Origin of the sequence: Sphingobium soli, assembly GCF_020782245.1 — a bacterium.
In the GTDB taxonomy this organism is placed as follows: Bacteria; Pseudomonadota; Alphaproteobacteria; order Sphingomonadales; family Sphingomonadaceae; genus Sphingobium; species Sphingobium soli.
In genome coordinates this window covers 169,924-226,176 of the sequence record NZ_JAJGNP010000003.1, presented here as the reverse complement: position 1 = coordinate 226,176, position 56,253 = coordinate 169,924, and the positions used below count along the sequence as shown (strand labels likewise).

Here is a 56,253-nt window from a genome sequence, read left to right as displayed (position 1 = left end):
CCGACGGCGACGTTCCGCATTATATGGCGCTGGTCGCGGCGGTGTCGGGCGGCGCGCCACGGCAAGGGCCGGTCTATGGCGGGGATTGCTATAATTACGGCCTGCTTGCGTCCGGCTTTCTGGACATCGTCATCGAATCGGGCCTGCAAAGCTATGACTTTGCAGCGCTGGTCCCGGTGGTCGACGGGGCAGGCGGGGTGATGTGCGACTGGAATGGCGATCCGCTGACCTCGAAAAGCGAAGGGCATGTTCTGGCGCTTGGTGATCCGGCCCGGCTGGAGGATGTGCTGGAGGCCATTCATGGCGCAGGCGATGGCCATCATCACGATCACGGCTGACGTGCGGTTGCCGCATCGGGCGCGGGCTGGCAGATCGTAGGGATGACACGCATCGGCCTGCTGGGCGGCTCTTTCAATCCGGCGCATGGCGGGCACAGGGCTATTTCGCTCTTTGCGCGAGACGCGCTTGATCTGGACGAAATATGGTGGCTGGTATCGCCGGGCAATCCTCTGAAACCCACCAAGGGCATGGCTCCGCTGCCCGCGCGCCTCGCCCATGCGCGCAAGGTCGCGCGCCGCGCGCCGATCCGCGCCACCGCCATCGAGCGGCAATTGCGCACCCGCTACACCATCGATACGCTACGCGCCCTGCGCCTGCGCTATCCACGCCACGATTTCATCTGGCTGATGGGCGCCGACAATCTGGCGCAATTCAGCCAGTGGAAAAACTGGCGCGGCATCGCCCATCTAATGCCCATTGCGGTGATCGCCCGGCCGGGCTATGATGCAGTCGCCCATGGCTCTGAGGCCATGAGCTGGCTGCGGCGCTTCGTCCGGCCCGCGCGCCAGAGTGCAGACTGGACGAATTGGAGAGTGCCGGCGCTCGTGCTATTGCGCTTCCGCCCTGATCCAAGATCGGCGACCCTGCTGCGGCAGGCGGACCCCCTCTGGCATCGCGAATATGAAGCAACGCGTGTGCGCGACCCGCTCACGCGCCGGTATGTCGTATGAAGCATTTCGAGGAGAACCGCCGCAGGCGGGCGTCCGGCTCGGAAATGCGTTCACTGAAGATTGGAGTATAATTGACCAACGCCGCCCCTGCCAACGATACGGCCTCCAGCGCCGAATCCGTGGCCGCCCTGCACGCCCTTGTCATGCAGTCGCTCGACGACGACCAGGCGCAGGAAACCATCTCCATTCCCCTTGAAGGCAAAAGCAGCATCGCCGATCACATGGTGATCGCGAGTGGCCGTTCGTCGCGTCAGGTAGCGGCGATGGCCCAGCACCTTGCCGAAAAGATCAAGAAGGAAACCGGCCGCTCGGCACGCGTCGAAGGTCTGCCGGTCGCCGACTGGGTATTGATCGACGCGGGCGATGTCATCGTGCATCTGTTCCGACCCGAAGTGCGCAGCTTCTACAATCTGGAACGGATGTGGGGCTTTGTCGACGCGCCGGTCGCGGGCAACGCCTGAGACTTGGACGCTTCGACAGCGACGCGATGATCGGCTAGGAGACGCCGATGCTTCTCCACATCATTGCGCGCGGCAAGATCGGGCGATCGCCCGAAGCCGAGCTTGTCGACCGCTATCTCAGGCGGTTGACAATGCCTTATCGAGTTACAGAAATGCCGGACCGGGGCGGCAAGCTGCCGCCCGTCGCTGCCGGCACAGCGACGGTCATGCTCGATGAAAAGGGCAAGCAACTTGGTTCCATGGATTTTGCCCGCCGAATCGAAGGCTGGCGAGATGCTGGTACGCGCGAATGCCGGTTCCTGATCGGCGCGGCGGATGGGTTCGACGACGCAGAACGCGCCAATGCCGACCTGCTGATCGCATTCGGCGCCATGACCTGGCCGCACATGATGGCACGGGCCATGCTGGCCGAACAGCTCTGGCGCGCCTCCTCCATATTGGCCGGTCATCCCTATCACCGCGAAGGCTGACGGGTCGACAGATGCCGCCATCTTGCCTAGTCACCGCAGGACAAGGGCGGGATATCGGGTGACGCGAAATCTTCTCATCGCTGGCGGCGTCGCGGCCCTGATTGCGTTTGCAAGCGCGCGCCTCGTCGCCGCCGATGGCGATGCGCTGGTGCTTCCTGGCACGGCGAGCACCAGCCTGGCGCAGGAACAGCAGGCGCTTAAGGATGCCCGTCGACAATCCGACGAGGCGCGCGACCGTGCCGCGCGACTGGCGCAGCAGGCAAGCGCCGCGCGGGACGCGGCGGAACAGGCGAGACGCCGCGCCGCAGCCGTGGCCGCTCGAATCCAGCAGGCCGAAGCCGATATCCAGGCCGCGCAGGCCCGCATCGCCATCATCGCACGGTTGCAACGCGCACAGGCAAAGCGCCTGGCGGCGCGGCAGGAGCCCGTGGTTCGACTGACCGCCGCGCTACAGATGATGGCGCGACGGCCGCTGGCGCTAGCGCTGGTGCAGCCGGGCAGCATCAGCGACGCCGTCCATCTGCGCGCCGTTCTGGGGCAGATATTGCCCGTGATCGAACAACGCACGGCTGGCCTGAGGGCGGAACTGGCGCGCAGCCGCGCGCTGCGCGCGACCGCCCAGCAAGCGGCCGACGCCCTTGCTCAGGCGCAACGGGATCGCAAGGCGCAGCGGGCGGAGCTGGCCGGGCTGGAAACGCAAAAGCGCCTCGCCGCGCGCGACTATCGCGCCAATGCGGGCATGGAAAGCGAGCGGGCGCTGGCGCTGGGAGAGCGCGCGCGCGACATCGTCGACCTGATGGATCGGCTGGAGGCGGCGGGGGACCTGCGCGAACGGCTTACAGCACTGTCGGGACCGCTGCCCCGTCCGGTCCGGCCAGACAAAGCCGGGGCCGCGCCGCCGGAACGAGAAGCGATGGCGAGCGGCCCGCCGCCCTATCGCCTGCCGGTCGTCGGTCAGCTGGTCACAGGCCTGGGCGAGGTCAATGATAGCGGCGTGCGCGCGAGGGGTCTGACGCTGGCCGTCCAGCCCAGCGCGCAGGCGATCGCACCAACGGCCGGCCGCGTCGCCTTTGCCGGTCCCTATCGCGACTATGGCCAGATTCTCATCATCGACCATGGCGGCGGCTGGACAACATTGATCACCGGATTGCATCGCCTGTCCGTGCGCGTGGGCGATGATGTCCGCCAGGGGGATCCCGTGGGTGTCACGGACAACCGCCGCAGCGACATCATCGTCGAACTACGCCGCAATGGCCGGCCGGTGGATATCGTGCCGCTCATCGACCTTCATTGAGACCTATGATGGAGCTGTCATTCTAACCAATTAAATTATTGAGCGATCAGCTTTTTGCTCATAGCCTGCTCCCTCGAAGAATGGCGAACCCTCGTTCACATTTAACCGAAAAGAAGGTCACGAATATGGATGCCGTTACTGGGGAGATGTGGACGATCAATCAATATGGGGTGCAGGGGACGGATCAACTGGGGAAAATATGGATCGGACAACCGCTGCCCGTTGGGGAGGATCGCCTCGTATTTTCCGGTCACGTCGCAAATGCAGGAAAGGGCGTTCCGGTATCCCTTTTTCACGGCACTGAGGCGCTGGCGACCTGCACCGCCAATCCTGGCTTCATTGTCGAAGTCCCGAAGCGCAAAGGCACATATTATATCGAAATGCCGGTCCGGGAGGAACGCGGCAGAGACGTGATTTGCCGCTGGGAGGTGGTCGATCAGGAACGTCAAGACATGGCACTGGTGGGCGAAATGCCGCGCAATTTGCCAACTGCATCCCGCCCCGAACTATTATTTGGCCGCATGGGGCATTTGTTTCTAGCCGGGGATGTGGACGACAGCGTCGGGCAGTTCACACGCAATGCTTCGCTACCCGAGGAAAGTCGCTCGGCCTGGAGCGATTTTTTTGCTCAGATGCCAAATTGGAAGCAGGATTACGGGCTTGAGAAAATCAGCCTGCTGGTCGCCCCTTCCAAGGAGGAGATCTTGCGCGATCATTATCCTTTCCGCAGGGCAGCAAACACGGTGTTTGACGACTTTATGAGGCATTTTGGCGACAAGCCAGTGATCATGCCTCGATGGGAATTATGGAACCGCCGCAACCTCAGCTATCAAACGACTGGCACGGATTGGACCGACTGCGGGGCCTCTACTGCCGCGCAGTTGCTACTCAAACGCTGGAACCTTCCTGAATCAATACCGCAGACATTCAAAATCGAGCGGAGCACCGGCAATCTGGGAATGAAACTGACGCCTCCGGAAATGAGTGCTGAACTCGTATTCGGAGACGATCGCTCGTCACGTCTGGCATTTGACAATCGCATGCCCGGGCAAGGCCATATCCAAGTGTATCGCAACAGCGCCGCACCGGTTTTCGGCAAGCTTGTGATATTCGGTGACGAGCAAGGCATATCTTTGGCCGATGCATTATCGGACGCGTTTGAAGAGGTTCTTTATGTCCATCAGCCAGCAATGCTTGATCCGGCACTGATAAACCTTGTCAAACCCACCCACATGCTTTTGCAAATCCGACAGCGCGCTGTCTATGCCGCCCCAAACGCAGGTCATTCGATTTTCGAATCGGGCCGGGAGAGGCTGGCAAAGATGACCGAGCAGGAACGGGACCAGACCAAGGCCCGTCTCAAGACCGCGCCTGCCGAGTTCCAGCCGCTCGTGACGCCGCTGTTCGATTGAAAGCCAGCGCGTGGGGCGGAGACAGCGTTCACCCCACGCTCATCGCCGCTGGATGACATTGGTCGAAGCGTGCTTTTGCGTTGGCCGATCAATCGGCCTATGATCGGATCAGATGCGGACTCCTAGGACAGCCATGAAGACATCCTTCCTCCAGGGCGCGATCGCGCTCGGGGCGCTTGCGCTCATCCCTGCCACCACGGCCGCGCTCGCGGACGGGGAAGCGTCAAGCTACAAGGCGCTCGACGAATTCATGGACGTGTTCCAGAAAGTCCGCACCGACTATGTCGAGAAGGTCGATGATGAAAAGCTGATCAAGGGCGCGATCGACGGTATGCTCGCCAGCCTTGACCCGCATTCCAGCTTCCTGGACGCGCGCGATTTCCAGAATCTGCGGACCCAGACCGAGGGCAGTTATGGCGGCCTTGGCCTGTCGGTCACGCAGGAAGACGGCGCGGTCAAGGTAATTGCACCGACACAGGATACGCCTGCCTGGCGCGCGGGGATCAAAGCTGGCGACTATATCACCCATATCGACGGCCAGCTGATCTATGGCGGCACGCTGGACGAAGCGGTGGAAAAGATGCGCGGCGCGCCGGGCACGAGCCTGAAACTGACGCTGGTGCGTCCGGGCCGCGACAAGCCGATCGACCTGACCCTGACGCGCGAGATCATCCAGCTAAAGCCGGTCAAGTGGGAGGTGAAGAAGGACATTGGCGTCATTACCATTGTCAGCTTCTCCGCCAACACCGGCGCGGACGTCCGCCAGGCGATCCGCAGCATCGACAAGAGCCTGGGTCACAAGCCGACCGGCTATGTGCTGGACCTGCGCTCCAATCCCGGCGGGCTGCTGGATGAAGCGGTGACGGTCAGCGATACCTTCCTGGAGCGCGGCGAGATCGTGTCGCAGCGCGGCCGGCAGAAGGGCGATGTCGAACGCTATTACGCGAAGCCGGGCGACGACGCGAAGGGATTGCCGGTGATCGTGCTGGTCGATGCGGGATCGGCGTCGGCGTCGGAAATCGTCGCGGGTGCCCTGCAGGACCAGCATCGCGCGCTGGTGATGGGCGAGCGCAGCTTCGGCAAAGGCAGCGTGCAGACGATGCTGCCGCTGAGCAACACGACCGCGCTCAAGCTGACGACGGCGCGTTATTATACGCCGTCGGGCCGCAGCGTGCAGGAAGGCGGCATTCAGCCTGACATCCGTGTGCCCCAGCTGTCCGATCCCGATTACAAGAACCGGCCCAAATTCCGCGAGAGCGATCTACGCCGTCACCTGATCAACGAGATCAAGACCGACGATGCTGCGCTGGAGGAGGATGTGAAAGACGATCCGCGCTTCGCCATGTCGGCCGACGAGCTGAAAAAGCAGGGCATCGAGGATTTCCAGATGGACTATGCGCTCAAAACCATTGCGCGGCTGGCAAAAGCGCCGAGCGCCGTGGTGGCGCAGGCCGCTGCGCGCAAGCCTGGCGCGAAATAGCTCAGATGCGACCGGGCAAGTTCAGCATGACGAAAGGGCGAGAAGGCTTTAAGCGAAGGGCATGAAGAGCCTGTCCCTTGCCCGCGCGCTTGCGCTGATCGCCCCTTTGATCATGCTCGCAGGCGCTTATGGCTTTCAATATCTGGGCGGGCTGCATCCCTGTGAAATGTGCTGGTGGCAGCGCTATGCCCATTTCGCCGCGGTTCCGCTGGCCCTGATCGCCTGTGGCGTGCGGGCGCGCGCCTGCGTCAGCGCGCTGTTTGTCGGACTGGCCGGACTGGCGGTCGGCATCAGCGGCCTTATCGGATTGTTTCACGCCGGGGTCGAATATGGCTGGTGGGAAGGACTGACCACCTGTTCGACCATGCCGGCAGCGGGTAATGCCGCAGACCTGCTCAGCCAGATCATGGCCAGCCCCATCACGCGCTGCGATGTGGCGCCCTGGAGCCTGATGGGCATATCCATGGCGGGCTATAACGGCCTCTTGTCGAGCGCGGCGGCGCTTGCCATCTTGGCTTTGCTGCTGAAAGCGAGGAAGCCATGAGCATCAGCCCCGATTATCCGCGACCCACCAAGCGCCTGTCCGACCGGGATCGCGCGGCGATGTTGCGTGTCGACCAGGCCGGCGAATTTGGCGCGACCCGCATCTATGCCGGACAACTGGCGGTGATGGGCGATCGTCATCCCTATGGCCGGGTCATCGCTGGCATGGCAAGCCAGGAGGAGCGGCATCGCCAGGTGTTCGACGCGATGATCGTGCGGCGCGGGGTGCGGCCGACGGCCTTGAGCCCATTCTGGAATATGGCAGGATATGCACTGGGCGCCGTGACCGCCGCGCTGGGGCCGAGGGCCGCGATGGCGTGCACGGCCGCAGTCGAAACCGAGATTGACCTTCATTATTCCGAACAGCTGGAAAAGATCGGCAACGACGATCCGGAACTCTCCACCGCCATTGCGGATTTTCAGGCGGAGGAGGTGGAGCATCGTGATGCCGCGATCGCCCATGGCGCCGAGCAGGCGCCGGCCTATCCCATTTTGTCGGGCGCCATTCGCTTGGGCTGTCGCGCCGCCATCGCCCTGTCCAAGCGTATCTGACGCCGTGGCGCGTCTGCAAGAGGATCGACCGATGAAGAACAAGCTGATGATCGCCGCCATCGCGCTGACCGGTGCCGTGACGCCCGCGCTGGCGCAGCAGCCAGCTGCCGAAACGGGGACGGCCGGGTCGGAGAAGGTGAACATCGTCATCGTCTATGGCGATGATTCTTGTCCGCAAAGCCAAGGCAATGACATCGTCGTGTGCGCGCGCAAGGGCGAGGAGGAACGCTATCGCATTCCCGAACCGCTGCGCGGTGATCCCAACAAGCCCAGCAACCAGGCTTGGGGCGAACGTGTAAGGTCGATGGAATATGTGGGCCGGTCGGGCACCGAAAGCTGCTCGCCTTCGGGCGCGGGCGGTGCAACGGGCTGTTTCGCGCAGTTGGCACGCCTGGCCAAGGCGGAGCGGCAGCAGGCCGACAACGCCAGCTGGAAGGATCTGGTCGCGGCCGAGCGGGAAAAGCGGCTGTCGACGATCGACGCCGACAGCGAAGCCATCGAGGCGCGGGTGAAGGCCGAGGAGGCCGCCGAAGCCAAGGCGCAGCAGCAGCCCGCGCCCGAGGATACGACGTCGCCGCCGCAGCGATGATGCAGGATGGTGACGGATCGGGCGGCGGGGCGTCGTCCTGATCCGGGCCAGCGATGCGCTGGTGCCATGCTGGGGTGGACGTTCACAGGGGATGAAAGAAGGATATATGCCATGCGCTACGGCGCCATTCCCCTGATCGGCCTGATGCTGATCCCCCTCCTCCCCGTCGCCGCCCTCGCGCAACCGGAGCCACCGCCCGAGCGGATCATCAACCTGCTGGTCTATGGCGACGATCCGTGCCCGCAGAGTCAGGGCGATGAAATTGTCGTGTGCGCAAGGCGGCCCGAGGCGGAGCGGTATCGCATTCCCAAGAAACTGCGCGAGAAGCCCGCGCCGTCCGGCGGACCGGGCTGGGGCAGCCAGGTAGCGACGATGGAACAGGTCCAGCGGTCCACCCTGCCCAACAGCTGTTCGGTCAACGGCAGCAACGGCTTTACCGGATGCACCGCCAGGATGCTGGAGCAATGGTTTGCCGAGCGCCGCATGAACCAAAGCGCCGGCATCCCCTAAAGCAGTGGCGCGGCCGGTTCGCGGTCGGCACCGTCTTCTCCTTCAGCGACTGGCGCGTCGCGCTCCGTCGCCTGGCGCGCCCACATGGTGGCGTAGAGCCCGTCGGCGCGCACGAGGTCGGCATGGGCGCCGCGTTCGACGATGCGCCCCTGATCCAGCACGATGATTTCGTCGGCATCGACCACGGTGGAGAGGCGATGGGCGACGACCAGGGTCGTGCGCTTGCGGCTGATGTCGCGCAGCACGGTCTGGATTTCGGTTTCGGTGCGGCTGTCGAGCGCGCTGGTCGCTTCGTCGAGCACCAGCACCGGCGGGTCCTTGAGCAGGGTGCGGGCGATTGCGACCCTCTGTTTTTCCCCGCCCGACAGCTTGAGGCCGCGTTCACCCACCCGCGTGTCATAGCCCTGGGGCATGCCAAGGATGAAGTCGTGGATCTGCGCCGCGCGGGCAGCCGCCTCGATCTCCGCTTGGCTCGCGCCTTCGCGGCCATAGGCGATGTTATAGCCGATCGTGTCGTTGAAGAGGACCATGTCCTGCGGCACGATACCGATGGCGGCGCGCAGCGATTGCTGGGTCACGGCCGCTATGTCCTGCCCGTCGATCGTCACCGATCCCGACTGAATGTCGTAGAAGCGGAAGAGAATGCGTGCGATGGTGGACTTGCCAGCGCCGGATGGGCCAACGATCGCCAGCGTCCGGCCGGCGGGCACGGTGAAGCTGATGCCGTGCAGGATTTCGCGCTGGGGATCATAGCCAAAGCGCACCTGATCGAACTGGACCGCCCCCCCCGGTCACGGCGAGCGCGGGCGCGCCGGGGCGATCGGCCACTTCGGTCGGCGTGTCGATCAGCGCATACATCGCCTCCATGTCGATAAGCCCCTGGCGGATGGTGCGATAGACCATGCCGAGCAGGTCAAGCGGACGAAAAAGCTGGGCCAGCAGCGTGTTGACCAGCACCACGTCGCCGGTGGTGAAGCGCCCCACGCTCCAGCCCCAGACGGTATAGGCCATGGCCCCGGCCATCATCAGGTTGGTGATGAGCGACTGGCCGACATTGAGCCAGGCCAGGCTGTTTTCGCTCTTGATCGCGGCGCGCGCATAGTTGCGCATGGCGGTGCCGTAACGATCCGCCTCGCGCTGTTCGGCGCCGAAATATTTGACGGTTTCGAAATTGAGCAGGCTGTCGACGGCATGGGCGACGGCGCTGGTGTCCATGTCCACCATGTCGCGGCGCAGCTGGTTGCGCCATTCGGTGACGGTGCGGGTAAACCAGATATAGGCCGCGACCATCGCCAGCGTGGCGGCGACCAGGCCGGCACCGAATTTCACGAGGAAGATGACGCAGACCGCCACCAGCTCGATCACGGTCGGCGCGATGTTGAACAGCAGGAAATAGAGCATCGTGTCGATGCTCTTGGTCCCGCGCTCGACGATCTTCGTGACCGCGCCGGTGCGCCGGTCGAGATGGAAGCGCAGCGACAGACGGTGCAGATGGACGAAGACGTCGTCGGACAGACGCCGGCCCGCTTCCTGCCCCACCCCTTCGAACACGGCGTTGCGCAAATTGTCGAACAGCACGCCGGCGAAGCGCGCGCCGGCATAGGCGACCACCAGAGCGAGGGCGAGGCCGACCGCCGGCTCCAGCCCCGGCGCCATCCGGTCGATCGCGCCTTTGTAGGCGAAGGGCATGATCAAGGTCACAGCCTTGGCCAGACCCACCAGAACCATCGCAATGACGACGCGGCGGCGCAGCGCCGGAGCGTCGGCCGGCCAGAGATAGGGCAGGAAACGGCGGAACGTCGCCCATACGGGCGGGAGCGGCGCTGTGACAGGATTTTCGGGAGGCATCCCATGCTATTTAAGCAATCCGGCGCGGCAATCCAGTGCCCGCGCCGACCGCCGCCGCCGTCGCGCCGTCGCAAAGTTCGATATCCCCCCTTTAACTTTGCCGCGCGCATGGGCATGTTGACCCCATGCAACGCGACGCAGGAGGCAGGACGGCGCATGTTCGAGGCTTTGTGGAAACGGATTTTCGGGACCAGAGCAGCGAAAGCGGAGCCGCAACGGCCCGTCCCCACGGAGGAGGCGCCCTATGATCCCGTGACGGCGCTGCGCGACCAGATGCGGCGCGACGTGCTGGGCGGCTATTTCGACGATGACGCCATTTTGACCAATGCCCACGACCTGTTCGAGGAAGAACTGCCCCGCCCGACGCTGCGGCGCGAGGCGTCGGCGGCGCTGCGCGAGGCGTTGGCCGAGCATCGCGCCGCCGAGCAGGGCTGGACGCAAATGACCGATTGCGACCGGCTGGAGCTGGCCTTTGCCGCATTGGAGGCCGAGGGCATCATCGCGCGGCAGAATTTCACTTGCTGCGCCAATTGCGGCGCAAGTGAAATATGGGAAGAGATAGAGGCGGCGCAGGCCGAGGATATCGCGGTCCAGGGCTATGCCTTTTTTCATATGCAGGACACCGAGGCGGCGGTCGAAGGCCATGGCCTCTATATGAGCTATGGCGCGTGCGAGCAGGGCGAGGCAGCGCAGATTGCGGTCGGCTATCGCATCGTCGCGCAGTTGGAGGCCCATGGCCTGGAAACCCGGTGGGACGGCAGCTGGAGCCAGCGGATCGGCGTGCCGATGAATTGGCAGAAGCGCCGCAGCGCGGTGCTGCTGGAGGAATGATCCGGCACGCCGGCCCCGCCTGTCAAAGTTCATTCGATATGCGGTTTTTTGGCCCGAAGCGACCATAAGGCGACCGCGAAGCGACACCGAAGCGACACCGAAGCGACAGGTGGGCGACAGGTAAAACTGGCCGGACTTGCGGGGTGGATCGGGCCATTGCCGTCAGCGCGTGCCCGTGTCGATGGCCGCGCGGGCGGCAGTCCAGACCAGCGGGTCCGCAGTCAATCCGGCATGCATGACCAACGCCTCTTCCCACTGCCGATCGAAGGCGGTGCCGGCGAGCCGGTGCCGCAGGCGATGCGCGCTGGAACGCGACATGCCGACCGTGCGCGCCGCGCGGGCGACGCTGCCGCTTTCCATCAGGGCGGCGAGAAACTGGCACTGGCGCGCGGGCGTCCAATAGGCGCGGCGGTGGCGCGCGGACGCGCGCGAGCGGTCAGGCGTCTGGTCCATGGGCAAGGATGAACCAGAAGGAGGCGCAATAGGAAAGATATTTCCGGCCCTGCCCTGGCGGCTGCCGGCGGCCCTTAGACCACCGGCGTCGGCAAGGCTTCACCGGCAAACCACGCATCGAGATTGGCGATCACCAGATCCGCCATCGCCGCGCGCGTATGCACGGTCGCGCTGCCTTGATGCGGTTGCAGCACGACCTGGTCCATCGCCAGCAGCGCGGGCGGCACATGGGGTTCGTGCGCGAACACGTCCAGCCCCGCGCCAGCGATGCGCCCGTCCGCCAGCGCGGCGACCAGCGCGTCTTCGTCGATCACGCTGCCCCGGCTGATATTGACGATGACACCCTGTGGCCCGAGCGCGTCCAGCATGGCGGCATCGACAAGGCCGGCGGCTTCCGGCCCGCCGGATGTCGCGACGATCAGCATGTCGCTTTGCCGGGCGAGGTCGATCGCATCGGCGACGTAACGATAGGGCGCGTCCTTCGCCTCGCTGCGATTATGATAGAGGATTTCGCCGGCCTGCCGTTCCAGCCGCCAGGCAATGGCGCGGCCGATGCGGCCCAGGCCCAATATGCCGATGCGTGATCCGGTGACGCGCGCGGACAAGGGCGGCTTTTTACCCCGCGCCCAGTCGCCCGCCCGCACCAGCCGGTCATTGGCGGGGATATTGCGCACGGTGGCATAGAGCAGGCCGACGGCGAGGTCGGCGACATCGTCGGTCAGCACATCGGGCGTGTTGGTGACGCGAATGCCCTTCGCGCGCGCATGATCGACATCGACCTTGTCATAGCCCACCGAAAAAAGCGCGACGATTTCGAGCGCGGGCAGCGCGTCCATGATGGCGGCCGGCGCGCCCACGGAGCCGAAGCTGACCAGCGCGCGGGCGCCCCGCACCTTGGCCGGCAGGGCGTCGAGATCGGCATCAGCCGCCACCGCATGGACCGTGAAACGGGCTTCGAGCTGCTGCATCAGATAGGGATAGAGCGGGCCGTAGGCGACGATGGCGGGGCGTTGGTTGTCTGTCATGGTCATCCATCTAGGCAGTGTCGCGCCGCCATGCCAGATTGACAGGCCTTCGCGCCAGTCCTAGCGCGGGCCGACCATGGCCAGCCTTCCCCGATCCGATGACAGCCGTTTCGGCCTGCGCCGGCAGGTTCGCCTGGCAGGCCCGATCGCCCTTTCGAGCGGCGCCAGCCTTGGCCCGGTCGACATCGCCTATGAAACCTATGGCGCGATGAATGCCGACAAGTCGAACGTCATCCTGATCTGCCACGCGCTGACCGGCGACCAATATGTCGCGTCCGATCATCCTGTGACCGGCAAGCCGGGCTGGTGGTGGCGGCTGGTGGGGCAAGGCAAGCCCGTGGATCCGGCGCGCCATTTCATCATCTGTTCCAATGTCATCGGCAGCTGCATGGGATCGTCCGGCCCGGCGAGCGTCGATCCAGCGACCGGCGAACCCCATGCCATGCGTTTCCCGGTGCTGACCATCGCCGACATGGTGCGCGCACAGGCGGCGTTGCTGGATCATCTGGGCGTCGAGCGGCTGAGCGCGGTGATCGGCGGGTCGATGGGCGGCATGCAGGCGCTGACCTGGCCCACCCTGTTCCCCGACCGGGTCGAAAGCTGCGTCGTCATTGCATCGACCGCGCGGCACAGCGCGCAGAATATCGCCTTCCACGAAGTCGGGCGGCAGGCGATCATGGCCGATCCCAACTGGCGCGGCGGCGATTATTATGCCGACGGGATGGTGCCGAGCGCGGGCCTGGCCGTGGCGCGCATGGCGGCGCACATCACCTATTTGTCCGAAGCCGGGCTGACCGAAAAATTCGGCCGACGCTTGCAGGGACGAGACGCCAAGACGTTCGGGTTCGATGCGGATTTCCAGGTCGAATCCTATTTGCGCCATCAGGGGTTGAGCTTTGTCGACCGGTTCGACGCCAACAGCTATCTCTACATCACCCGGGCGATGGATTATTATGACATTGCCGAGGACCATGGGTCGCTGGCGCGCGCCTTTGCCGCGACGCGGGCGCGGTTCTGCCTGGTGAGTTTCGACACCGATTGGCTGTATCCGACCGCCGAATCACGCGCGATCGTCCATGCGCTCAATGCCGGGGGGGCGCAGGCGAGCTTCGTCGAATTGTCGAGCCCGTTCGGGCATGACGCCTTCCTGCTGGAATGTCCCGAACTCAATCGGGTCGTGGACGGATTCCTGCGCGGCGGCCGGGCATGAGCGCACTGCGCCCAGACCTGGCGCTGATCGCGCGGACGGTGCGGCCGGGGGCGCGGGTGCTGGATGTGGGCTGCGGCGACGGCGCGCTGATGGCGGAGCTGCGCGACCGGGCGCAGGCGGATGCGCGCGGGCTGGAGATCGACGCATCCAATGTCGCCGCCGCCGTCGGGCGCGGCCTGTCGGTGGTGCAGGGCGACGCGGACACGGACCTCACCTATTATCCCGACGCCAGTTTCGACTATGCGATCTTGAGCCAGACGCTCCAGACGACTCGCCGGCCCGACCTGGTGGTCGAGGAACTGCTGCGCATCGCCACCCAGGCATTCGTGTCCTTCCCCAATTTCGCGCATTGGCGCGGGCGGCTGTCGCTGATGTGGGGGGGGCGGATGCCGGTGACGCGGCTGCTGCCAGACACCTGGTATGATACGCTCAACATCCACCATGTGACGGTGGATGACTTTCGCGCGCTGGTGAAGGAGCGCGGCTGGCATATCGACGGGCAATGGTTTTTGAAGGGCGACCGGGAAACCACCCATGCGAACGCCAACCTGTTCGCCGAACATGCTGTGTTCCTGCTGCGGCGATAAGAACATGCGACACCCGGTTCCTCTGCTGAGGAACCGGGCGTTTCAGAGGCGTTTAGCTGCCGTTGGGGCCGCCGCCGGGGCCACCGCCTGCGCCGCCCATGCCGGCCGCACCGACCGCGCCGATATTGCCGAAGATTTCGTCGAACAGGCTGCGATGGCGACCGAGCGTGGGCGTGGTCGCGCCCATCGGCGAGATGTTGGCGACCTTTTCCAGGCCCATGCGATCGACCGCGACGACATTGCCGGCAGGATCGAAACGGACGCGCAGCACGGTCTGATCGACCGGCTTGGGGCTGGAGAAAGCGAGCGCGCGCATGTCGCGCGACACATAATACCAATCCTGTTCGCCAAATTGCGACACGAAGCTGGGGCGGCCCAGCGTGCCTTCCACCGACGCGCGATTGTCGATGCCGGGCTGAACCGAATCGACCAGCAGCTTGTCGACCTGATAGCCCTGATGCGTGCGGATGCGGGTGCAGGCCGATGTGCCGACCAGCAATGCGCCAAGGCCGATGGCGATCAGGATGCGCCCACGGCGGGAATGGCGGCTGAACTGGGGCATGAACGTCTCCTGCGGGGGCATGGCCCGCGAACCCGATAAAAGTGACGCCGCCATTGCATTGGGCGGCGCTGCGATCAATATGGAAATGCGCAGGGTCCGGCAAGGGGCGAGCGCATACCGGTCGCCGCGCGCGACCATTCCATCCGTCACGAAAAGCCCGATCGCCATGCCCAATGCCCCCTCCTTCCTTCAGCGCCTGCTGGGCCGGTCCGACCCGCGAGAGGGGCTGGCGCCGCTGTACAACGCCGTTGTCGGCGAAGGGCGGCAGCCGCACTGGTATCTGGACGGCGCGGTGCCCGACACAATCGACGGGCGTTTCGACATGATCGTCGCGATCATGGCGCTGGTTCTGATCCGGCTGGAGCAGCAGAACGCCGCGCAGGAAAGCGCCTGGCTGACCGAATTGTTCGTCGACGACATGGATGGGCAATTGCGGCAGGAAGGGATTGGCGACGTGGTCGTGGGCAAGCATGTCGGCCGGATGATGAGCGCGCTGGGCGGCCGGATCAGCGCCTATCGCGCGGCATTGCAGACAGGAACGGGACTGGACGAGGCGCTGCGCCGCAATCTGTATCGCGGCGCGGAGGTGCCCGATGCTGCGGTGGCCCATGTGGAAGGCGCGTTGCGGGAACGCTGGGTGCGGCTGGGCTGCCTGTCGCGCGACGCGCTGCTGGCAGGAGATATAGGATGACGACACCCGAATTTTCGCGCCCCGTGCGCGCCGAACAGATCCGCCGCATGACAGGCGATGTGCATATCGCGGCGGATGCCGACGAGCGGGCGGCACTGGCCCGACGGTTCGGCCTGGTGACGCTGGACCGGCTGGAGGCGGACTATGCGCTGAGCGAAGAGGACGGCGCGATCCTGGCGCGCGGCCGCGTGCGCGCCAGCCTGGCCCAGCCCTGCGTCGCCACCGCCGAACCGGTGCCCGAGGTAATCGACAGCGATTTCACCCTGCGCTTCGTTGTCGAGGAGGGCAGCGCGGTCGAAGGCGAGGAACTGGAGCTGGACGCGGAGGATGTCGACACGATCGGCTATGACGGGCAGCAGATCGACATGGGCGAGGCCGTGGCCGAGACGATGGCGCTGGCGATGACGCCCTACCCCCGATCGCCCCAGGCCGATACCGCGCTGAAAGAGGCCGGGGTGCTGAGCGAGGAGCAGGCCGGCCCCTTCGCCGCGCTGCTGGCGCTGAAAGGCGAAGGCTAAGGAACTTTGCCACCCGCCCCTGCGTCGGTAGGCCATGCAACGCGCGCTCACCCTCATGCTGCTGATCGCCCTTGGGGGATGCGATGACGAGCCTGCACGCAGGCAGGACGGCGCGACGGTCGCGCGGATAACGGCGGCATCGGCAATGCCAACGCCGCCCGCGTCACAGTCAACGAAGGCACAGCCCGCGCCCGCATTGGTCGGCGCGGATGTTGCGCGCGCGCAATGGGCGCGGTCAGACGATGGCAAGAGCGGCGAAAAGCCCCGCTGCGCGCCGCTTGCGCTCGCCAGCGCGGCGGGCGCCAATGGCGTGCCCCGCGCCGCCGATTTCAGCGGCGGCTGGGGCGTTGCGTTTGACCTGCCCAATCTGCGCAGCGCCTATGGTTTTGCCGGGCCGGGCGTGCTGCCCGATGACGAAATCCCAGCCGAGGCGCAGCGCGACCGGCTGGAGCGGCAATGGCCCTATATGCAAGCGCTGAACCAGCTGCCCGCCCCATCCTTTGCCGGATATGGCTTATCGGGTGCGGAGCCTTATCCTGAGGACAATCCCGAAGGCCATGGGCTGCAATCCATTGCCTATGTCCATGTCGGGGGCCAGACATGCACCTATAATGTCTGGAGCCGCATCAGCCGCGCGCATTTGCAGGCTCTGCTCGGCAATCTGCGGCTACTGGACTGACGTTTCCCTTTCGTTCCTGTCTGTGGCATGAGATGCGCCATGGATTCGCCCGCGCCGCGCAAGATCATCCATGTCGATATGGACGCATTCTATGCGTCGGTCGAACAGCGCGACGACCCGTCGCTGCGCGGCCTGCCGATCGCGGTAGGCGGCGGCGGACCGCGCGGGGTGGTGGCAACGTGTAGTTATGAGGCGCGGACATTTGGCGTACGGTCGGCCATGCCGGGCGCGCGGGCGCGGCGGCTCTGCCCCGACCTGCTGTTCGTCAAACCCCGCTTCGAGGTGTATCGCGCGGTGTCCGTCCAGATTCGCGAGATTTTCGCGCGCTTTACCGACATGATCCAGCCGCTGTCGCTCGACGAAGCCTATCTGGACGTGACGGTGAACAAGCCGGGCATCGCATCGGCGACGCAGGTCGCGCAGGAGATAAGGCGGATGATCCGCGCGGAAACCGGGCTGACCGCGTCGGCCGGCGTGTCCTACAACAAGCTGATCGCCAAGCTGGCGTCGGACCAGAACAAGCCCGATGGCATTTGCGTCGTCCGACCCGCCGAGGGCGCGGCCTTCATCGCCGCGATGCCGGTGCGGCGCATCCATGGCGTGGGGCCGGTGACCGCCAGACGCATGCAGGCGCTGGGCATCGAAACAGGAGCGGACCTGCGCGCGCGCGACCTGCCCTTCCTCCAGGCGCATTTCGGCAGCGCGGCGGACTTCTATTATCGCGCGGCGCGCGGCGAGGATGATCGTCCGGTGCGCGAGCGTCAGTCGCGCAAGTCCGTGAGCGTGGAAGACACGTTTTTCGACGACCTGACCGATCGGGACGCGCTGGTGACGGAGCTGGACAGAATCTCGGCCAGCCTGTGGACCCGGATCGAAAAGGCGCAGGCATGGGGCCGCACCGTGGTGCTGAAGGTCAAATTCGCCGATTTCCGCATCATCACCCGGTCGCGCAGCTTTGCGAGCCCGGTGCGATCAGCCGAGCAGCTGGCGCAGGCGGGACGCGAATTGCTGCTGGCGCAATTGCCGCTGCCGCTGGGCGCGCGGTTGCTGGGGCTGGGCGTCCATAATCTGGAAGGGGACGACGAGAGCGAAGGCGACGCGCAACTGGCCCTCGCCCTGTAAAGGCCGCCTCAGAAAGGCAGCCAGTTCCGCTTTTCGCTGAACTTCATATAGCCAGCGTTGACGCCCAGCCGATAGCCCACGCCCAGACGGATCGGGATAAGCACCACATCGCCCCAGCGCAGATAGGAGGCGGTAAAGCCGCCGACCAGATAGGCCGTGCCCTCCGCCGCCGGGAAGCGGTGATAAAGATCCTGCGTGTCGTAGAGATTATAGACCAGCACGAAGGTGTTGGACGCATTGCCGCCAACGTCGAAGCCGATCGACGGGCCGGTCCAATAGACTTCGCGCTTGCCCTCGATCTTGTGGTTGAGCGTGCCCGATCCATAGCGCAGGCCCACGACGAAGGCGCCCGACGCCTCGCGGCCCGCGATATAGGCATTGGGTCGGCCCTGATCCTTCAGAATTTTCTCGATGATGCCGGCAAGCCCCTCCGCGCCCTTGCCAAAGACGCCTTCGGCCGCGCCGATCAGGTCATCTTCCTGGTAGGATTCGCTGGGGGAGATTGCCGCAGGCGGCGACGCCTGGGTCACCGGCGCGCCGGTAGCGGTAGTGCCCTGCGTCGGCGCATTGCTAACCGGAGGAGGCGCGCCGGCGGGCGCAGCATAGGGCGCGCCACTGCCCTGATTCACGGTCGGGTCGACGCCGGGATCGGTGGGCGCGCTGCTGGCTGGCGGGGGCGGCGCCAGGTCGGCGTCGATCGCGGTGTTGGGATCGACAGTGCGGACCTGCGCCGAAGCAGCGATCGGCGTGAGCGCCATGCCGGCCACCGCTGCCGCCAGCCCCGCCGCGCGCGCCAAGCGGGCGCCCATGCGCCCAGAAATGCCGATCATGCCCGAAACTCCCCGAAAATCCGCTCTCAATTCCATCCTGTAGAGTATCAACCGCGAAGCTGAAACGACAATGAACGAACGGCCAATCGAGTCGATTTCGGGCCGGATCGAATCCGCCGCGACACAGGCTGCAAAAATCGTCGCGCAGACCCGTTGCCATGCCGCAAACCGCTCGCTATAGGCCCTTCCCTAGCCACTGCTCGCCTTTCCCGGTGGGCAAATTCGTGCGGAGACGTGGGTGAGTGGCTGAAACCAGCGGTTTGCTAAACCGTCGTAGCCTGAATGGGCTACCGAGGGTTCGAATCCCTCCGTCTCCGCCATTTTTCCTTTGCCGCATATGTTGCTGACCACTTCAGTCGGAAAGTGGCACCCCGCCGCCATGATCGCCCACGGTTGGGACGATGCCGGGCATCTTCTCTCCCATGCTTGGCCTTTTCGCGTCGAGCGGGTAAAGCCCCCGGCCATGACAGACACAGTTGCACATCCTAAGCCCAAGGACTGGATTTTGGGCATTCACGCCTATGTGCCCGGCAAGGCCGCGACCGATGATGGTCGGCCGCTGGTGAAGCTTTCCGCCAACGAAAATCCGCTGGGTACGGGCCAGGCGGCGCGCGAGGCGTTCATGGCCGCCGCCGCCGACATGGCGACCTATCCCGACCCCGCGGCGAGCAAGCTGCGCGCGGCCATCGGCGCGAAGCACGGGCTGGACCCGGCGCGCATCATCTATGGCACCGGATCGGACGAATTGCTGCACCTGGCGGCGAGCGGCTATGCCGGGCCGGGCGACGAAATCCTCTATGTGCGCTACGGCTTTGCCGTCTACGACATCGCCGCGCGGCGCGTCGGCGCGACGCCTGTCATCGCGCCGGACAAGGATTATGCGACCGACGTCGACGCGCTGCTGGCTGCGGTGACGGAACGCACCAAGGTCGTATTCCTTGCCAACCCGAACAACCCGACGGGCACCATGACCAGCCGGGCCGAGATTGCGCGTCTGCATGCGGGCCTGCGCCCCGACATATTGTTCGTGCTGGATCAGGCCTATGCCGAATATCTGGAAGAGGGCGAGGATGATGGCGGGCTGGCGCTGGCCCGCGAGGCATCCAATGTGTTCGTGACGCGCACTTTTTCGAAAATCTATGGGTTGGCCGCCGAGCGGATCGGCTGGGGCTATGGATCGCCCGAGGTGATCGACATTCTCCACCGCATCCGTGCGCCCTTCAACGTCACGACCGTGGGCCAGGCCGCGGCGATCGCGGCGATCGGCGATGATGATTGGGTGGAGCGCAACCGCGCGCACAACAACCAGTGGCGCGAATGGCTGGCGGGCGAGGTCGGATTGCTGTCCAACCACGGGCTGCGCGCGATCCCGAGCAAGACGAACTTCCTGCTGATCCTGTTCGAGGGGAAGCTGACCGCAGAAGCGGCGATGAAGGGATTGTGGGACGAGGGCTTCGCCACCCGCTGGCTGCCCGGGCAGGGCCTGCCCAATGGCCTTCGCATCACCATCGGCACCGAGGAACAGACCCGCGCGGTCGCTGCCAGGCTGCGCGCCATGGCGGAGGCCGCCTGACGCCATGCTACCCTTTGCCCGCGTCACCATCATCGGCCTGGGGCTGATCGGCTCCTCGCTCGCCCGTGCGATCCGGGCGGACATGCCAACCGTGCAAGTGACCGGGCATGACGCCGATGCGGCCGTGCGCGCCATAGCGCGGCGGATCGATCTGTGCGACGATATTACCGACACGGCGGGCGCTTCCGTGACCGACGCCGACCTGGTGATATTGTGCGTGCCGGTGCGCGCGATGGGCGCGGTGGCGGCAGACATTGCCGATGACCTGCCCGCCGAGGCCATCATCAGCGATGTGGGATCGTGCAAGGCGGACGTGCTGGCGCAGCTGAGTACCGCGCTGCCCGGCCGCACCATCATTCCCGCCCATCCGGTCGCCGGCACGGAAAATAGCGGCCCCGAAGCGGGCTTCGCCACGCTGTTCAAGGGCCGCTGGTCGATCGTGACGCCGCCCGCCGATGCCGACCCGGCGGCGATCGAAAGGGTCGCCGAACTGTGGCGGCGCGTGGGCGCGGATGTCGAGGTGATGGACCCGGCGCATCATGACCTGGTGCTGGCGGTAACGAGCCACCTGCCGCACCTGATCGCCTATACCATTGTCGGCACGGCCAGCGATCTGGAGGATGTGACCCAGAGCGAGGTCATCAAATATTCGGCCGGCGGCTTTCGCGATTTCACCCGCATCGCCGCGTCCGACCCGACCATGTGGCGCGACGTGTTCCTGGCGAACAAGGATGCGGTGCTGGAAATGCTGCAACGCTTTTCCGAGGATCTGTCGGCGCTGCAACGCGCGATCCGGTGGAATGACGGCGATGCGCTATTCAGCCTGTTCACCCGCACGCGCGCCATTCGCCGGTCGATCATCGAACAGGGGCAGGATGACGCCAAGCCGGACTTCGGCCGGTCGCACTAAGCGGGGATTGTCTGCTGCTTTTCAAGCCTGTGGCGGGTTAAGCGCATTGATGGCGGCGTGGACGATCCGTTCCGCCTCCTTGCGATCCAGGCCGGTGGGGACGATCGCGCCGACCTTGTAGGTGATCGTGCCGGCGCGCTTCATGAAGCGCCCGCGCGGCGACACGCGGCCGCTGTCCACCGCAATAGGCACCACCGGCAGGCCTAGCAGGCTGTAAAGCCCGGCAAAGCCCGATTTGAGCGGCGGCGCTTCGCCATGGGGCACGCGCGTGCCTTCAGGAAAGAGGCAGATGGCCCGGCCCTGCGCGGTCGCCGCGCGCGCCGCCGCGCGCAGCGTCCGCAGCGCGCTGGCCCCGGCGCTGCGTTCGATCGGGATGAGGCCGTAGCGGCGGGCGATAAGGCCCCAGAGCGGAATGTCGAGCAGTTCGCGCTTGGCGCCGATCGCCGGCCGATCGAACAGGCACAGCATGTCGATGGTTTCGAACATCGATTCATGCTTGATGATGTAGAGATAGGGACCAAGCGGCAGATCGCCGTCCACCACCACCCTTTGCCCCAGGAGCCAGCGCGCGCAGCCACGGTGGAAGCGGCTCCACCCGGTGGCGATGCGCGGCACCATGTCGGCGTCAAAGCCCCCGGCCAGCATGGCGGCGAGCACGAAGAGAAGGCTGCCGCTGTAAAAGATCAGCATGAAGGCAAGCGAACGCAGCGCGGTCAGGATGGCGTTCATCAGGATCAGATGCCGATCAGCGCTGCGATCCGGCGCAGCAGATATTTATTATATTCGCGCATCAGCACCGACAGGCTGGGGTGGCTGGGCACCGCGTCATAGACAATGTGGATGCGCGGGGGCAGCGCCTGGGTCAGTTCCAGCGCGGATCGACGCATATGCCAGTCGGTGGTGACGAGCCGCACCGTCTGATAATCGCGCCGCGCCAGCCAGCGCGCGGTTTCCAGGCCGTTGGAGCGGGTGTCGATGGCCTCGCGGCCCAGCGTGATGCAGCAATCGAACAGGGCTTCGGGCGCATCATATTGGGCGGCCAGTTCCCCCGGCCTGACCGACCGGTCGACGCCCGAAATCAGCATCCGCCTGGCCGCGCCCTGCTGCATGAGGGCGATGCCGCGGTCGATACGGCCAGGGCCGCCGGTCAGCACGACGATGGCGTCGGTGCGGCGACCGTCGAGCGGTTCGGGCAGGAAGATGGCAAACCAGGCAAAGCCCAGCACCCAGCCGAGCAGCGCCAGTGCGGCAAGGCGCACGATCATAGCGTCCGCCCCAGGGCGCGCAGCACCGTCCAGCGTGCCGTCAGCGTCGCCAACAGCACGCCGGCGACCGGCAGGGCCACAAGGATGAGCCAGCCCTGCCAGGGCAGCGTGATCGCCGCGAGCAATTCCGACCCGGTCGCGCCCAGCCGCAGCCCGATCAGCAGGATGACGAAAATGCCGAAGGAGAAGCCCAGCGCGCCGCCCATCAGCGCATCGAGCCCGATGCGCCGCTGGAACAGACGGGCGATCTGCACATCGGTCGACCCCATCAGATGCAGCACGTCGATGGTGCCGCGATGGCTGTCATGCGCGCCGCGCGCCGCCAGCACGACGACCGCCGCCGTCGCCAGCATCATCAGCAGGACCGCGCCCAGCGCGAGCAGGCCAAGCGCCGAAAGCAGGCCGGCAAGCGGCGTCAGGAAAGCGGCGTGCGGATCGACGCGCAGCTTGGGCGAAAGGGCGGCGAGCCGTTGGCGCAGGCGATCGACCTTCGTCCCGGCGTCTCCCGGCGTCAGCATGACGTCGATCAGCGCGGGGACCGGCAGGTCGCCATTCAAGGCTTCTTCGCCCAGCCAGGGGCGCAGTTGATCGGCCAGGACGGCGGACGGGACAGGATCGGCAGAGCGCACTTCGGGCGCAGCCCGCAGCGCCCTGAGCGTTTGCGCGGCAAGGGCGGCGCGGGTCTGCGCGTCGGCCTCCACCACCTGCACGCTGGCGCGCCCGGCAAGATCGGCGCGCATTGACTGGACCGCCGCGCCCAGGCCAAGGCCCGCAGCAGCGGCAAGCACCGTCACGAACATCATGATCGCGATGATCCAAGGCATCGGCCCTGCGACCCGCCCGCCCGGCAGCAGGCGATGGCGCGCGGCGGTGGCAGCCTTTCGCTCGGCGCGGCCACTCATCGGCCCTCACCCCTGTCCTGATCGTCGCGCGCGCGCGGGGGATATCGCAGGGTGCCGGTGGGATCGGCCAGCCGCCCCTTGTCGAGCTTCATCATCTGCGCACCCGACACCTGCGCCATCAGCGGCAGATCATGTGTGGCGACGACGACAGTTGTGCCAAGACGATTGAGCGCTTCGAACAGGGTGAGCAGGCGGCGGGCCATGTCCGCATCGACATTGCCGGTCGGTTCGTCGGCGACGAGGATTTCTGGACGGCCGATCACCGCGCGGGCGATCGCCACGCGCTGCTGCTCCCCGCCCGACAGGGTGGCGGGCCGCGCGTCGCCGCGATCGCCCAGCCCGACCCAGTTCAGCATTTCCGCCACCGGCGCGTCGACCTCATCCTCCTTCATGCCGGCAACGCGCAGCGGCAAGGCGATATTGTCATAGGCCGACAAATGCGGGACGAGCCGGAAGTCCTGGAACACGACGCCGATGCGGCGACGGAAGCCCGGCAGCCGCTTACGCGGCAGAGTCACCACATCTTCGCCGAACAGGCGGATGACACCCCGACTAGGCCGCTGCGCAAGATAGAGGAGCTTCAGAAGCGACGTCTTGCCCGCACCGGACGCGCCGGTGAGAAAATAGAAACCGCCGCTGGCGAGCGAAAAGCTGACGTCCGAAAGCGTCTCACTGTCCAGCCCATAGCGCAGGCCGACATTTTCGAACTGGACGATGGCCGACATGGACGGATGATGGCGCGATGGCGCTCCCTGCTTGGCGAAGGCGCAGCCATGGCACAGGGGGCGTGCCGTCGTAAAGCCCGCCCCGCCTGTCGTGGCGAGTCGCGGGCGGCGAACCGAGGCGCGTCTTGCCGCTTGCGCGCGAGTCCAAGCCATGGCTATGAAGCGAAATGATCCTGCTGTGTCCCAATTGCGCGACCCGCTATGTCGTGCCCGACAGCGCCGTCGGCCCCAATGGGCGCCAGGTCCGCTGCGCGGCATGCAAGCATAGCTGGTTCCAGGAAGCAGCCGTCCCGCCCGCGCGCGACGAGGCAGCACCGCCGGCCGAACAGCCGTCCGAACCGCCAGCTGCGGCGCCAGTTCCGCCGACGGCTCCGACCCCGGAGCCCGAAGCCTTCGCCCCGCCTCCGTCCGATGCGGCGGACGCTGCGGACAATCCAGTCGCGGCGGCGGAGACCCCTGCGGTGGACGCTGCCGCTGAGCCGCCGGCCGCCGCGCCCGAGCCAGCGCAGGCCGATCATCGCTTCGATGACATTTATGCCGGTGCGCCAGTCAGCCGGGACACCGAAGAGAGCTACGCGCCGCCGGTTCCGACCCGCGCGCGTCGCAATCCAGTCAAGCTGTGGACCTACGCCGCGGCAGCCTTCTTCTTCGTCGTCGCCGCCGCGGGCGGCGCGCTCTATTATTATGGGCCGCCATCCTGGATGGTGGCGATGGGTCTGGTGCCCGAAGAGGGCGACCCGGACCTGCTTTTCTACCTGTCGAAGCCCGCCGAGCGCCGCAAGCTGCCGACCGGGGAGGAATATTTCGCCTTCGGCGCGCGCATCGTGAACAGCGGGACGCAGGCGCTGCCCGTGCCGCCGGTGCTGGTGCAATTGCGCGACCGGCAGAACCGGCTGGTCTTCAGCTGGACGACGAAGGCGGACAAGACGCGGCTGAAACCGGGCGAGGAAGCGTCGATCAACGAAAGCCGGATCGACATTCCCAAGAACGCCGAAAATCTCTCGCTCACCTTCGTTCAGTAAAGGGCACGCCAGAATGGGGCGCGCCGTTGACCATCAGGGATAGCTGACCGTCTTGGGCCGGCCCTGCGGGATCGGGATGAATTCCTGGTCGTCGCCGGGGATGAGCGGAAAGCGCATCGCGTCCCAGTCCTCGCGCGCCTGCATCAGCCGGTCCGGGCGCGAGGAGACGAAATTCCACCAGACATGGCGCGGCGAGGAAAAGGCTTCGCCGCCGCACAGCACGATCCGGCCGCCATCGACGCTCATCAAGGTGGCGGAGGCGCCGGGCCGCAGCACATAGAGCGTTTGTGGCGTCAGGGTCATGCCATCCAGCGCAGCATCGCCGCCCGAGACATAGAGGGCGCGTTCGTCGGCGGATGGGTCAATGGCGATCCGGCCGCCGGGCGCAAGCTGGATGTCGGCGTAAATGGTGTCGGCATAGGTGGTGACGGGTGAGGTTTCGCCCCAGAGCGTCCCCATGATGACGCGCGCGCGCGCCGATCCGTCTTCGATGACGGGCAGCCCACCTTCGCTGACATGCTCGAACGCCGGATCCATTTCCTCGACCCGGTTGGGGAGCGCCAGCCAGGTCTGGATGGCCGACAATTTGGACGCCTTTGCCCGGTCTTCATCGGGCGATCGTTCGGAATGGACGATGCCGCTGCCCGCCGTCATCAGATTGACCGCGCCCGGCTCGATCAATTGCTCGGTCCCCAGTGAATCGCGATGCAGAAATGCGCCTTCATACATATAGGTCACGGTGGCGAGGTTGATGTGCGGATGCGGCCGCACGTCGATCCCCTGCCCCGGCGCGATCTGCGCCGGCCCGGCCTGGTCGAAGAAGATGAAGGGACCAACCATCGTGCGCCCCTTGGACGGCAGGGATCGGTGCACCTTGAAGTCGCCCAGATTATGGCTGACGGGGGTGATGGTCTGAACAATGAGGTCGTCGAAGGTCATGCCGCATCCAGTTCGGGATAATGACGGAAGATGCCGTCTTCATTGAAGGGTAGCCGCCGGTCGCTGGCGAGATAATCCTGCAATTCGGGCAAGGCCGCAACCCTGTCGTGCAGGGCTATGACCGCTGGGAAGCGCCCATCGAGCGACGCCAAGCGCAGCGGGAAGGCGTAGGTCAGGCCGGCGACCAGCTGAAATAGCGAGAGGTCGGCATAGCTCCATCGTGCCCCGGCCAGCCAGCTGCCCGGTTCAGAACCAAGCGCGCGCTCGAAATAGCTGAGATATTTGGGAATGCGCTCATCGCGAAAGCCCTGGGCGCGGCGCAGCGCTTCCGGTTTCTGATCCGCATAATAGAGATGGACACCGACAGGATGATGCACGTCATGCGCTTCAGCGACCATGTCCATGATCGTCAATTGAAGCTGCGCCAGCCAGTAGCGGCTTTTCATGCCCGATGGGCCGCATTCATGCCTTTCGGACAAATAGAGAAGGATATTGGCGGTCTGGGACACGGTGGCGCCATCGATGCCGAGATAGGGCGGCGCGAAGGCGGGGCCTCGATCATGGCTTGCCATGTCGGCCATCAGCGCCTCACCCCCTTCTTCCCGCGCGCAGTCGCGATAGGCGATGCCACAAGCCTCCAGCGTCAGCCGGACGAATTCGCCGCGGCCGGGAATGGTCGGCCAGTACCAGAAGTCATAGGCCATCGGGGACGCTCCTTGCTGTGATCCGGAGGCGGAACGCGGGGGCGCGGCATATGGTTTATCGGCAGCCCGAAAATTCGGCCTTTTCGGTCAGTCAGACACGGTGCCTGAGCCTTCCCGGTCGCCGCAGGAGATGGCGGGCCCCAGCCGCCATCCGCCTGACCATTATCCCTCTTCAGTCGTGGTCGCGGCCGCCTGCGCCCATATAGAGCTCGCTGCCCGTTTCCTTGAACAGCTTGCTCATCTCCTCCATGCCCTTGAGCGCCGCCGCCTTGCTAGCTTCTGCCACTTCCGCGCCGGTGAGGCCCGCTTCAAGGAAGCCATCGGCAGGCTGGTTCTTCTTCGCGGCGAAGTCGCGCACTTCCTGCGTGATCTTCATCGAGCAGAATTTAGGGCCGCACATGGAGCAGAAATGCGCGGTCTTGGCGCCTTCGGCAGGCAGCGTCTGGTCGTGATATTGCTCGGCCGTGTCGGGATCGAGCGACAGGTTGAACTGATCGCGCCAGCGGAATTCGAAGCGGGCGCGAGAGAGCGCATCGTCGCGGACCTGCGCGGCCGGGTGCCCCTTGGCGAGGTCGGCGGCATGGGCGGCGAGCTTGTAGGTGACGACGCCGACCTTCACATCGTCGCGGTCGGGCAGGCCCAGATGCTCCTTGGGCGTGACGTAGCAGAGCATCGCCGTGCCATACCAACCGATCTGCGCCGCGCCGATCGCGCTGGTGATATGGTCATAGCCCGGCGCGACGTCGGTGGTGAGCGGCCCCAGCGTGTAGAAGGGCGCTTCGCCGCAGACCTGCAGTTGCTTCTCCATATTCTCCTTGATCTTGTGCATGGGCACATGGCCCGGCCCCTCGATCATCACCTGGACATCCTGTTTCCAGGCGCGGTGGGTCAGTTCACCCAGCGTGTAGAGTTCGGAGAATTGGGCTTCGTCATTGGCGTCGGCGATAGAGCCGGGGCGCAGGCCATCGCCAAGGCTGTAGGCGATGTCATAGGCTTTCATGATCTCCGTGATCTCGTCGAAATGATCGTAGAGGAAGCTTTCCTTGTGATGCGCCAGGCACCATTTCGCCATGATCGATCCGCCGCGCGAGACGATGCCGGTGACGCGCTTGGCCGCCATCGGGATATAGGCCAGCCGCACGCCCGCATGGATAGTGAAATAATCGACGCCCTGTTCGGCCTGCTCGATCAGCGTGTCACGAAAAATCTCCCACGTCAGGTCCTCGGCGACGCCGCCGACCTTTTCGAGCGCCTGGTAGATGGGGACGGTGCCGATCGGGACGGGCGAGTTGCGCAGGATCCATTCGCGCGTGTCGTGGATATTGCGGCCGGTCGACAGGTCCATGACCGTGTCCGCGCCCCAGCGGATCGACCAGACGAGCTTGTCGACTTCGGACGCGACGTCGGAGGCGACCGCGCTGTTGCCGATATTGGCGTTGATCTTGACCAGGAAGTTGCGGCCAATCGCCATCGGTTCGGATTCGGGGTGGTTGATGTTGGACGGGATGATGGCGCGGCCGCGCGCGACTTCATCGCGCACGAATTCGGGCGTCACATAGTCGGGGATCGACGCGCCGAAGCTCTGACCGTCGCGGACATATTCCTTGAGCCGCGCGCGGCCGAGATTTTCGCGTTCCGCGACATATTCCATTTCCGGGGTGACGATGCCGCGGCGGGCATAGTGCATCTGGGAGACGTTGCCGCCGGCCTTTGCGCGCAGGGGGCGCTTCACCACGTTGGGGAAAGGCTGGACGCCACCGGTCCGGTCGGGGCCTTTGAGGCCATTATCTTCCGGCTTTACGGCGCGGGCGTCATATTCCTCAACATCGCCGCGCCCCATGATCCAGTCGCGGCGCAGCGCCGGCAGGCCCGCCATGATATCGATGCGGGCTTGCGGGTCGGTATAGGGGCCGGACGTGTCATAGACGCGCACGGGCAGCTCGCCGCTGGAGGGTTCGAGGTCGATTTCGCGCATGGCGACCTTCAGCGGACCGACATGGATCTTGCGGCTGCCGCGAATGGGGCCAGTGGTCACGCGCATTTCGGTGCGGGCGGGGACGTCTGCCATGCTATGCTCTCCTTGCGACGGAGAGAGAGACTGCGGGCGGTGTGAAGGCGCGCTACCCTCCCTACGCCAGTGTCAACTGGATCAGGTTCAGCGGGTCGCGGCCACGTCAGCCGCCTCTCAACCGTCTGTGGACGGTCCCCCGGGGATGCTGGACATGATAGGGGGTTGGGCGCACAAGGTCCAGCAGCTTATGAGCGACGAGAGCATCCCGGACCTTGGCACCAAAGCGGGCCGCAAGGCATTCCGCCACGAAATGCGCATGGTCGCGGTGCGGCCGCGCCGTTGGGGGCTGTGGCTGCTGACGGCGGGCGCGCTACTGATGATCCTGCCTTCGGCGCTCGATCTGCACAATATTTTCGGCTGGTCGCCCACTGTGCTGGGGATCATGCTGATCGCCATGGCGTTACCCCTGCTGGTTGCCGCTGCCCTGCTGCGGCGGCGCTATCGCCGGGGGCGCATGACTTTATCTAGGGGGACTGACCGAGCATGAAGAGGATTTTGACTTTGGTTTCCGCTGCCCTGCTGACCGGCGCGGGCGCGCCGCCCGCATCCACGGCCAATCCGTCCGACGACCCCTATATCTGGCTGGAAGACTGGACCGGTCCGCGCGCGATGCAGTGGGTGGAGGCCGAAAACAAGGCGACGGAAGCCGCTTTCCAGAATGACCCGCGCTATGCCGGCTATTATCGCGACGCGCTTGCCATCGCGTCGGCCAAGGACCGGATCGCCATGCCGATGCAGGTCCATGGCCGCGTTTACAATTTCTGGCGCGACGCCGATCATCCCCAGGGCATCTGGCGCTGGACGAGCGAAGCCGATTACGCGACCGACGCGCCCAACTGGACCACCGTGCTGGACCTTGACGCCCTGTCGAAGGCCGAAGGCAAGAAATGGGTATGGAAGGGCGCGGCGATCCTCGACCCCGACGAGCGGCTGGCGCTCATCAACCTGTCGGACGGCGGCGAGGATGCGGTCAGCCTGCGCGAATTCGACCTGGAAACGGGCAAATTTGTGGACGGCGGCTTTGCCATTCCCACCTCCAAGCAGAATGAGGCGTGGCTGGACCGCGAAACCATCCTGATCGCCCGCGACTGGGGGGATGGCACGATGACCAAATCGGGCTACCCCTTCGTGGTCAAGACGCTGAAGCGCGGCGAACCGCTGTCGGGCGCGCGGGAAATCTATCGCGGGGCACCGAGCGACCAGGTCGGCACCTTCCCCATGATCCTGTCCGACGGATCGGGCAACCGCGCCGCCTTCCTCTATCGCGGCGTTACCTTCTTTAGCAACGAAACCTATCTGGTCGATGGCGCGGAAGTGAAGCGGCTGCCCCTGCCCGCCAAGAGCAATTTGCAGGGCATGGTGGATGGCCAGGTGCTGATCCAGACCAGCGAAGCGTGGCAGAGCGGCGGCGTCAGCGTGCCGACCGGGTCGCTTGTTGCCGTGCCGTTGAAGGCGCTGCAATCGGGCGAGACGCTCAAACCGCAGATCCTGTTCGCGCCCTCCCCCCGCCAGTCGATCGACGGCGTGGCGGCGACCAAGGGCCATGTCATCCTGGCCTATAATGACAATGTGCGCGGACGGGTGATGGTGCTGACGCCGGGCGCGGACCGCTGGTCGCAAACGCCCGTGGAGTTGCCCGACAACGCCACCATCTCCATCGCTTCGGCCAGCGACAAAAGCGACAAGGCCTATCTGTCGGTCGCGGGTTTTCTGGCGCCCACGACGCTGTGGGCGATGGATGCCGCGAACCCCGCGCCAACCCAGGTGAAGGCCATGCCCGCCCGGTTCGACGCCGACGGACTGGTGGTCGAGCAATTCGAGGCGACGTCGAGCGACGGCACGAAAATCCCCTATTTCATCGTCCACGCCAGGGACATGAAGAAGGACGGATCGACGCCGACGATCATGACCGCCTATGGCGGCTTTGAAATTCCGATGACGCCCAGCTATGCCGCGATCACCGGCAAGCTGTGGCTGGAGCGCGGCAACAGCTTTGTTCTCGCCAATATCCGGGGCGGCGGCGAGTTCGGCCCGGCCTGGCATGAGGCGGGCCTCAAGACCAAGCGCCAGATCATCTATGATGATTTCGCGGCGGTGGCGCAGGATATTTTCGCGCGCAAACTGTCCAGCCCGGACAAATTCGGCATTTATGGCGGGTCGAACGGCGGCCTGCTGATGGGAGTCGAGTTCAACCAGCATCCCGACCTGTGGAATGCGGTGGTCATCCAGGTGCCGTTGCTCGACATGATCCGCTATGAGCAGATCGCAGCCGGCGCGTCATGGGTCGACGAATATGGCAGCGTCAGCGTGCCGGCGGAAAAGGCGTTTCTCCAGACGATTTCGCCCTATGCCAATATCCGGAAGGGCGTGGATTATCCCACGCCCTATATCTGGACCACAACCAAGGACGACCGGGTCGGCCCGCAACATGCGCGCAAATTCGCCGCGCGGCTCAAGGAATATGGCATTCCCTACCATTTCTACGAGGACACCGCCGGCGGCCATTCGGGTGATGCCGATATCAAACAGGGCGCGCGGTTGCAGGCGATGCAGATGGTCTATTTCAGCCAGCAGCTGGAGGGGAAGGCGTCAAAGCAGAAATAGGCGGCCTTAGTCGCTCCGGCCGATCCCCCGCTCGACCAACGCATTGGCGATGGCGGCGACCTCATCGGCCGGGCGGCTGTCGTCCCACACGCCATAGCGCAGCCCCAGGAAGACGTTCATGCCCATGATCGCCCAGGCATGAACCTCCTCCACATCCGCCCGCACATCGCCGCGCGCCGCCGCATTGGCAAGGCGCGCCGCCATGCGGCTGGCGGTATTTTCATAATGGGCGCGATAGGCGGCCTGATCGACGAACTCGGCCTCGTCGATGATGCGATAGATTTCCTTGTGCGCCCGCGCGAATTCCAGGAAGCTCAAAAGGCCGATGCGTTCCGCATCGATGCCGTCGCGCGCCTGCGCAATCCGGGGTGAGACATAGTCGCGCACCTGCCCAGACATGTCGTTGACCAGCGCGCGGAAGATATCGTCCTTGCTGTCGAAATAGGTGTAGAAACTGCCCAAGGCGCAGCCTGCGCGACGGGTGATGCCGCTGATCGACCCGTCGTGAAAGCCCTTCTCGCCAAATTCCGCCGCCGCCGCCGACAATAACGCCCGGCGGGTGCGTTCGCCACGCGCGGTGCGTGGCGCCTTGTCATCCTTTGCGGCCTCGCCAGCGCTCATCTGCCTCTCCCTCTCTGTGTTCTTTTTACCGCAGTCATGCCGCGCCGACGACACCCTCCTTATTTGAAGTTGAAAGCTGGTTCAACTTTCATTATCGAATCACGTCGAGGACGCGATCCGGCAGACCGGGCGCCCCAGATTCAGGAGAGGAGTCCCCCATGAAGGCCCGTCAGACCATCCGTGCATTCGCACTCGCCTCGGCCGCCTGGAGCGGCCTCGTCGCGCTCCCCGCGCTGGCGCAGGACGCCGCCCAACCCCCTGCTGCCGCAAGCGAAGAGGATAATGGCGCCATCGTCGTCACCGCCCGCCGGCGCGAAGAAACGCTCGTGAGCGTGCCGATCGCCGTCAGCGCCTTTTCCGGGGCGGCGCTGGAACGCAGCGGCGCGATCGACATCAGCGACCTGGCCAATGTAACGCCCAACACCACGCTGGAAGCATCGCGCGGCACCAATTCGACGCTGACCGCCTTCATTCGCGGCGTGGGCCAGCAGGACCCGGTGTCCGGCTTCGAGCAGGGCGTCGGCATCTATCTGGACGATGTCTATCTCAACCGGCCGCAAGGCGCATTGCTCGACATTTACGACGTCGAGCGGATCGAGGTGCTGCGCGGGCCGCAGGGCACGCTCTATGGCCGCAACACCATTGGCGGCGCGGTGAAATATGTGACGCGGATGCTGCCGCGGGAATTTTCGCTGAAAGTGAAGGGGACCTATGGCAGCTATGATCAGGCCGATGGCATCATCAGCGCCTCAGCGCCTGTAGGCGACCTGATCCGCGTCGGCGGCGCCTTTGCCCGCCTGTCGCGCGGCGGCTTTGGCAAGAACCTGACCACCGGCGAGGATAATTACAACAAGGATATCTGGGCCGGGCGCGCCACGTTCGAAATGGGCGGCTATGGCGAGCCGGTGCTGATGCGGATCACCGGCGACTATACCAAGGATAACAGCAATGCGCGCGGCGGCCATCGCCTGATCCCGGGGCAGGTTTCGGGCGCGCCAGTGCTGGACGATGTGTTCGACACGCGCGGCGGCCTTGCCGACCCCAAGCAATATGTGAAGTCCTATGGGCTTTCGATGAATATTTCGGCGGAGCTGTCGGACGCGGTGACGTTGCGGTCGATCAGCGCCTGGCGCAAGGATGACAGCGCGTCGCCGATCGATTTCGACGCTCTGCCCGCCGTCGATGTCGACGTGCCGGCCTATTATTTCAACGAACAGTTGAGCCAGGAATTCCAACTGCTCTACGACAATGGGCCGCTGAAGGGCATGGTGGGCTTCTACTATCTCGACGCCAGCGCCGACACGCAGTTCGATGTACGTCTGTTCACCACGATGCCGGGCCTCACCGCCTTCACCCAGGCCAATGTCGATACCGAAACCTATGCCGTGTTCGGCGATTTCACCTTCGACATTTCCCAGCAGCTGAGCGTGTCGGCGGGCGGGCGCTATACCTGGGACAAGCGTCGCGCCGACATCCTGCGGCAAAATTATCTGGGCGGCGGATCGCCTGTCTTTGGCGGCGAGGGCACGGCGTTCGGCGCACCCAGCACCAATTTCCGGGGCGAAAGCGAATTCAAGAAATTCACCCCCCGCCTGTCGGTCAGCTACAAGCCGACGCCCGACCATAATATCTATGCCAGCTGGTCCAAGGGCTTCAAGGGCGGCGGCTTCGACCCGCGCGGCGTGGGCGTCAACGCACCCGACCTCAATGGCGACGGCATCCGCCAGGACAGCGAGGTCGCGTCGTTCCTGAGCTTCGCGCCGGAGGAAGTCGACAGCTATGAAGTGGGCTACAAGGGCAACCTGATGGATGGCGCGCTCTATGTCGCGCTGGCCGGTTTCTATGCCGACTACAAGGATGTGCAGATCCCCGGATCGGTCGCATGCGACGTCGGCGGCATCCCGTCTTTCTGCGGCGTGGTGTCCAATGCGGGCAAGGCGACGTTCAAGGGCGTCGAGTTCGAAAGCAATGCGCGGCTGGGCCGCGACTTGATGACGCCGGGCGACAGGCTGAACCTCCAGACCGCGATCGGGTTCATCGACGCGAAGTATAAGGAATATATCACCAATATCGGCGGCGTGCCCACCGACGTCGCCGATTTCCGCGAAGTGCAGAACACGCCCAAATGGACGGCGAGCGGGACATTATCCTACCAGACGCCGGTGGGCGACGGCAGCATCTATGCCGATACCACCGTATCGTGGCGGTCCAAGACCTATCAGTTCGAAATCCCCAACCCCTATATCGACCAGAAGGGCTATGCCCTGTGGGACGCCAGCATCGTCTATACCGCGCCTGACGACCGCTGGAGCATTGGCCTGCACGGCAAGAATATCCTGGACAAGGAATATAAGACGTCGGGCTACACCTTCGTCCTGGCCGATCCCACGACCGGCGCGATCGTCAACAATGCCGCTGGATTCCCGACACCGTCGCTGGGCCGTGAAGGCACGCTGACCGCCTTCTATGGCAATCCACGGCAGGTGTTCGTGACGGGATCGATCAAATTCTGATGAGTCCCATCCGTTCGGTTCGAGCTTGTCGAGGACCCTTCGCGCAATGGTTCTCGACAAGCTCGAACTGAACGGAGATGGATGCAAGCCATGACCGAACAAACCGCTTCACCCCGATATCGCGCCGTCGTGCTGGCGATGCTGTTGCTGGTCTATACGTTCAACTTCCTCGATCGGCAGATTTTGGGCATATTGGCGGTGCCGATCAAGGCGGACCTGAAGCTCACCGATACACAACTCGGCGCGCTGGGCGGCATTGCCTTCGCCCTGCTCTATTCCACGCTGGCCATTCCACTGGCGCTGCTGGCCGACCGCACCAGCCGGACCTGGGTCATCACCGTCAGCCTCGCCATCTGGAGCGGCTTTACGGCGCTGTGTGGCGTGGCATCCAGCTTCGCGCAGATGTTCCTGTTCCGCATCGGCGTGGGCGTCGGTGAAGCGGGCGGGGTCGCGCCATCCTATGCCGTGATTTCCGACTATTTCCCGCCGCATCAGCGCGCGCGGGCGCTGTCCATTTATTCACTGGGCATTCCGTTGGGGTCGGCGGGCGGCGTGCTGCTGGGCGGTTATATCGCGCAGGCGGTCGAATGGCGCACCGCCTTCATCGTCGTGGGGCTGCTTGGCATCCTGATCGCGCCGGTTTTCCGCCTGGTCGTGCGCGAACCCGCCCGGCCGGTTCAGGCCGCCGACGCCGTGCCGGTCAGCGCCGTATTCGGCATATTGGCGGCCAAGCGCGGCTTCTGGCTGCTGGCGCTGGGCGCGGCGTGCAGTTCGATGTGCGGCTATGGCGTCGCCTTCTGGCTGCCCAGCCTGCTGATGCGCAGTTTCGACCTGGACCTGATAGGCGCGGGCCAGTTTCTGGGCGGATTGCTGTTGATCGGCGGCGTGGCGGGGGTGCTGCTCGGCGGGTTTCTGGGGGACCGGCTGGGCGGCCGCGACAAGGCCTATTATGCTTGGGTGCCCGCGGTCAGCTATGTGGTCGGCATGCCGCTGTTCGTGATCGGCGTGCTGTCCGACAGCGTTTCTTTTGCCTTCGCGCTGTTCCTGATCCCGCAGGCGCTGGTCTATGTCTGGCTGGGTCCGGTACTGACCGCGGTCCAGCACCTCGTTCCCGCCCATATGCGCGCCAGTGCGGCGGCGAGCTTCCTGCTGATCAACAACCTCGTTGGCCTGGGCCTGGGCAGCTGGGCGGTGGGTAGCCTGTCGGATGCGCTGACGCCGGCTTATGGGAATGAGGCGCTGCGCTACGCCATCGTCGTGGCACTGGGCTTTTACCTGCTCGCCGGCCTGTTCATGGCGCTGGCGGGCAAGGCGCTGCGCCGCGACTGGGTCGCGGCTTAAAGCGTCCTATCGCTCGCGGGTCGCGCTGAACTTTACCTGGGGGTGGCGTTCCTGCTGGTAGCCGATGTCCCAGGCGCTCTTGGCCATGAAGACAAGGTTGCCGTCGCGGTCCTTGGCCATGTTGGCGCCATTATAGGCGACGAGATCCTTAAGCGCGGCTTCGTCGCCGCTGATCCAGCGGGCGGTGTCGAAGGGCGAGGGTTCAAGGCCGGCCGCCACCTTATATTCCGCCTCCAGCCGCGAAATCAGCACTTCCAATTGAAGCTGACCGACGACGCCGACGATCCACTGGCTGCCGATTTCGGGGTAGAAGACCTGAATCACACCTTCTTCGCTGAGGTCGTCCAGCGCCTTGCGCAGCTGCTTGGTCTTGGTCGGGTCTTTCAACGCCACGCGGCGCAGGATTTCGGGCGCGAAATTGGGCAGGCCGGTGAAGCGCAGGCCGGGTTTTTCCGAGAGCGTATCGCCCACGCGCAGTGCGCCATGGTTGGGGATGCCGATGATGTCGCCGGGGAACGCCTCGTCGGCCAGTTCCCGGTCCTGCGCGAAGAAGAGGATCGGCGAATGGACGGCGAGCGGCTTGCCCGAGCCGGATGGCGTCAGCTTCATGCCCCGGCGGAACTTGCCCGAGACGAGGCGCATGAAGGCGATGCGGTCGCGGTGCATCGGGTCCATATTCGCCTGCACCTTGAAGATGAAGCCGGTGACTTCGCTCTGATCGGGTTCGACGGCGGCAGGTTCGGCAGGCTGGGCGCGCGGCGGGGGGGCGTGCTGGCCCAGCGCGTCGATCAGTTCGGTGACGCCGAACAGCTTGAGCGCCGAGCCGAAATAGACAGGCGTCAGATCGCCGGCGCGATAGCGGTCAAGGTCGAATTCGGCATAGCCGCCCTGCGCCAGTTCCGCTTCCTCCCGCAGCCTGTCGAGCGCCTGATCGGAAAGCAGTTCGCCCAGCTTCGGGTCGTCGAGGCCGGAGACATGCGTTTCCTTGCCCTCGAACTCGCGCGACGGGCCGGTCGGCTGGCGCAGGCGGTTCGTGGCGAAGTCGTAAATGCCTTCGAATTCGCCGCCCATGCCTGCGGGCCAGCTCATCGGGCAGACGTCAAGTTGCAACTGGTCGGCGACTTCATCGAGCAGGCCGAAGATTTCGCGGCCTTCGCGATCGACCTTGTTGACGAAGGTGATGATGGGGACGTTGCGCAGGCGGCAGACCTCGAACAGCTTGCGCGTCTGCGGCTCTATGCCCTTTGCCGCGTCGATCACCATGACGGCGGAGTCGACGGCGGTCAGCGTGCGATAGGTGTCCTCGGAAAAATCCTCATGGCCCGGCGTGTCGAGCAGGTTGAAGGTGATGGTTTCGCCATCACGCGTGCGCTCGAACGTCATCACCGAGGAGGTGACGGAAATGCCGCGCTGCTGCTCGATCTTCATCCAATCGGACCGGGCGCGCCGGTTCGCACCGCGCGCCTTCACCTCCCCGGCGAGATGGATCGCGCCGCCTTCGAGCAGCAGCTTTTCGGTCAGCGTAGTCTTGCCCGCGTCAGGGTGCGAGATGATGGCGAAGGTGCGACGGGATGGGATGGTCATGTCGATCGGCTCTTGAAAACAACCGCTCGCCCTGAGCCTGTCGAAGGGCTGCACTTTTCTTGTGGAAGAGAAGAACAGGGCTTCGACAGGCTCAGCCCGAACGGAATCCTTTAAGTGCGCCCGTTACACGCCGACCAGCGTCACGTCCATGCGGAAGCTGCGGCTTTGGCCGGGCAGCAGCGCCATGATACCAGGCTTGTCCCAGACGTCGCCGTCAAATCCCACCGGATCGGCCATGCCGGCCCAGGGTTCGACGCACAGATAGTGGGCGCCGGGCTTTTGCCACAGGCCGAGCCAGGGCGTGTCAGGAAAGTCGATTTTGAGGTGCGGTCGGCCGGGAACGCCCCAGGTGAGCGAGCGGCTGGCAAGATCGTCCCAGATGAGCGCGTCGCCTTCAAACATTGTATAGGTGGGGGCAAGCCTGTCGCCCTGGACAGGCGAGGGTTCGCTTGCGCGCGCGATCAGGCCAGGTTCGTCCCCCACCCTGCGGATCGGGGCCGGCTCCGGCTTGTCGAAGATGATGCGGTGATCCTCCACCGTGCCGCCAAAGGGTAGCGGCCAAGCGAAGGCGGGATGATAGCCGAAGGAAAAAGGCATGCGCGCTTCGCCGCGATTGCTGATGGTCGCGGTCATGCGCAGCATCGCCTCTTCCAGCGTGAAATTCATGTCGAGGCGGAAGTCGAAGGGATAGACAGCGCGCGTCGTCGCGTCCGCTTCCAGCCGCAGCAGCAGCCTGTCGGGCGCATGATCCTCCAGCGCGAAATCGGCGCGCCGGGCAAAGCCATGCTGCGGCATGGAATAGGTGCGCCCGTTCATTCGGTACGCGTCACCGCGCGATCGCCCGACGAAGGGAAAGAGCAGCGGCGCATGCCCCGTCCACCAGCGCGGATCGGCGTCGGTCATCACCTCGCGACCCTGCCCGTCCCGCATCGAGCGGAGTTCCGCGCCTAGACGGTCGATCCGGACGGTCAGGTCGGACGAACGGATGATCAGGGGATGATCGGACAAGCGGGACCTCCAAAGTGAATCCCGACCGCATAACAGCGCCCCTTGATCCTGTCTGCCACCATGTCGTTTCGCTTCTGGAACCAGAGGGGCTCGTCGCCGGTTCTGCCGCCGGAGGATCGAACGATGAAATATATGGGATTGGCCTTGATGGCCGCTACGCTGCTCGCGGGAACAGCGTCTGCGCAGGAAAAGGAAAAAAGGGACGACACGATGGACAAGGCCGGCCGGATCGCGAGCCAGCCGGCGCGCGACATCGGCCTGGACAAGGACGAAATTCCGCCCATCCTGACAGAAGCGGTCGACAATCCCTATGCCGCGCCACCCAGTCGCAGCTGCAAGGGGCTGAACCGGGAATTGGGCGCATTGAACGCGGTGCTGGGCGACGACTTTACGGCGGACAAGGAAGCCAATGAGAATCGCACCGGCAAGATCGCGGAGGCGGTGGGCAAGACGGTGGTCAATTCGCTGATCCCGTTTCGCGGGCTGGTGCGCGAGATCAGTGGCGCCGCGCCGGCCGAGCGCCGGTTGCAGGCGGCGGTGACCGCCGGCATTGCACGCCGCGGCTATATTCGCGGCATGGCGGCGGCCAAGGCGTGCAAGATCGCGCCGATCGCGCCGGAGCCGGCAGCGAAGGGCGGCAACAAGTAGCCACGTTCCGGTCGCTTCGCGCACATGCGAGAAACGGTGACAGTGCGTCCCGTTTCTCGACATGCTCGAAACGAACGGAGCTTGGCGTCTAGCCCCGCAGCGTCGCGCCCAGTTTGGCCGCGGCCTTCACCACCGATGCGCTGATCGCTTCCAGCTCATCCTGGGAAAAGCTCTTGTCTCCGGGTTGCATCGTGACTTCGATCGCGAGCGACTTGTGCCCATCCTCGACCCCCGGTCCCACAAAGACGTCGAACAGGCGCGCATCGACAATGGCCTTCTTGTCCGCGCCGCGCACCGCGCGCACGAGGGCGTCCGCTTCGACATCGGCGGGCACCAGGAAGGCGAAGTCGCGCTTGACCGCTTGCAACGCAGGCGGCGCATAGGGCGCGCGCAGTGCCCCGCTTTTACGCTTAGGTGGAATGGCGTCGAGGAAAATCTCGCCCGCCACCACCGCGCCGGAGAGGCCGAACTGCCGCGCCAGGCTGGGGTGCAGCACGCCATATTCGGCCAGCACCATCTTGGGGCCAAGCCGCAAGGTGCCGGACTGGCCAGGATGATAGGCGGCCGACGCCTCGCCAAAGCCTTGCAGATTGGCGACCGGCGCGCCGGCCGCTGCGAGCAGCGCGATCACTTCGGCCTTGGCGTCGAAAGCGTCGAAGGGTTGCGCCTTGCCCGACTGCCAGCCACGCGCGACCTTTTCCCCCGCCAGCACGAAGCCGACGGTCGCCCGCTCGCCCTGTTTGAAATAGCGCCGGCCCAGCTCGAAAAGGCGCACAGACGCGGCACCGCGATCGACATTGCGTTTCGTTGCGGAAAGGAGGCCTGGCAGCAGCGAGGGTCGCATGACCTTGAGATCCTCGGAGATCGGATTGGCCAATATCCAGTCGCCGCCGCCCACGGCCGCTGCTTCCTTCTCGGAAAGGAAGGACCAGTTGATTGCTTCAGCCAGGCCGCGCGCGGCGGCGGTGCGGCGCACGCGCCGTTCGACAAGCTGTTCGGGCGTGGCGGTCGGGCGGGCGACGCCGGGCGTGCGCGGCAGCGGGGTGGAGGGCACATGGTCGAGTCCGACGATGCGCACCACTTCCTCGACAATGTCGGGCCAGCCATCGACATCGCGCCGCCAGCTGGGCACCGTCACGGTCCAGTGACCCGGCACGCTGACCGGCATGCCGTCCTGATATTCGACGCTGTTCGCGTCGCCCGACACGCCAAAGCCCAGCCGTTCCAGGATGCGCTTCTGCTCGTCAGCCGGCACATCCACACCGGCGAGCGCGTGGCACTGATCGGGCGAGTAGGCGAGCGTGCGCAAAGCGACAGGCGGCGTGCCCGCGCGCGTCGCTTCGCTGGGGGTGCCACCGCACAGCCGGACCACCAGATCGGTCGCGATCGACAGGCCATCGTCCAGAAAGGCGGGATCGACGCCGCGTTCGAACCGGCCGCGCGCGTCGGAGGTGAGCGCCAGTTTTTGACCTGTAGCGGCGATCCGTTCGGGAGTGAAATAGGCGCATTCGATGAGTACGTCGGTGGTGCTGGCCTGCGCGCCCGAATGTTCGCCGCCCATGATGCCGCCAATGTCATGCACGGCTTCGTCATCGGCGATGACGGTCATCGTTTCGTCGACCGTGTAGGTCTTGCCATTGAGCGCCAGCACCTGCTCGCCGCTGCGCCCCTTGCGCGCGACGAGGCCGCCCTTCAGGGTCGCCATGTCATAGACATGCAGCGGGCGGCCAAGGTCGATCATGATATAGTTGGTGATGTCGACCAGCGCGCTGATCGGCTTCTGGCCGATGGCCTTCAGGCGGCGAGCCATCCATTCGGGCGACGCGCCATTGGCGACGCCGCGCACGGTGCGGGCGTAGAAGGCGGGGCAGCCGTCAGGATCGTCGGTGCGCACATCCGGTCCCGGTCCCGCGCCCGCGATCTCCTGCACGATGATGGCATTGAGCGTTCCCAGGCCCGCCGCCGCCAGGTCGCGGGCGATGCCGCGCACGCCCATGCAATCCTGCCGGTTGGGCGTGACCGACACGTCGATCAGCGGATCGTCGAGCCCGGCCCAGTTCGCATAGACCTGACCGACCGGCGCGTCGGGCGCGAGTTCGATGATGCCGTCATGATCGTCGCCCAGCTCCAGCTCGCGTGTCGAACACATCATGCCGTTGGATTCGACGCCGCGGATCGCGGTCTTCTTGAGCACCATGCCGTTGGATGGCACCACCGCGCCTTCCAGACCAAAGACGCCGACCAGGCCCGCGCGGGCATTGGGCGCGCCACACACGACCTGCAATGGCTGGCCGTCGCCATGATCGACGGTCAGCACCTGCAATTTGTCGGCCTGCGGATGCTTGTCGGCAGTCAGCACCCTGGCGATCTTGAACCCGGCGAGCTTTTCGGCCGGATTTTCGACGCCGTCTACCTCCAGGCCGATGGCATTCAGCGTCTTGAGGATGGTGGTAAGGTCCGCATCGGTGTCGAGATGCGTCTTGAGCCAGCTCAGGGTGAACTTCATGCGCCCACTCCCCCGCTCAGCGTCGGCACGTCAAGCGCCGAGAAGCCATAATGTTTGAGCCAGCGCAGGTCGCCGTCGAAGAATGCGCGCAAGTCGTTCATCCCATATTTGAGCATGGCGAGCCGATCGACCCCGGTGCCGAAGGCAAAGCCCTGCCATTCATCGGGATCCAGCCCGCACGCCTCGATCACGCGGCGATTGACCATGCCGCTGCCCAGCACTTCGAGCCAACCGCCATCTGCCGCATCGCCATCGCCGCCGATGATGCGCTGCCCGTTGGCGAGGGTGTAGCCGACGTCCACTTCGACCGAAGGCTCGGTGAAGGGGAAATAGCTCGGCCGCAGGCGCAAGATTATATCCTCGCGCTCGAAAAAGGCCTTGAGGAAGGTTTCCAACGTCCATTTGAGGTGACCAAGCGTGATGCCCCGGTCGATCACAAGCCCCTCGATCTGGTGGAACATCGGCGTGTGGGTCGCGTCGGAATCGCTGCGATAGACGCGGCCGGGGGCAATAATGCGGATCGGCGGCGGCTGATCCATCATCGTGCGGATCTGCACCGGCGATGTATGGGTGCGCAGCAGCATCTTTTTCTGGCCGTCTTCGTCCGGAAAATAGAAGGTGTCGTGCATCGCCCGCGCCGGATGGGTTTCGGGAATGTTGAGCGCAGTGAAATTATGCCAGTCGTCCTCAATCTCCGGCCCGGTTGCGACGGAAAAGCCCAAGTCGGCGAAAATCTCGGCCAGTTCGTCCATCACCTGGCTGACGGGATGGACCGACCCTTGCGGGCCGATGTCGGCGGGCAGGGTCATGTCGACCTTTTCGGAGGCCAGTTTCGCGTCGAGCGCGGCCTGCTCCAGTTGCGCCTTGCGTTCAGCGAGCGCGGCGGTCACGCTTTCGCGCAAATCCTGGATCGGTGGGCCTTTGTCGAGCCGCTCTTCCGGCGACATGGGACCGAGCGTTTTCAAGAGGCCGGTGACGACCCCGCTTTTGCCCAGCGCGCCGACGCGCAACGCCTCCAGCGCGTCGAGCGTGTCGGCGGCGGTGATGTCGGCGATCAGGCCGGTCTTGAGTGCGCTAATTTCGGTCATATCATTCCCATGGGCCGTGATGGCAAAGCGTCGCGTTGTGCCTTAGCGACGCGAACGCCGCATGGAAAGGGTCAGGCCCGCGCCCCCAGCAGCGCTCCGCCGAAGCCGATGAAGAGCAGGCCGGTGCCGCGGTTGAACAGGCGCTGGCGATTGGCGGGGGCGAGCCAGCGCTTCATCCGGCCGCCACCCAGAGCGTAGACACCATACCAGAAGCTTTCGATCACCACGAAGCTGGCGATCAATATGGCAAGCTGCGTCCAGAAGGGCCGATCGAGGACGATGAACTGCGGAAAGAGCGCGGCGGCGAAGATGATGAGCTTGGGATTGGACAGGCCTGTCAATAGCCCGGTGGCGAAGAGCGCATGGTCGGATTTGACGGGACGCGCGGCATCGCCCATGCCCACTGGCGCGCGCCATGCCTTGATGCCGAGCCAGACCAGATAGGCGACGCCGGCATAGCGCAGCACGTCGAACAGCCGCGGCGAGGCCTTGAGCAACGCGCCAAGGCCGAGCGCCGACGCGACAAGGCATAGCAGCACCGCGCTCATCAGTCCCGCCATTGTCGCCAGCGCCTTGCGCGGGCCATGGGCGATGCTCTGCGCCATGACGTGCAGCATGTTGGGGCCGGGCGTCGCCGAGATCAGGAACACCGCCGTGACGTAGATCCACCAGAGATGCAGCGACATACAATGGGTCCTTTACCTTCATCTTTGCCCGTTCGGGTTGAGCAGTCCTTCGATACGCCATCTCGACGTTGCTCAATGGCTATTCGGAACAAACGAAACCGCAAAAACAAAAAGGGGCGCCGAAGCCTGATGCCCCGGCGCCCCTTTGGACGATCTTGCGATCATTCCGCTCAGGCGGCGGGCAGCGCAGCCTTCGCCTGGGCGATGATGGCGCTGAACGCTTCGCCTTCATGCATCGCGATGTCGGCCAGAACCTTGCGGTCCAGTTCGACGCCGGCGAGCTTCAGGCCATGCATGAACTGCGAATAGGTCAGGCCTTCGGCGCGGACGCCCGCGTTGATGCGCTGAATCCACAGACCCCGGAAGGTCCGCTTCTTTACCTTGCGGTCGCGATAGGCGTACTGGCCGGCCTTTTCGACGGCCTGGCGCGCGATGCGGATGGTATTCTTGCGACGGCCATAATAGCCCTTCGCCTGATCCAGAATCCGCTTATGCTTCGCCTTGGTGGTTACACCCCGTTTGACACGTGCCATGGGTCAGAACTCCTTACTTGAGGCCATAGGGCGCCCACAGGCGCACATGACCGGCATCGGAATCCGACAGCACGCTGGTGCCACGGTTCTGACGGATATATTTCGCATTATGGCTGATCAGGCGGTGACGCTTGCCAGCGACGCCGTGCTTGACCTTGCCGGTGGCGGTGAACTTGAAGCGCTTCTTCACACCGCTCTTGGTCTTCATCTTGGGCATTTTCGTCTCCTTTTGCAGCGCGACGATTACAGACAGCCACGGCAGCCCTAGTTAGCCGGGCGGTCTCACTGAATATCGCGAAGGGCGGCCCATAGTGGCCCGCGCGTCAAAAGGCAAGTGATTCGGACCTAAAGCGTGAGGCTGGCGTTGGTGCTCGATGGCCGATGCTGAACCCGACGCGCCCAAGGTAAGGACGATTGCAGCGGCAGGCGGCACGAGCCGCCATATCGCGCGCGCGCGCGATCGCTGGCGCGCGCTCCCCCTACCCGCGCGCATCGCGATTGCGTTTGTCGGCATCCTGTTCGCGATCTGGCTGATCCTGTTCGTGACCAAGGGGCGGTTCCTCAAGCGGCCGTTCGAGCATGTTGTGGGCAACAGCCTCAATCGGCAGGTCCGGGTGGACGGGGATTTCCAGCTCTATTTCGCGCCGATCACGGTCAAATTCCTGGCCGAGGGCATCCGCGTGTCCAACACCAGCTGGGCGAGCCGCCCCGATATCTTTCGCGCCGACCGCATCGACAGCCGGATCGCGCCGCTGAGCCTGATCTTCGGCGACAAGGTGCGGGTGCGCTGGCTGGAGCTGCGCAATGGCGCGGTCGATCTGGAATGGTCGCGCGATCACCAGCACAATACATGGACCTTTGGCGATCCCACGAAAAAGGGCAAGCCGCTGAACCTGCCGCTGGTTAGCCGGGCGCTGCTGACCGGGACGACGCTGCGTTTTCGTGATCCCCGGATGCAATTGGGCGTCGATATCAGGTTCGAGACGGTGAAGGCGCGCGATACGCAATTTGTGAGCGAAGTGCGCTTTGCCGGCGATGGCACGATGCGCGCGTTGCCTTTTGCCTTGAAGGGCGGGCTGCTGTCCCCCGATCAGACGGTGACGGGGGGACGCAATCAGCTGGCCGCGCGGATGGAGGCCGGCGCGACGCGGGTCGATGTGTCAGGCGCATTGCCGGGCGCCACGCAGCTGGAGGGCAGCGACCTTCAGATGGTGGCACAAGGACGCAATCTGGCGCGGCTGTTCGATTTTGTGGGCATCGTGATTCCCCCCACGCGCACCTATCGCTTTACCAGCGACCTTACCAAGGTGGGCGAGGAGTGGCGCTTCACCCACTTGAAGGGCCGGTTCGGCGACAGCGACCTGGCAGGGCGGTTCACCGTGTCGCAGCCAGGCGGGCGGACGCTGATCAAGGGCGATCTGGCGACGCAAAAGCTGGACATTATCGATGTGGGGCCGTTCATCGGCTATGACCCCGAAAAGCTGGCGTCGCAGGGCGCAGGCGGGGCGATCGAGACGGTATCGGGCACGCCGCGCGTCTTGCCGGACACGCCATTGCGGGTCGAGGCGATCCGCAATTTCGATGCCGACGTCCGCTACAGCGTCAAGACGATCCGTGCGCCCAATGTGCCGATTTCCAATGCGGCGGTGACGGTGAAGCTGGACAGGAGCCTGCTTACCCTGTCGCCCCTGACATTCGATATGGCGGGCGGGCATGTCGCGTCGGACATCAGGATCAACGCGCGGCAAAGGCCGGCGCACACGAATTATGACATTCGCCTGGCGCCCACGCCCATGGGCACGTTGCTGGCGCGATGGGGCGTGGCGGAATCGGGCACCAACGGCACGGTCAAGGGGCGGGTTCAGATGACCGGCATCGGGGACTCGCTGCATGATTCGCTTGGCAGCGCCAATGGCCGCATCGCCGCGATCCTGCCCGCCGGCACGATGTGGGCGCGCAATGTGCAATTGTCGGAAATCGACGTCGGCACCTTCATCACGAAGATGTTTGAGAATAAGCTCAAGGAACCGGTGGAGATCAATTGCGGGCTGATTGCCTTCACCGTGCGCAACGGCGTGGCGGCGGCGGACCCGATCCTGATCGACACGAAAAAGAATGTCATGATCGGCCGGGGCGGATTTTCGTTCCGCAACGAGCGGCTGGACCTGGCCTTCCGCGCCGATGGCAAGAAGATCAGCCTGCTTTCCGGCCAGTCGCCAGTCGGTATTGGCGGCTATTTCGCGCAGCCGCGCATCAATGCGGTCAGTTCGGACCTGATGGCGCGCGGGGGTGCGGCTGCTGCGCTGGGCGTCGCGGCTACCCCGCTGGCGGCGGTGCTGGCCTTCGTCGATGTGGGCGATGCGAAGGGTGCGGCGTGCGGCCCGGTGCTGGCCGGCGCCACCGCGCAGGCGCAACGCACCAAGGGCGGCAAGGCGCGCGACGATGTCGGCCGCGGCACCACCGCCAAGGATGAGGAAGGCAAGGGCAGCAAGGCGGAGAAAAAGAGCCAGAACAAGAAGTTCCTGGGGATTTTCTGAGCGTCCCGTCCGCCCTTTGAAGCGGTCGGGCGCAAACGCCGCCCTGTCACTCGGCGGTCGGCAGAGCGCGGGCTTCGTCCGACTGTGAGTCGCGAATGAGCAGTTCCAGGGGTTCCACCGCTTCGATATCCTTGCCCCCGGTTTCCACATTGAGATCACGGAAGCGGCGGCCGGCGGGCAGGACGCTGCGATCAAAGCTGCCGACGAACTTGTTATAATTATCGACGGCGCTGCTGAGGCCCGAGCCAAGGCGTTTTAGGTGCGTGGCCGCCGTTGCAAGCCGCTCATAGAGTTGCTTGCCAAGATCGGCGACTTCCTTGGCCTGATCCTGCAATTTGGCCTGGCGCCAGTGGCCGGCCAGCGTGCGGGCGAGCGGCAGGAAGGTGGCGGGGCCGCAAATGATGACGCGGTTGCGCGCGGCGCGTTCCCATAATTCCATATCCGCTTCCAGCGCGGCGGTGACGAAATTGTCCCCGGGCACATACATGATGACGAAGTCGGGTGCCTTGGCGAACTGTTCCCAATAGGCCTTGCGCCCCAGCGCATCGGCATGGGTGCGCACGGCGCGGGCGTGGTCGGCGAGGAATCGCTCGCGGGTCGGGCCGTCGACCGATTCGACGGCGTTGAGATAGGCTTCGAGCGAGCATTTGACATCGACCACCAGTTGCTGGTCGCCGGGCAGGCGGATGATGAAGTCGGGGCGCAGCCGGCCGTCTTCCACCGTGACCGATACTTCCTCCTGAAAATCGACGAAGGGAGACAGGCCGGCGGTTTCGATGAGGTTCTTGAACTGCTGTTCGCCCCAGCGGCCACGCGTCTTGGGCGCAGCGCGTAGCGCGTTGACGAGCTTGGCGGTTTCCTCGCGCACCTGCCCCTGGCCCGCATGGACCATGGCGATCGCCTCGCGCAATTCGGCATAGCTGCCGACCCGGTCCTTTTCGACGCGCGCCAATCCTTCTTCATAGCGTTTGAGCGTGGTTTCGACCGGCGAAAGCAGGGTCTTGAGCTGGGCCTCGCTTTTTTCATGGGCCTGGGCGAAACGCTGGTCGGCGCGGGTAAGGAATTGCGCCTGGGCGGTTTCGAGCAGGCGGCCGCCAATTTCGCTGAACTGGGCGGACAGTTGGTCCTTGGCGTCCTTGAGCGCGGTGATCTGCTGTTCAAAGGCGCGGGTGCGCGCCTGAATGTCGGACTGAAGCGCAGCGAGGTCGCGCAGCGCGACTTCGCGTTCGGCCTGGACGGTTTGCAGCCGATCGGCAGCGACGGCCTGGACCTGGTCCAGTCGCTGGGCAGCGGCGATGTGCGCCTCTTCATGCCGGGCGATCTGCGCTGCAGCCTGGGCGACGCGTTCCTTCTCCACCGCCAATTCCGCGATGGCGGAGTTGCGCTGGACAGTCGCGGTTTCGAGCCGGGCGGCAAGGTCCGCCCGTTCGGCAGCGAGGGGCGCGGTGGAGCGGGTGCGGAGCAGCCAGCCGACGCCCAGGCCGAGCAGAAGCGCGAGGATCAGGAATAAAGCGGCCGGGCTGTCCATGAAGGGTCCTTTTTGGAACGAAACAGGAACCTAGCGGGATGGCTGGCGTGCCGCAAGAGTGACAGCAACAGAGACATATGCAAGGATAGTGCAAAAGGTTAGTTAGCTACCTAATTATAGGAGATTGGTGCGCGCCATTTCCTCTGCGGCGGATCAATGAAAGTCGCGGGACTTGGGCAGGATGCGCACGTCGCGGGGATGGCCACCGGTACGGGGATGCTGGGGGTGGAGAAATTCGTCGGCGCGCGACAGGGCGATGCGCGGACGCAGCGTTTCGCTGAGGCGATCAAATTCGGTGGTGCGGTCATGGACTTGGGCGGCCATCAGATGGACGACGCCTTCGCGACTGCGCTGGATTTCCCCTTCCACCAGCATCAGCCGGCTGGCCATGACCGGGCGGCGCTGCATTTCGAACAGGCGCGCCCAAAGCAGGATATTGGCGATGCCGGTTTCATCCTCGATGGTGATGAAGACGGCATTGCCCTTGCCCGGCCGCTGGCGCACCAGCACCACGCCCGCGACCCTGACCTTCGCGCCATTTTTCGCCGCGCCCGCCTGCGCGCAGCTGAGCACGCCTTCGGCGGCGAAGACGGGGCGCAGGAACTGCATGGGATGCCCCTTCAGCGACAGGCGCGTCATGGCGTAATCGGTCGTCACCTGTTCGGCGAGCGGCATGGCGGGCAGTTGGGCATCAGGCTCCGCGCCCAGTTCGCGCGCATCGCCCTGCCGCTGGCGCGCGGCGGCAAACAGGGGCAGCTCGTCCGAAGGCGTGCGCCGCGCCTCCCACAAAGCGGCGCGCCGGTCCTGCCCCAGCGAGCGGCAGGCGTCGGCATCGGCGAGCAAGCGCAACGCCCGCGCCGGCAACCCTGCGCGCCGGGCCAGATCCTCGATACTGGTGAACAGGCCGCCATCCGTGCGCGCCGCGACGAGTTGCGTCGCCCAACTTTCGCGAAATCCATCGACCTGACGAAAGCCGAGGCGCAGCGCCAACGCCCGCCCCGCCCCTTCGCCCCGGTCGCTTCGGCGCGAGCGCAGCAAGGGTTCAAGATGATTGTCCCACCGGCTCATATTCACGTCGACGCCATGGACCGCCACGCCATGTTCGCGCGCGTCGCGCACAAGCTGCGCAGGCGCGTAGAAGCCCATCGGCTGCGAGTTGAGGAGGGCGCAGGCGAAGACGGCGGGCTGGTGGCATTTGATCCAGGCCGAAACATAGACGAGCCGCGCGAAGGAGAGCGCATGGCTTTCGGGGAAGCCATAGCTGCCGAACCCTTCGATCTGGCTGTAGCAGCGTTCGGCGAAATCGCGCTTGTAGCCGCGCCGCACCATGCCGCCGATCATCTTTTCGCGGAACCGGTCCATGCCGCCGACATGGCGAAAGGTCGCCATCGACCGGCGCAGCTGGTTCGCTTGCGACGGGGTGAATTCGGCCGCGACGATCGCCAGCTTCATCGCCTGTTCCTGGAACAGCGGCACGCCATAGGTCTGTTTGAGCAGATCGCGCAGTTCATTAGGGTTGTGCGGCGGATCGGGTGAGGGAAATTCGGGTTTTTCCAGCCCCGCGCGGCGGCGCAGATAGGGGTGGACCATGTCGCCTTCGATCGGGCCGGGGCGCACGATCGCGACCTGGACCGTAAGGTCGTACAGCTCGCGCGGGCGCAAGCGCGGCAGCATGTTGATCTGGGCGCGGCTTTCCACCTGGAACACGCCGATGCTGTCGCCCCGGCAGAGCATGTCGTAGACGGCGGGGTCGTCGGCATTAAGGTCCACCACCAGCTGGTGATCGCCAAGGCCATGGTCGCGCATCAGATCGAACGCCTTGCGGATGCAGGTTAGCATGCCGAGCGCCAGCACATCCACCTTCATGAGGCCGAGCGCGTCTATGTCATCCTTGTCCCATTCAATGAAGCTGCGGTCGGCCATGGCGGCATGGTGCAGCGGCACGGTTTCATCGAGCCGGTTCTGGGTCAGGATGAAGCCGCCGACATGCTGGGACAGGTGGCGGGGAAAGGGCGCTTCGAGCAATTGCCCCACCAGTTCGCGCAGGCGCACGATCTGCGGATTGGCGAGATCGAAGCCCGCTTCGCTGATCCGCTGTTCATTCATGTCGCGCGAATAGCTGCCCCATATGGTGCTGGAGAGGCGGGCGACGATATCGTCGGACAGGCCCAGCACCTTGGCCACTTCGCGGATCGCGCTGCGCGAGCGATAATGAATGACGGTCGCGGCGATGCCGGCGCGATGGCGACCATAGCGATCATAGATATATTGCATCACCTCCTCGCGCCGCTCATGTTCGAAATCGACGTCGATGTCGGGCGGTTCGTCCCGTTCCTCCGACACGAAGCGGGAAAAGAGCAGGTCATGCTTCTGCGGATCGACGGAGGTGACGCCGAGCAGGAAGCAGACCATCGAATTGGCGGCGGACCCGCGCCCCTGGCACAAGATACCCTTCGTCCGGGCGAAGGCGACGATGTCGTAGACGGTGAGGAAATAATAGGCATAACGCTGCCTGGCGATCAGGGAGAATTCCTCGTCCAGCAGCTGGCGCACCTGATAGGGGATATGCGGGCCGTAGCGGGCGTGGGCGGCGCTGAGCGTCAGTTCCTCCAGCCATTGCTGCGCGGTCCAGCCTTCGGGCACGGGTTCGTGCGGATATTCATAGCGCAGCTGGTCGAGCGTGAAATGGATGCGGCCCAGGAAGGCGGTGGTTTGTGCCACCGCGTCGGGACAGGCGCGGTACAGGCGTGCGATTTCCGCGGGATCGTGGAGATGGCGTTCGGCATTGGCCTCCAGCCGCCGCCCCGCCTTCCCGATCGTGGCGCCGGCGCGGATGCAGGTCAGCACATCCTGAAGCGGGCGCTGCGCGGGGTTGGCATAGAGCGCGTCCATGGTGGCGAGCAGCGGCACCCCGGCCCGATCCGACAGGCGCTGGAAGCGGGCCAGCCGCCGCGCGTCGCAGCCATCGCGACGCAGCGGCGCGCCCAGCCATACGCGCCCCGGCGCCAGCCGCGCCAGCCGGCGCAGCAAGGCGGCCAGGTCGGCCGGACGGGGGGGCGGGACAAGGCTGAGATGGCCATGCTGCACCAGCTCCCCCGGCGGGCGATCGGCAAAGTCATAGTCCACCGGATTGCGATGGACCTGCTGCTCGGTCGCGGTGGAGGTGGGCAGCACGATCAGCAACAGGTCATCAAGATAGGCAGTCAGATCTTCATAGTGGAGAATGCAGCCGCCCTTGACCGCACGCAGATTGCCGACCGTCAGCAATTTGGTGAGTTCGCCCCACCCCCGCCGGGTCGCGGGATAGGCGACAATGTCGGGCGTCCCGTCGGCAAAGACGAGCCGCGCGCCGACGACGAGGCGCAGGTCGATGCGACAGGCGGCCTCTTCGTCAGCGCTGAGGTCGGGCGGCAGGCCAGCCTGCGCCTTTGCCTCCAGCAGCGCGGCGCGGGCGCGCTCCTGTGCCTTTTTGCGGGTGACATGGGCGCGCACCACGCCCGCCACCGTATTGCGATCGGCAATGCCGATGCCCGCCAGTCCAAGCTCCATCGCGCGGGCGACCATGTCGGACGCATGGGACGCGCCGCGCAGGAAGGAGAAGTTGGTTGCGGCGACCAGTTCGGCGAAGGCGGGCGCAGGATCGCGTGGCGATGGAGGATCATGCGGCGGGGGCGGTGGTGGTGGCGGCGGAGGCGGCGGGGCTGCATCCTTGCTTTGCGCGCGCGCGGCCTCCAGCGCGTCCCGTTCGCGCCGGTCAATGGATTTTGGCCGGGCGGGATCGGGATAGCCGCGCCTTTTGCGCCCCCCGCTCATGCGAACAGGCCGTGGATATACCAGGCGGGGTGCGGCGTCTCTGCGCCCTGAAGGCCGTGACGGAAAATCCAGTAACGCCGGCCGCGCGCGTCCTCCACGCGGTAATAATCGCGCGTGCGGCCGATGGCGTCGCCGGCAATGGCGCCATCGCTGGCATGCCACCATTCGGGCGCGATCCGTTCCGGCCCTTCATAACGGGTGACGTCATGCAGGCCCCGGCGCCAGCGAAAGCGATGCGGCGGACCGTCGGGCAGCAAGGCCATCACCTCGATCGGCTGGGGCGGATCGAACAAATGAAGCGGGCGCATCGGCGGGTCGCCCGGCTCTGCGGCGGCATCGCCCAGTTGCTGCCAGGGTTCAGGCGCGCGCGGTTCCACCGCCGGCAGCGCCAGTTGCGCCTGTTCGGGAATATGGCTGTCGCGCGGGGCGAGCCGCTGAATGCGCGCGCGCCCGGCGCGGATCGACAGGCGATCGACCAGCGCGGCGACGCTGTCTTCCCGCCGCGCCTCCCCCCCTTCCAGAGCCAATTGGGTGGGGGCGAGCTTTTCCGCCTGCGGCACGGTGAGGCGCAGCATGTCAAAGCCAAAGCCCGGATCGATCGGGTCGGACAGGGCGTCGATCCGTTCCCGCATCAGGCGCAGGATCGCGGGCGCGTCGCGTATCGGCAGGCTGGTTTCGACGCGCAGCGGGAAGGCGAGGCCATCGCTGCGGAAGAAGATCGCTTCGAACCGTCGGCCGCCCTCCCCCCGTTCGGCAAGACGATCACCCGCTTCGGCCGCCATATCCTCCAATATTTTGAGGGCATAGGCGGTGCTGCCGATCGGTTCGGCAAAGCGCCGGTCGATGCGTACGGCCGCGCGCGGGCGACGCGGCGCGAGCGGGCGATGCCCCCGGCCCAGCAAGGCGTCGAGCGCGTCGATCGCCTCTTCCCCAAAGCGCGCGGCGAGCGGCGCGGCGGGGCGGGCGGCGAGATCACCCACGGTGCGCAGCCCCGCGCGGCGCAGCGCCACCGCGCTGTCCGGGTCCAGCCCCAGCGCCTCGACCGGCAGACGACGGACGGCGGCGTCCTCGTCCGGCGCGGGGGGACCGGGGAAGCGGGCGAGCGCATGCGCCGCTTCCGGACTGGAGGCAAGGGCATGGCGGACGCGCAACCCGTGCCGCTCCAGCCGTTCCACAGCATCCGCCGCCAGCGCGTCGTCGCCGCCCCATAAATGACCGCAGCCGCTGATGTCGAGCATCAGCCCGTCAATGCCATCGGGCGCGGCATTGGGCGTATAACGGGCGCAACCGTCGCACAGCCGTTCCAGCCAGTCCTGATCGGCATGGGGATCGGTTTCGAACACGCGCAGGTCCGGTTCGCGCGCGCGCGCGTCGGCCAGAGTCATGCCCGGCATCAGGCCGATCGCCAGCCCGTCGGCGTCGATGCACCCCAGCCGCATCGCGCCGCGCACCATGTCCACCACCACCGCCGGCCCTTCGCCCGCGGCCCAGAGATCAGGCCGCGCGACCCGCAGCCGATCGATCGGCAGGAAGGGGAAGCCCAGCGCCAGATAACGGCGCGGCAGCGTCTGCCCGATCCCGTCCATCGCCATGGCGTTCATCGCCCACATCTCCAAAACATCGTCTTTCTGTGTCCCACACCAGCCGCCACGCCTGCCCGTCCGGTCCCGCCCGGCGGCGCAGCAGGGTGAGGTCAAAGGCGCTATGTCCCGGCGCATTGCCGGGCAGCGGGGCGGACGGGGCGGCCGCCACCTGCCAGCGCGTGTCCGCCGCGCTGGGCACCGGCGCTCCGTCGATGCGCAGCAGCAGCGCGGTGACGCCCGATGCTTCGGCCGCCAGCGCCAGCCGGCGGCTGGCGGTCAAATCGAGCAAGGGCGCCCGGCCGCGCAATTCCATCACCAGCCCGCCCAACGCCGGGCAGCGCAGCGCATCGACCGCCGCGCGCAGCAGCATGGCGTCATCGGGCATCGCCCCCAGCAACAGGCGCGCAGGATCAAGGCCTAGCGCGGCGAGGCCGGGGCCATAGGGAAGGCCGCCGATCCGCGCCGCGCCGTCGCTGCGCAGCCACAGCAAAGGCGCGTTCCCCCCCGCCAGTTGCGCCCAGAGCAGCGCAAGGCCGGTCGCCGCCCCCTCCTCCCCGCCCGCGCCGAAGACTTCATGCACGCGCCCGCGCGCCAGCCCGCCGCCCAGCATGGCGTCAAGCGGGCCATGGCCGGTGGCGAAGCGGACGCACGCATCCCGCGCTGGCGCCCGGTCCAGCGAGGCGATATGCCGCCTGAGCGCGGCGAGGCTGGGGATCGACTCGGCCATTGAATGTTCCTGTTATGTTCTATTTCTGCGCAGGAACGGCGCGAGTCAATGGATGCTCTTTCGCCAAAGAGCATGAGTGCGCGAAAATGGCGCTTTTTCAATCAGGATAGCGGATCGCTATTACCTCATATTCACGTTCGCCCGCCGGCAGCATGACGCGACGCAAATCGCCGACCGCCGCGCCGCGCAGGGCGCGGGCGATGGGAGAGCCCCAACCGATGCGGCCAGCATCGACATCAGTTTCGTCATTGCCGACAAGGGTGACAGTGCGATGATTGTCATCTTCATCCGCGATGGTGACGGTCGCGCCGAAATAGACGCGGCTCTTGTCCGGCTGCTGCCGGGGATCGACGACCTTGGCATCCTTCATCTTCTTCGACAGGCGCTTCAACTGCCCGTCGATTTCGCGCATCCGCTTGCGGCCGTAGAGATAGTCGCCATTTTCGCTGCGGTCGCCATTGCCCGCCGCCCAGCTGACCACCTCGACGATGCTGGGGCGTTCGACGCCGAGCAGATGGTCATAGTCCGCGCGCAGCTTCGCGAAGCCTTCGGGTGTGATATAATTGGGATAAGGGGTGGCCATGGCCGACCCTTCCTAGCCGTTCGGGCGGAGCGAAGTCGAGACGGGCGTCCCGACTCCGCGTAAGGGGGTCAGCCCGGCGTCTGCTTGCCCAGATAGCGGCTGAGCACCGCGTTGCTGCCGCGGAATTTGGCGCGTTCCGGGTTCATCGCTTCATAGACGACAGCGTTTTCGAGCACACGCTGGACGTAATTTTTCGTCTCGTAGATCGGGATATTCTCGATCCAGCGCAGAATGTCTGACCCCGGCAGGCGCGGGTCGCCATTGGCGCGAATCCATTTGTTCACATTGCCCGGCCCGGCATTATAGGCGGCCACCGCGAGCGGATAGCTGCCGCCATAATAATCGAGCATGCGCTGAAAATAGCCCGACCCCAGCATGATGTTGTAGCTGGGATCATTGAGGGAGGCGGGATTGTAGCTCATGCCAAGCTTGCCCGCCTGTTCGCGCGCAGTGCCGGGCATCAGCTGCATCAGGCCGCGCGCGCCGGCATGGCTGACGATCTGCTTGTCGAACTGGCTTTCCTGCCGGGCGATGGCATGAACCATGGTCCAGTTATATTGCGCCTGGCTGGGCACCGGCACGCGGGGAAAGGCACTGTCGCCATAGCCGGTGAGGCCGCTGGAGACGGCGCGCCGGCCGACCATCACGCTCATGTCCGGGCGATTGATCTGTTGCGCCAGTTCAGCGGCGAGGAAATGATCGGTGTCGCTGTCGGCATTATTGGCGATGGCGCGGGCGAATTTGCTCTGGTCGGCCCAATAGCCCATCTGCCCCAGCGCCTTGACCGCGCGCACGACCGAGCGGTTGTTGAACGCCGCGCGTTCGGCCGCCGAGATCGGCACCGGCCGTTCGACCGTGGCGGGCGCGGGCACCGGACGGCCGAGCCGTTCGAGCGCCAGCTGGCCGTAAAACTGGTCGCCATAATTGGCGGCCTGGGCGAAATAGCTGTTCGCGCTGGCGCTGTCGCCGGCGGAGAGGGCGGCGCGGCCGGCCCAATAATAGCCCTTCGACCGGGTCTGGGGCGATTTGGCCGCGTCGGCATAGCGGCGGAACATGCCGACCGCGTCCGAGGGACGATTGAGATTGTAGAAGGCGGTGGTGCCCGCCAGCCAGGCAAGGCTGGTATAATCGTCGCGCACGCCGATCGGCTGGTCACTGACGTCGGAGCCGGGCGGCACGGCGTCATCAATCTTGCTGGCGATGCCCCAGGCGAAGCTCCACTGGCTATCATTGGCAGCGCCCCGCGCCTGGTTGAGCAGGACTTCGTAAAATTCTTCCGGATCGCCGGGGCGATAGGTGGCGGCGGGGCGATTGGCGAGATATTGACGCGCGGCGATCCAGTTGCCGCTGTCGCGCAACCAGGCCGCCTTGTCGGCGACATAGCTGGCATCGGCCGCGCCCATCGCATCGGCCGACTGCATCAGCGCGGTCGCTTCAGGCGCCTTGCGCTTGAAGGCGATACGCGCGGAAAAGACCGGGCGGCGCGCGGCGCTGACATAGGGCAGCATCCGCATCGCGCCGGCAACGTCGCCATTCCACAGCAGCATGTCGGCGCGCAGATC

At 65.3% G+C, this 56,253-nt stretch carries 52 protein-coding genes, 1 tRNA gene, 1 pseudogene and 1 riboswitch (2 of these 55 cut by a window edge); of the genes and pseudogenes, 28 read left to right on the top strand and 26 right to left on the bottom strand.

Translation table 11 applies throughout. The features are described 5' to 3' along the window. The 11 genes from LL253_RS05780 to LL253_RS05730 form a co-directional block, all read left to right on the top strand. Positions 1-338, top strand: the 3' portion of a protein-coding gene (locus LL253_RS05780) for an inositol monophosphatase family protein (RefSeq protein ID WP_228226512.1). It extends 481 nt beyond the left edge of the window; 338 of the gene's 819 nt are visible here — the last part of the coding sequence; the start codon falls outside the window, past its left edge; its stop codon occupies positions 336-338. A 42-nt stretch (positions 339-380) separates the two neighbouring features. After that, the gene (locus tag LL253_RS05775; protein ID WP_228226511.1) at positions 381-1,010 is read left to right on the top strand and encodes a nicotinate-nucleotide adenylyltransferase; all 630 of its coding nucleotides are present in this window, start codon (positions 381-383) and stop codon (positions 1,008-1,010) included. Positions 1,011-1,081: 71 nt separating this feature from the next. Further along, positions 1,082-1,471 carry a ribosome silencing factor gene (rsfS, locus tag LL253_RS05770; protein WP_228221330.1) on the top strand — a complete coding sequence of 130 codons (390 nt, stop codon included), beginning with the start codon at positions 1,082-1,084 and terminating at the stop codon, positions 1,469-1,471. Between the two features lie 47 nt (positions 1,472-1,518). Next, positions 1,519-1,941, top strand: a complete 423-nt coding sequence (locus LL253_RS05765; protein WP_228226510.1) for a 23S rRNA (pseudouridine(1915)-N(3))-methyltransferase RlmH — start codon at positions 1,519-1,521, stop codon at positions 1,939-1,941. A gap of 58 nt (positions 1,942-1,999) precedes the next feature. Next, entirely contained in the window at positions 2,000-3,235 is a 1,236-nt protein-coding gene (locus tag LL253_RS05760) for a murein hydrolase activator EnvC family protein (protein WP_228226509.1), read from the top strand. 38 nt (positions 3,236-3,273) lie between these two features. Next, entirely contained in the window at positions 3,274-4,647 is a 1,374-nt protein-coding gene (locus LL253_RS05755) for a hypothetical protein (RefSeq protein ID WP_228226508.1), read from the top strand. Between the two features lie 133 nt (positions 4,648-4,780). Next, positions 4,781-6,127: a S41 family peptidase gene (locus LL253_RS05750; RefSeq protein WP_009823180.1), complete on the top strand. Its 1,347-nt coding sequence runs from the start codon at positions 4,781-4,783 to the stop codon at positions 6,125-6,127. A 61-nt stretch (positions 6,128-6,188) separates the two neighbouring features. Next, on the top strand, positions 6,189-6,671 hold the full coding sequence (locus tag LL253_RS05745; protein WP_228226507.1) for a disulfide bond formation protein B: 483 nt from the start codon (positions 6,189-6,191) through the stop codon (positions 6,669-6,671). Next, positions 6,668-7,222, top strand: a complete 555-nt coding sequence (locus LL253_RS05740) for a demethoxyubiquinone hydroxylase family protein (protein WP_228226506.1) — start codon at positions 6,668-6,670, stop codon at positions 7,220-7,222. The genes LL253_RS05745 and LL253_RS05740 overlap by 4 nt, the downstream gene beginning before the upstream one ends. A 31-nt stretch (positions 7,223-7,253) precedes the next feature. Then, entirely contained in the window at positions 7,254-7,811 is a 558-nt protein-coding gene (locus LL253_RS05735; protein ID WP_228226505.1) for a hypothetical protein, read from the top strand. Positions 7,812-7,922: 111 nt separating this feature from the next. Beyond that, on the top strand, positions 7,923-8,321 hold the full coding sequence (locus LL253_RS05730) for a hypothetical protein (protein ID WP_009823184.1): 399 nt from the start codon (positions 7,923-7,925) through the stop codon (positions 8,319-8,321). On the opposite strand, the pseudogene LL253_RS05725 reads toward LL253_RS05730, so the two are convergent. Continuing rightward, a pseudogene (locus tag LL253_RS05725) lies at positions 8,318-10,169 on the bottom strand (ABCB family ABC transporter ATP-binding protein/permease). The gene LL253_RS05730 and the pseudogene LL253_RS05725 overlap by 4 nt on opposite strands. Positions 10,170-10,283: 114 nt before the next feature. On the opposite strand from LL253_RS05725, the gene LL253_RS05720 reads away from it, so the two are divergent. Continuing rightward, entirely contained in the window at positions 10,284-11,000 is a 717-nt protein-coding gene (locus tag LL253_RS05720) for a DUF6891 domain-containing protein (RefSeq protein ID WP_228226504.1), read from the top strand. Positions 11,001-11,162: 162 nt separating this feature from the next. Here the strand turns inward: LL253_RS05720 and LL253_RS05715 are convergent, their stop codons facing one another. Both LL253_RS05715 and LL253_RS05710 read right to left on the bottom strand, forming a co-directional pair. Continuing rightward, the gene (locus LL253_RS05715) at positions 11,163-11,453 is read right to left on the bottom strand and encodes a helix-turn-helix domain-containing protein (protein WP_228226503.1); all 291 of its coding nucleotides are present in this window, start codon (positions 11,451-11,453) and stop codon (positions 11,163-11,165) included. A gap of 74 nt (positions 11,454-11,527) precedes the next feature. Continuing rightward, positions 11,528-12,484 carry a 2-hydroxyacid dehydrogenase gene (locus tag LL253_RS05710; RefSeq protein ID WP_228226502.1) on the bottom strand — a complete coding sequence of 319 codons (957 nt, stop codon included), beginning with the start codon at positions 12,482-12,484 and terminating at the stop codon, positions 11,528-11,530. Positions 12,485-12,554: 70 nt separating this feature from the next. On the opposite strand from LL253_RS05710, the gene metX reads away from it, so the two are divergent. Both metX and metW read left to right on the top strand, forming a co-directional pair. After that, positions 12,555-13,688 carry a homoserine O-acetyltransferase MetX gene (metX, locus tag LL253_RS05705; RefSeq protein WP_228226501.1) on the top strand — a complete coding sequence of 378 codons (1,134 nt, stop codon included), beginning with the start codon at positions 12,555-12,557 and terminating at the stop codon, positions 13,686-13,688. Further along, positions 13,685-14,275 (top strand): methionine biosynthesis protein MetW, encoded by a 591-nt coding sequence (metW, locus tag LL253_RS05700; RefSeq protein WP_228221342.1) that lies wholly within the window; start codon positions 13,685-13,687, stop codon positions 14,273-14,275. The genes metX and metW overlap by 4 nt, the downstream gene beginning before the upstream one ends. A 52-nt stretch (positions 14,276-14,327) precedes the next feature. On the opposite strand, the gene LL253_RS05695 is transcribed toward metW, so the two are convergent. Then, entirely contained in the window at positions 14,328-14,837 is a 510-nt protein-coding gene (locus LL253_RS05695) for an outer membrane protein assembly factor BamE (RefSeq protein ID WP_228226630.1), read from the bottom strand. Between the two features lie 166 nt (positions 14,838-15,003). Between LL253_RS05695 and LL253_RS05690 the strand changes: the two genes are divergently transcribed. The 4 genes from LL253_RS05690 to dinB are packed head-to-tail and all read left to right on the top strand — an operon-like array spanning position 15,004 to position 17,847. After that, a complete protein-coding gene (locus tag LL253_RS05690; protein ID WP_228226500.1) occupies positions 15,004-15,528 on the top strand; it encodes a ubiquinol-cytochrome C chaperone family protein in 525 nt (174 codons plus the stop codon). Beyond that, on the top strand, positions 15,525-16,046 hold the full coding sequence (locus LL253_RS05685; RefSeq protein ID WP_228226499.1) for a DUF177 domain-containing protein: 522 nt from the start codon (positions 15,525-15,527) through the stop codon (positions 16,044-16,046). Before LL253_RS05690 ends, LL253_RS05685 begins: the two co-directional genes overlap by 4 nt. 34 nt (positions 16,047-16,080) lie before the next feature. Beyond that, positions 16,081-16,725: a hypothetical protein gene (locus tag LL253_RS05680; RefSeq protein WP_228226498.1), complete on the top strand. Its 645-nt coding sequence runs from the start codon at positions 16,081-16,083 to the stop codon at positions 16,723-16,725. A gap of 39 nt (positions 16,726-16,764) precedes the next feature. Beyond that, entirely contained in the window at positions 16,765-17,847 is a 1,083-nt protein-coding gene (gene dinB / locus LL253_RS05675; RefSeq protein ID WP_228226497.1) for a DNA polymerase IV, read from the top strand. An 8-nt stretch (positions 17,848-17,855) separates the two neighbouring features. Here dinB and LL253_RS05670 read toward each other — a convergent pair whose 3' ends face one another. Next, positions 17,856-18,677, bottom strand: coding sequence for a DUF1134 domain-containing protein (locus tag LL253_RS05670; RefSeq protein ID WP_228226496.1), 822 nt, complete (start codon positions 18,675-18,677; stop codon positions 17,856-17,858). A 228-nt stretch (positions 18,678-18,905) separates the two neighbouring features. On the opposite strand from LL253_RS05670, the gene LL253_RS05665 reads away from it, so the two are divergent. The 3 genes from LL253_RS05665 (at position 18,906) to LL253_RS05655 (ending at position 21,160) form a co-directional block, all read left to right on the top strand. Then, positions 18,906-18,997: transfer RNA gene (locus tag LL253_RS05665), tRNA-Ser, on the top strand. Positions 18,998-19,140: 143 nt separating this feature from the next. Further along, positions 19,141-20,250, top strand: coding sequence for a histidinol-phosphate transaminase (gene hisC / locus LL253_RS05660; RefSeq protein WP_228226495.1), 1,110 nt, complete (start codon positions 19,141-19,143; stop codon positions 20,248-20,250). 4 nt (positions 20,251-20,254) lie between these two features. Next, positions 20,255-21,160: a prephenate/arogenate dehydrogenase family protein gene (locus LL253_RS05655; protein WP_228226494.1), complete on the top strand. Its 906-nt coding sequence runs from the start codon at positions 20,255-20,257 to the stop codon at positions 21,158-21,160. A 21-nt stretch (positions 21,161-21,181) separates the two neighbouring features. On the opposite strand, the gene LL253_RS05650 is transcribed toward LL253_RS05655, so the two are convergent. From LL253_RS05650 to ftsE, 4 genes are read right to left on the bottom strand one after another with little or no spacing between them, the layout of a single operon-like run. Continuing rightward, the gene (locus tag LL253_RS05650; protein WP_037543679.1) at positions 21,182-21,880 is read right to left on the bottom strand and encodes a lysophospholipid acyltransferase family protein; all 699 of its coding nucleotides are present in this window, start codon (positions 21,878-21,880) and stop codon (positions 21,182-21,184) included. Between the two features lie 14 nt (positions 21,881-21,894). Next, the gene (locus LL253_RS05645; protein ID WP_009823200.1) at positions 21,895-22,425 is read right to left on the bottom strand and encodes a YdcF family protein; all 531 of its coding nucleotides are present in this window, start codon (positions 22,423-22,425) and stop codon (positions 21,895-21,897) included. After that, positions 22,422-23,327 carry a cell division protein FtsX gene (locus LL253_RS05640; RefSeq protein WP_228221350.1) on the bottom strand — a complete coding sequence of 302 codons (906 nt, stop codon included), beginning with the start codon at positions 23,325-23,327 and terminating at the stop codon, positions 22,422-22,424. Before LL253_RS05640 ends, LL253_RS05645 begins: the two co-directional genes overlap by 4 nt. After that, positions 23,324-24,052: a cell division ATP-binding protein FtsE gene (gene ftsE / locus LL253_RS05635; protein WP_009823202.1), complete on the bottom strand. Its 729-nt coding sequence runs from the start codon at positions 24,050-24,052 to the stop codon at positions 23,324-23,326. Before ftsE ends, LL253_RS05640 begins: the two co-directional genes overlap by 4 nt. Before the next feature lie 167 nt (positions 24,053-24,219). Here ftsE and LL253_RS05630 point away from each other — a divergent pair, with 167 nt between their 5' ends. Further along, the gene (locus tag LL253_RS05630; RefSeq protein WP_228226493.1) at positions 24,220-25,074 is read left to right on the top strand and encodes a zinc-ribbon domain-containing protein; all 855 of its coding nucleotides are present in this window, start codon (positions 24,220-24,222) and stop codon (positions 25,072-25,074) included. A gap of 33 nt (positions 25,075-25,107) precedes the next feature. Here the strand turns inward: LL253_RS05630 and LL253_RS05625 are convergent, their stop codons facing one another. The 3 genes from LL253_RS05625 to thiC all read right to left on the bottom strand — a co-directional run bounded on the left by LL253_RS05625 (position 25,108) and on the right by thiC (position 28,785). Next, positions 25,108-26,013, bottom strand: coding sequence for a pirin family protein (locus LL253_RS05625; RefSeq protein WP_228226492.1), 906 nt, complete (start codon positions 26,011-26,013; stop codon positions 25,108-25,110). Beyond that, positions 26,010-26,717, bottom strand: a complete 708-nt coding sequence (locus tag LL253_RS05620) for a glutathione S-transferase (protein WP_228226491.1) — start codon at positions 26,715-26,717, stop codon at positions 26,010-26,012. The genes LL253_RS05625 and LL253_RS05620 overlap by 4 nt, the downstream gene beginning before the upstream one ends. Before the next feature lie 172 nt (positions 26,718-26,889). After that, positions 26,890-28,785, bottom strand: a complete 1,896-nt coding sequence (thiC, locus tag LL253_RS05615; protein WP_228226490.1) for a phosphomethylpyrimidine synthase ThiC — start codon at positions 28,783-28,785, stop codon at positions 26,890-26,892. Between the two features lie 41 nt (positions 28,786-28,826). Beyond that, positions 28,827-28,937, bottom strand: a riboswitch (TPP riboswitch). Between the two features lie 38 nt (positions 28,938-28,975). Between thiC and LL253_RS05610 the strand changes: the two genes are divergently transcribed. Then, on the top strand, positions 28,976-29,275 hold the full coding sequence (locus LL253_RS05610; protein ID WP_037543233.1) for a hypothetical protein: 300 nt from the start codon (positions 28,976-28,978) through the stop codon (positions 29,273-29,275). Continuing rightward, positions 29,272-31,392, top strand: coding sequence for a prolyl oligopeptidase family serine peptidase (locus LL253_RS05605; RefSeq protein ID WP_228226489.1), 2,121 nt, complete (start codon positions 29,272-29,274; stop codon positions 31,390-31,392). Before LL253_RS05610 ends, LL253_RS05605 begins: the two co-directional genes overlap by 4 nt. 6 nt (positions 31,393-31,398) lie before the next feature. On the opposite strand, the gene LL253_RS05600 is transcribed toward LL253_RS05605, so the two are convergent. Further along, the gene (locus LL253_RS05600) at positions 31,399-32,013 is read right to left on the bottom strand and encodes a TetR/AcrR family transcriptional regulator (protein WP_009823210.1); all 615 of its coding nucleotides are present in this window, start codon (positions 32,011-32,013) and stop codon (positions 31,399-31,401) included. A gap of 158 nt (positions 32,014-32,171) precedes the next feature. Between LL253_RS05600 and LL253_RS05595 the strand changes: the two genes are divergently transcribed. Further along, positions 32,172-34,526, top strand: a complete 2,355-nt coding sequence (locus LL253_RS05595) for a TonB-dependent receptor (protein WP_228226488.1) — start codon at positions 32,172-32,174, stop codon at positions 34,524-34,526. A gap of 90 nt (positions 34,527-34,616) precedes the next feature. Continuing rightward, positions 34,617-35,867 (top strand): spinster family MFS transporter, encoded by a 1,251-nt coding sequence (locus tag LL253_RS05590; RefSeq protein ID WP_228226487.1) that lies wholly within the window; start codon positions 34,617-34,619, stop codon positions 35,865-35,867. A 6-nt stretch (positions 35,868-35,873) separates the two neighbouring features. Here LL253_RS05590 and LL253_RS05585 read toward each other — a convergent pair whose 3' ends face one another. After that, positions 35,874-37,451 (bottom strand): peptide chain release factor 3, encoded by a 1,578-nt coding sequence (locus LL253_RS05585; protein WP_228226486.1) that lies wholly within the window; start codon positions 37,449-37,451, stop codon positions 35,874-35,876. A 123-nt stretch (positions 37,452-37,574) separates the two neighbouring features. Next, positions 37,575-38,459 carry an aldose 1-epimerase family protein gene (locus LL253_RS05580; protein WP_228226485.1) on the bottom strand — a complete coding sequence of 295 codons (885 nt, stop codon included), beginning with the start codon at positions 38,457-38,459 and terminating at the stop codon, positions 37,575-37,577. Positions 38,460-38,582: 123 nt separating this feature from the next. Between LL253_RS05580 and LL253_RS05575 the strand changes: the two genes are divergently transcribed. Beyond that, on the top strand, positions 38,583-39,107 hold the full coding sequence (locus LL253_RS05575; protein ID WP_228226629.1) for a hypothetical protein: 525 nt from the start codon (positions 38,583-38,585) through the stop codon (positions 39,105-39,107). A gap of 88 nt (positions 39,108-39,195) precedes the next feature. Here LL253_RS05575 and pheT read toward each other — a convergent pair whose 3' ends face one another. The 5 genes from pheT to rpmI form a co-directional block, all read right to left on the bottom strand. Next, complete coding sequence (gene pheT / locus LL253_RS05570; RefSeq protein ID WP_228226484.1) at positions 39,196-41,613, bottom strand: phenylalanine--tRNA ligase subunit beta; 2,418 nt, start codon at positions 41,611-41,613, stop codon at positions 39,196-39,198. Beyond that, a complete protein-coding gene (pheS, locus tag LL253_RS05565) occupies positions 41,610-42,701 on the bottom strand; it encodes a phenylalanine--tRNA ligase subunit alpha (RefSeq protein ID WP_228221363.1) in 1,092 nt (363 codons plus the stop codon). The genes pheT and pheS overlap by 4 nt, the downstream gene beginning before the upstream one ends. Positions 42,702-42,772: 71 nt before the next feature. Next, entirely contained in the window at positions 42,773-43,387 is a 615-nt protein-coding gene (locus tag LL253_RS05560; protein ID WP_228226483.1) for a LysE family translocator, read from the bottom strand. Between the two features lie 170 nt (positions 43,388-43,557). Further along, positions 43,558-43,920, bottom strand: a complete 363-nt coding sequence (gene rplT, locus LL253_RS05555; RefSeq protein WP_007711871.1) for a 50S ribosomal protein L20 — start codon at positions 43,918-43,920, stop codon at positions 43,558-43,560. Positions 43,921-43,933: 13 nt separating this feature from the next. Further along, on the bottom strand, positions 43,934-44,137 hold the full coding sequence (gene rpmI / locus LL253_RS05550) for a 50S ribosomal protein L35 (protein ID WP_009823219.1): 204 nt from the start codon (positions 44,135-44,137) through the stop codon (positions 43,934-43,936). 157 nt (positions 44,138-44,294) lie between these two features. Between rpmI and LL253_RS05545 the strand changes: the two genes are divergently transcribed. After that, positions 44,295-46,457, top strand: coding sequence for an AsmA family protein (locus tag LL253_RS05545; RefSeq protein ID WP_228226482.1), 2,163 nt, complete (start codon positions 44,295-44,297; stop codon positions 46,455-46,457). A 46-nt stretch (positions 46,458-46,503) separates the two neighbouring features. Here LL253_RS05545 and rmuC read toward each other — a convergent pair whose 3' ends face one another. The 6 genes from rmuC to LL253_RS05515 form a co-directional block, all read right to left on the bottom strand. Next, positions 46,504-47,985, bottom strand: a complete 1,482-nt coding sequence (gene rmuC / locus LL253_RS05540; protein ID WP_228226481.1) for a DNA recombination protein RmuC — start codon at positions 47,983-47,985, stop codon at positions 46,504-46,506. 153 nt (positions 47,986-48,138) lie between these two features. After that, entirely contained in the window at positions 48,139-51,798 is a 3,660-nt protein-coding gene (locus LL253_RS05535; RefSeq protein WP_228226480.1) for an error-prone DNA polymerase, read from the bottom strand. Continuing rightward, positions 51,795-53,390, bottom strand: a complete 1,596-nt coding sequence (locus LL253_RS05530; protein ID WP_228226628.1) for a Y-family DNA polymerase — start codon at positions 53,388-53,390, stop codon at positions 51,795-51,797. The genes LL253_RS05535 and LL253_RS05530 overlap by 4 nt, the downstream gene beginning before the upstream one ends. Continuing rightward, positions 53,293-54,108: an ImuA family protein gene (locus tag LL253_RS05525; RefSeq protein WP_228226479.1), complete on the bottom strand. Its 816-nt coding sequence runs from the start codon at positions 54,106-54,108 to the stop codon at positions 53,293-53,295. Before LL253_RS05525 ends, LL253_RS05530 begins: the two co-directional genes overlap by 98 nt. Positions 54,109-54,205: 97 nt before the next feature. Continuing rightward, positions 54,206-54,691 (bottom strand): transcription elongation factor GreB, encoded by a 486-nt coding sequence (gene greB / locus LL253_RS05520; RefSeq protein ID WP_228226478.1) that lies wholly within the window; start codon positions 54,689-54,691, stop codon positions 54,206-54,208. Positions 54,692-54,759: 68 nt separating this feature from the next. Beyond that, positions 54,760-56,253, bottom strand: partial view of a lytic transglycosylase domain-containing protein gene (locus LL253_RS05515; protein WP_228226477.1) — the 3' portion only. It continues 582 nt past the right edge of the window; only the last 1,494 of its 2,076 coding nucleotides appear in the window; its start codon lies beyond the right edge, outside the window — the gene reads right to left on this strand; the stop codon is at positions 54,760-54,762.

Excerpts from the sequence above, each read along its gene's own strand:
- rpmI (WP_009823219.1), bottom strand. The coding sequence starts at position 44,137 with ATGCCCAAGATGAAGACCAAGAGCGGTGTGAAGAAGCGCTTCAAGTTC.
- dinB (WP_228226497.1), top strand. The coding sequence starts at position 16,765 with ATGGATTCGCCCGCGCCGCGCAAGATCATCCATGTCGATATGGACGCA.
- LL253_RS05560 (WP_228226483.1), bottom strand. The coding sequence starts at position 43,387 with ATGTCGCTGCATCTCTGGTGGATCTACGTCACGGCGGTGTTCCTGATC.
- LL253_RS05750 (WP_009823180.1), top strand. The coding sequence starts at position 4,781 with ATGAAGACATCCTTCCTCCAGGGCGCGATCGCGCTCGGGGCGCTTGCG.
- pheS (WP_228221363.1), bottom strand. The coding sequence starts at position 42,701 with ATGACCGAAATTAGCGCACTCAAGACCGGCCTGATCGCCGACATCACC.
- LL253_RS05530 (WP_228226628.1), bottom strand. The coding sequence starts at position 53,390 with ATGGCGATGGACGGGATCGGGCAGACGCTGCCGCGCCGTTATCTGGCG.
- LL253_RS05525 (WP_228226479.1), bottom strand. The coding sequence starts at position 54,108 with ATGGCCGAGTCGATCCCCAGCCTCGCCGCGCTCAGGCGGCATATCGCC.
- LL253_RS05545 (WP_228226482.1), top strand. The coding sequence starts at position 44,295 with ATGGCCGATGCTGAACCCGACGCGCCCAAGGTAAGGACGATTGCAGCG.
- LL253_RS05775 (WP_228226511.1), top strand. The coding sequence starts at position 381 with ATGACACGCATCGGCCTGCTGGGCGGCTCTTTCAATCCGGCGCATGGC.
- pheT (WP_228226484.1), bottom strand. The coding sequence starts at position 41,613 with ATGAAGTTCACCCTGAGCTGGCTCAAGACGCATCTCGACACCGATGCG.
- LL253_RS05600 (WP_009823210.1), bottom strand. The coding sequence starts at position 32,013 with ATGAGCGCTGGCGAGGCCGCAAAGGATGACAAGGCGCCACGCACCGCG.
- LL253_RS05590 (WP_228226487.1), top strand. The coding sequence starts at position 34,617 with ATGACCGAACAAACCGCTTCACCCCGATATCGCGCCGTCGTGCTGGCG.
- metX (WP_228226501.1), top strand. The coding sequence starts at position 12,555 with ATGGCCAGCCTTCCCCGATCCGATGACAGCCGTTTCGGCCTGCGCCGG.
- LL253_RS05595 (WP_228226488.1), top strand. The coding sequence starts at position 32,172 with ATGAAGGCCCGTCAGACCATCCGTGCATTCGCACTCGCCTCGGCCGCC.
- LL253_RS05690 (WP_228226500.1), top strand. The coding sequence starts at position 15,004 with ATGCCCAATGCCCCCTCCTTCCTTCAGCGCCTGCTGGGCCGGTCCGAC.
- hisC (WP_228226495.1), top strand. The coding sequence starts at position 19,141 with ATGACAGACACAGTTGCACATCCTAAGCCCAAGGACTGGATTTTGGGC.
- thiC (WP_228226490.1), bottom strand. The coding sequence starts at position 28,785 with ATGGCAGACGTCCCCGCCCGCACCGAAATGCGCGTGACCACTGGCCCC.
- LL253_RS05620 (WP_228226491.1), bottom strand. The coding sequence starts at position 26,717 with ATGGCCTATGACTTCTGGTACTGGCCGACCATTCCCGGCCGCGGCGAA.
- LL253_RS05585 (WP_228226486.1), bottom strand. The coding sequence starts at position 37,451 with ATGACCATCCCATCCCGTCGCACCTTCGCCATCATCTCGCACCCTGAC.
- LL253_RS05575 (WP_228226629.1), top strand. The coding sequence starts at position 38,583 with ATGAAATATATGGGATTGGCCTTGATGGCCGCTACGCTGCTCGCGGGA.
- LL253_RS05710 (WP_228226502.1), bottom strand. The coding sequence starts at position 12,484 with ATGACCATGACAGACAACCAACGCCCCGCCATCGTCGCCTACGGCCCG.
- LL253_RS05740 (WP_228226506.1), top strand. The coding sequence starts at position 6,668 with ATGAGCATCAGCCCCGATTATCCGCGACCCACCAAGCGCCTGTCCGAC.
- LL253_RS05730 (WP_009823184.1), top strand. The coding sequence starts at position 7,923 with ATGCGCTACGGCGCCATTCCCCTGATCGGCCTGATGCTGATCCCCCTC.
- LL253_RS05605 (WP_228226489.1), top strand. The coding sequence starts at position 29,272 with ATGAAGAGGATTTTGACTTTGGTTTCCGCTGCCCTGCTGACCGGCGCG.
- LL253_RS05745 (WP_228226507.1), top strand. The coding sequence starts at position 6,189 with ATGAAGAGCCTGTCCCTTGCCCGCGCGCTTGCGCTGATCGCCCCTTTG.
- LL253_RS05670 (WP_228226496.1), bottom strand. The coding sequence starts at position 18,677 with ATGATCGGCATTTCTGGGCGCATGGGCGCCCGCTTGGCGCGCGCGGCG.
- ftsE (WP_009823202.1), bottom strand. The coding sequence starts at position 24,052 with ATGTCGGCCATCGTCCAGTTCGAAAATGTCGGCCTGCGCTATGGGCTG.
- LL253_RS05625 (WP_228226492.1), bottom strand. The coding sequence starts at position 26,013 with ATGACCTTCGACGACCTCATTGTTCAGACCATCACCCCCGTCAGCCAT.
- LL253_RS05695 (WP_228226630.1), bottom strand. The coding sequence starts at position 14,837 with ATGCCCCAGTTCAGCCGCCATTCCCGCCGTGGGCGCATCCTGATCGCC.
- greB (WP_228226478.1), bottom strand. The coding sequence starts at position 54,691 with ATGGCCACCCCTTATCCCAATTATATCACACCCGAAGGCTTCGCGAAG.
- LL253_RS05630 (WP_228226493.1), top strand. The coding sequence starts at position 24,220 with ATGATCCTGCTGTGTCCCAATTGCGCGACCCGCTATGTCGTGCCCGAC.
- LL253_RS05715 (WP_228226503.1), bottom strand. The coding sequence starts at position 11,453 with ATGGACCAGACGCCTGACCGCTCGCGCGCGTCCGCGCGCCACCGCCGC.
- LL253_RS05655 (WP_228226494.1), top strand. The coding sequence starts at position 20,255 with ATGCTACCCTTTGCCCGCGTCACCATCATCGGCCTGGGGCTGATCGGC.
- rmuC (WP_228226481.1), bottom strand. The coding sequence starts at position 47,985 with ATGGACAGCCCGGCCGCTTTATTCCTGATCCTCGCGCTTCTGCTCGGC.
- LL253_RS05720 (WP_228226504.1), top strand. The coding sequence starts at position 10,284 with ATGTTGACCCCATGCAACGCGACGCAGGAGGCAGGACGGCGCATGTTC.
- LL253_RS05645 (WP_009823200.1), bottom strand. The coding sequence starts at position 22,425 with ATGATCGTGCGCCTTGCCGCACTGGCGCTGCTCGGCTGGGTGCTGGGC.
- metW (WP_228221342.1), top strand. The coding sequence starts at position 13,685 with ATGAGCGCACTGCGCCCAGACCTGGCGCTGATCGCGCGGACGGTGCGG.
- LL253_RS05765 (WP_228226510.1), top strand. The coding sequence starts at position 1,519 with ATGCTTCTCCACATCATTGCGCGCGGCAAGATCGGGCGATCGCCCGAA.
- LL253_RS05640 (WP_228221350.1), bottom strand. The coding sequence starts at position 23,327 with ATGAGTGGCCGCGCCGAGCGAAAGGCTGCCACCGCCGCGCGCCATCGC.
- LL253_RS05610 (WP_037543233.1), top strand. The coding sequence starts at position 28,976 with ATGAGCGACGAGAGCATCCCGGACCTTGGCACCAAAGCGGGCCGCAAG.
- LL253_RS05535 (WP_228226480.1), bottom strand. The coding sequence starts at position 51,798 with ATGAGCGGGGGGCGCAAAAGGCGCGGCTATCCCGATCCCGCCCGGCCA.
- LL253_RS05685 (WP_228226499.1), top strand. The coding sequence starts at position 15,525 with ATGACGACACCCGAATTTTCGCGCCCCGTGCGCGCCGAACAGATCCGC.
- LL253_RS05680 (WP_228226498.1), top strand. The coding sequence starts at position 16,081 with ATGCAACGCGCGCTCACCCTCATGCTGCTGATCGCCCTTGGGGGATGC.
- LL253_RS05735 (WP_228226505.1), top strand. The coding sequence starts at position 7,254 with ATGAAGAACAAGCTGATGATCGCCGCCATCGCGCTGACCGGTGCCGTG.
- rplT (WP_007711871.1), bottom strand. The coding sequence starts at position 43,920 with ATGGCACGTGTCAAACGGGGTGTAACCACCAAGGCGAAGCATAAGCGG.